The organism is Streptosporangium fragile (assembly GCF_039534445.1).
Lineage (GTDB): Bacteria > Actinomycetota > Actinomycetes > Streptosporangiales > Streptosporangiaceae > Streptosporangium > Streptosporangium fragile.
Window position 1 is genome coordinate 1 of the sequence record NZ_BAAAVI010000033.1, and the last position, 57,671, is coordinate 57,671.

A 57,671-nucleotide genomic window follows, 5' to 3' on the forward strand; every position below is an offset into this window, starting at 1 on the left:
CGGTGTCGGTGCCCGCGGGGTTCGCGGTCCAGCCGGTGGCCGTCTCGAAGGTGTCGGAGTAGACCGTCACCGGCGGGTTGCCGGTGCCGCAGTACTGCGACTCCTTGCCGATGATCCGGTAGACGCAGTCGGAGTACTCCAGGAAGCGGAGCACGGCCTCCCGGTTGCGGGTCGTCTGCGGGACGATCTGCTCGTCGGGCGGGTAGAAGCCGGGGGACGCCCCGGTCGGGTACATCTCGAAGGTGAAGCTGAAGATCTTGTAGACGCCCCACAGCCAGTCGTCGATCGTGCCGTCGGTGATGTAGAGGTCGCTGGCCTGCTCGGGGGTGTAGCCGTTGGTGGAGGCCATGTTCTGGCCCAGGGCCGCGTGCGCGTCGCGGTCGTCCTGGGTCAGCCCGGGGGCGGTGTCGGCCGTGGTGTAGCCGTACGGCCACAGGATCAGCTCGCTGTAGGTGTGCCAGTCGATGTGGGACTTGATCTGCTGCACGCCGCCGACCACCCGGCTGCGGACCCAGTCGGCGACCGCCTTGACCTCGGGGGCCGACTCCGCCGCGGAGCCGCGGTAGGTGTCGCTGGAGGGGGTGGGAGAGGAGCCGCCGCAGCAGCCCCAGTTGTAGCCCCAGTTGCGGTTCATGTCGGTGCCGACGTACGAGGAGCCGGAGTTGGGCTGGCGGTTCTTGCGCCAGGAGCGGTAGGAGCCGGTGGCGATGTCGTACTCGCCGCCGTCGGGGTTGAGGTCCGGCATGATCCAGATCTCGCGGGAGTTCACCAGGCCCGCGATGCGGCTGTCGGTGGCGTAGCCGTCGGTGAACAGGTTGAGCAGGTAGATCGCCATCTCGACGGTCAGGTGCTCACGGGCGTGCTGGTGGTGGGTGAACAGGACCTCGGGCTCGTTCTCGTCGGTGGCGACGTTGTCGCTGATCTTTACGGCGATGAGGTCGCGACCCTCGTACGAGGTGCCGTAGCTGATCTTGCGGGCGATCGTCGGGTGATCGGCGACGATCTGGTTCACCGCGGCGGTCATCTCGGCGTAGTTGTGGTATCCGGAGTCGGCCGGTGGGAAGTCCGCGCGCTGTTCCGGCCCGGCCGGGGATAACGGTCGGGGGATCTTCGTGACGGTGTAGCCGAGTTTCTTGATCTCGGCGACCTCGGCTTCGCTGGCGGTGACCACGACCGAGTCAGGATCGACCTGGTCGATCGCGGCGCCGATCGCCGCGATCGCGCTGCGCTGCTGTGAGGTGCTCGGTCCCTGGACCTTGTACTGGCTGTTCGGGGGCGGCTCCGCCGACGCTCCCGCCCCGGTGATGCCGAGGCATAACAGCGCCAGGACCGCGAGCACCACGATCAGACGGCGTCTCACCTGCGTCCTCCTCAGACGCGCGATTTAGGGGGTTGTCGCGCGCCTGCACCGAGAGTCAAGCAAGGTCGTTGATTGGCAAAGGCCCAATTTTCCGGGCCCGGGCCGCGGCAGGCGGCAGTGCGCCGCCGGGCCACCCCGTGCCGGCCCACCGCGGAGCGGGCGGATCACGCGCGACCGGGGCCATGCCTGTGATCTACAAGTCCGTCTCCAGCGCCGGCCTCTAGCCTCGCCGGTGGTCCCCGCACCCGAAGCGGCACGGGGGCCGAGCCCGGACGCGTCGGCGACGAGGAGGAGAAAGATCTTGACGGGGATCGGGAACGGCCGGGACACCGCCGGAATACGAATCGACATGTGCCTGCGGCGCGGGTACACCACGCTCGACCTGTCCGGGCTCGGTGTGGAGGCATTCACCGAATCGATCGACGACCTCACTCACCTGACCGAGCTCAACCTGAGTGACAACTCGATGAGCGCCCTGCCCGAAGCGCTGGGAAACCTCACCGCCCTCAAGACACTGAGCCTGAGCGGAAACCGGCTGACCGCCCTGCCCGAGACGGTATGGAACCTCACCGCCCTCAGGACGCTCATCCTGAGCAAGAACCAGCTGACCGCCCTGCCCGAAGCGCTGGGGAACCTCACCGCCCTCGGGACACTGAGCCTGAGCGGAAACCGGCTGACCGCTCTACCGGAGGCGCTGTGGAACCTCCCCGCCCTCACCAAGCTCAGCCTGAGCGGAAACCCGCTGACCGCCCTGCCCGAAACGCTGGGGAACCTCACCGCCCTCACCGAACTCAGCCTGAGCAGAACCCACCTGACCACCCTGCCCGAAGCACTGTGGAACCTCCCCGCCCTCACCAAGCTCAGCCTGAGCGGAAACCCGCTGACCGCCCTGCCCGAAACGCTGGGAAACCTCACCGCCCTCACCGAACTCAGCCTGAGCAGAACCCACCTGACCACCCTGCCCGAAGCACTGTGGAACCTCCCCGCCCTCAGGACACTCTTCCTGAGCAAGAAGCAGTTGAGCGCCCTGCCCGAATGGCGGAAACGGCGGCCGGTCGTCGTTCCCGCCCTCACGGCGGATCGGGGCCGCCTGTCAAAAGGCCGGGACGAGTGACGGTAAAACCCGCAACACCTGCGCACTGCCCATAATCAGCCGCCGCGCGCTGGGCATGGGACGGGTGATGGGGTGACTGCACCGGCCGGAGGTGGCGGCTGTGTCGGACGCCGGGCGCGCGCCCGGCGGGACCACGCATACGTACCCGACGAACAGGGGTGGCCCGCTCCCCCCGATCCGGGGGGAGGGACCTCCCCGCGCCAGAGGAGGAAGGCGATGAACGCCGTCCGGATGAACCTGGAGCGGCTGGAGATCCCGGCCGTGGACGTCGTGCTGGAGGCCGACGTCACGGTGCCGCGACCGGCGCGGGGCCTGGTGCTGTTCGCGCACGGCAGCGGCAGCAGCCGCCACAGCCCGCGCAACCGTTACGTGGCGGGCGAGCTCCAGCGGGCCGGCCTGGCCACGGTCCTGGTCGACCTGCTCACCCCGGCCGAGGAGCGGGCCGACGCGTTGACGGGCGAGTTCCGCTTCGACATCGGCCGGCTGGCCGTGCGGCTGGCGGCGCTGGCCGGTTGGCTGGCGGATCACGAGCCGACGGCCGGTCTGCGCACCGGGCTCTTCGGCGCCAGCACGGGCGCGGCGGCCGCGCTCGTCGCCGCCGCGGCCCGCCCCACCCTGGTGAAGGCGGTCGTCTCCCGTGGCGGGCGCCCGGACCTCGCCGGGGAGGCACTCCGGTCGGTCCACCAGCCGACGCTGCTGATCGTCGGGGGGGACGACACCGTCGTCATCACGCTCAACCGCGAGGCGATGGAGCAGTTGCGCGGCGAGAAGCGACTGGAGATCGTCCCGGGGGCGTCACACCTGTTCGAGGAGCCGGGGACCCTGGAGCAGGTGGCCCACCTGGCCCGGGAGTGGTTCCTGCGCCATCTGCCGGAGGCCGCCGGGCAGGAGAGGCCTCTGCCGCGGATGGCCCCGGATTGACCCGGTCAGAACGCGACCTCGAACCAGAGCGTCCGGGAGCCCCGGGAGTCGTCGTCCAGAACGCCCCACCGGCGGGCGAGCAGGTCGACCAGGAACATTCCCCGGCCGCTCTCGGCCTCGGGGTCGACGCGCACATGCGGCCTCGACGCGCCCGACCCCGCGTCGCAGACCTCAACGAAGACGACGTCGGGCTCCACCGCGACGGTCATCGCCACCCTTCCGCCGCCGCCGGAGCCGGAGTGGACCACCGAGTTCGTCACCACCTCGCTGACCAGCAGGATGACGTCGTCGGAGGCGGGGTGCCCCTCACCCAGGAGTTCCCTGACTCGGCGCCGCGCCACCGACACCGACTCCGGGACCCCCTTGAGGGTCACGGTGGATCGAGGTGAGACGGCCTGCCGTCCGGTCGTCATCGTAGACCTCACTCCCCGACACGCATATTCCATGCACGTCGCGCTTCGAGATGGCACACTCACTCACGGTGAACTGTTCTATCAAGGACTGCAATACCTCATGTTGAGATTCCACAGTTTCCTGTCAGTAGGACGGAGGGAGGTAGATGCGTGGCTTCTCGGCGCAGCCCCACGGCCCGTCATCGCCGCCTGGTCGCTGAACTGAACCGTCTACGAGAGAACAGCGGGCTGTCGCGGGTGGAGGTGGCCGAGCTGATCGGTTCCACCGACACCACCGTCTGGAGGTACGAGACGGGGCTGACCCGTCCCCGGCCCTCCGACGTATCGGCCCTCACCGAGGTGTACGGCGTGACCGGGGAGGCCCGCGACTCCCTGATCCAGATGGCCGTGGAGGCCCGGCGACGGGGCTGGTGGCACTCGCACCGGCAGGCACTCAAGCCGGGCTTCGACTTCTACATCGGCCTGGAGGCGGAGGCATCGATCGTGCGCACGTACGAGCCTCTGGTCGTCCCCGGGCTGATGCAGACCGAGCCGTACGCACGCGCAGTCATCGGGGCGACCTCCATCGTCCAGACCCCCTCCGAGGTCGAGGAGACGGTGTCCGTGCGCATCTCGCGTCAGCGGTTGCTGTACGGGCCCGACGACCCGATCAGCCTCGTCGCGGTGCTCGACGAGGCTGTAGTCCGGCGCCAGATCGGCGGGCGCGACATCATGGCGGAGCAGCTGGAGCATCTCGTCCGGCTCGGCGGGCTGCCCAACGTGGAGATCCGGGTCCTCCCGTTCTCCGCGGGGGCGCACGCGGCCATGGACGGCAAGTTCTGCCTGCTCAGCTTCCCCGACAACGAAGATCCCGATCTGCTCTACCTGGAGCAGGCGGCGAGCGGGGTGGTACCGGACGACCCCGAGCAAGTGCGCCGATACACCTCGATGTTCGGAAGCCTCTGCGACATGGCTCTCGACACGGAGACGTCGGCATCCTTCATCGCCCAGATGGCGAGAAGGTTTTCCACCTAGCGAGGAGAGAAGAAAGAGTGCAAGGGTCCACGATGGATCTGTCCGGCGCCCGGTGGCGCAAGAGCGGTCGCAGCACCGGAGGCGACTGCGTGGAGGTGGCGGTCGTCCCCGGTGACCCGGCGCTGGCCCGGCACAAGGCCGACGCCGACCAGCTGTACCTCGTCCGCGACTCCAAGGACCCGGAGGGTCCGGCGCTGGCGTTCACGCGGAGCGAGTGGGACGCCTTCCTCGGCGGCGTGAAGGACGGCGAGTTCGACTAAAGGGCCTCCGGGGGAACCGCTCGGCGGTTCCCCCGGAATCCCCGGCCGCCGGAACCTCAGCGCGGCGGCCGGTCGTCACCGCCGTTGTAGCCGAGGATGCGCATCGCGACCTGGGGGTCCATCGCCGCGGCCAGCAGCTGGGCGCGCTCCACGGCGCGGTCCCGCTGGGCCTCCGCCCTGGCGCGGGCGGCCTGCACCCCCCTGGTGAGCGCGGCGACGACGCCCGCCCCGGCGATCGCCGCCAGCACGGCGACGAACACCACCAGCAGCGTGCCCGACTCCGGTGTGCCCGGCATCCGGCCCATCGTGGCCGTCCCGCCGTTGAGCGCGTAGACGCCCAGCATGGTGAACGCGGCGAGCGCGATCAGGCTGACGACGACCACGGACAGCGCCCGAAGTCCCCGCCGGCGCGGAGCGGGGGTGTCGGGAGGCGGCAGGAGCGGAGGGGTGGAACCGGACGGCCGCGGCACCGGGTCGCCCTGGCCCCACGGCACGAACTCCGGCTCGGCCACCACGGCCGGCGCGACCGCGGTGGAGACCGCCGCGCCGTGCCCGTTGCCGTTGACCACCGCGCCCTGGATGACCGCGGCGGCCGGTTCGAGCCGGGGCACGGCCACCGGGACCGGCAGGGCGCGCGAGACGTGGCTGTGCTCGCGGTGGGCCCGCGCGGCCTCCTGGTGGTACTCCTCGATCTCGGCGTAGAAGTCGTCCGAGGCGTAGACCGAGCCGTCCACCAGCGGGCCCTGGCGCTGTTCCAGGACCGCGACCACGTCCTCGCCGTTGAGCGTCTTGTGCGTCTCCAGCGCGTGGGCCAGGCAGAGCACCTCCCGCCGGTGCTCCCTCAGCAGTTCCTCCGTCTTGTCGAGCAGGCGCACCAGGTTGTACTCGATGCGCTCGCCCAGCACGTCGGGGGCCATCGGCTGGGCGCCGCCCGGCGGCTTGGTGAAGCCGATGCCCCCGCCGCCGCCTCCCGGCCCGGGCATCGACTTGCCTCCCATGATGTCCAGTTCCTGCAGCGCGGGCACCGAGGTCACCCCGCGGCCCATGCCCCAGTGCGCCTCCATCAGCGCGGTGAGGTACGTCGCCGAGAACAGGTCGCCGGAGACACCGGAGGAGTTGTCGTCGCCGAAGAACATCCGCTCCCCCGCCAGCGAGGCGAGCGAGACCATGATGTCGGCCTCGTGCTCGGACTTCCACCGGGTGAACTGGTCCTCGGGCTTGATGCTCGCGACCATGCCGAGGTAGTCGGCGCCCTTCTCGATGGTGGCGATGTCGATCTCGAGGTGGTAGCGGGTCCGGTAGGCCGCCACGGCGTGGCAGGCCTCGTGCACGGCCACCGCGTGCCGCTCGCGCTCGATGTACTCCACGTCCTCGGGCGGGCCGAGTTGCTTCAGGCGCTTGGCCCGGGTCACGTCCGACCAGGTGATGACCTCGCGGCCGTCGCGGATCGCGGTGATCAGCGACTCGTTCACCAGGTCCTTGATCGTGGCACCGGTGGCGTACGGTGTGATCGTCGCCAGCTTGTCGAGCTGCTCGTCGGTGAGCTCGTGGTTGACCTTGTCGAAGTATCCCCGGTAGGTGCGGACCCGGCCCGCCTTGGACGGGTAGCCCACCTTGTAGATGCGGTCGATGCGGCCCGGCCGCAGCAGCGCCTCGTCCAGCGAGTTGGGCATGTTGGTGGCCATCATGACCAGGATCCGGTACTTCGGCGGCGGCTTGGGCTGCATGCCGAACAGCCGCCGGACGTGCCGGTTGACGATGCCGCGTGGCTTCTTCAGGCCCGACAGTTCGGTGAGCAGCGCCTGGAGCGTGCCGGGGTCGCCGCCGCCCATGTTGCCGCCCATGAAGAAGCGGTTGCGGCCGGTGTCGGGCTCCTGGGCCCGCGCGGTCTGCCGGGTCAGCAGCCACTTGGTGTCGTCGTCCAGGTAGTTGAAGCCGTGGCAGCCGGCACCGTGCGGGGAGAACCCGGGGCCGCCCCGGGGGCCCTGCTGCGCGAGCGAGCCGCGCCTGCCGAGGGAGTCGGCCTCGTCGAAGAAGACGATCACGCCCCCGTACCGCAGCGAGAGCTTGCGGAGCTTCCTGAACAGCGACTTCACCTTGAGGATGCCGATGCCCATGAACATGTTGACGAAGGCGCCGGGGTCGACGAACACGTACGGCTTGCCGGTCTCGCCGGCCACGGCCTCGGCCATCAGGGTCTTGCCGGTGCCGGGCGGCCCCCACAGCAGCAGGCCGCTGGGCACGTAGCCGCCGCGCTCCTCGATCGCGTCGGGCTTCTCCAGGAAGACGATGTTCTCCTTGATCCGCTCGACGACGTGGTCCTGGCCCCAGACGTCGGTGAAGCGGGTCTTGATGTCGTCGGGGAAGTACGTCTCCACACCGCCCCGGGACAGCAGCCAGAACAGGCCGATGAACTGGAAGGCGATGAAGAAGAAGGCGAAGGCGAGCTGCGCCGCGTACGGCAGGGCCTGCCAGAGCAGCGCCGGCGCCTGGAACAGGGCGAGCGCGGGTGAGGTGTCCAGCACTTCGCCGAGGATCAGGGCGAGCACCGCGATCCAGAACAGCCACTTGACGGCGCGCGCCATCCGGAAGCGGTTCCAGTCGGAGAAGCGGCGGTGGGTCCAGCGCTCGAAGCCGCCGAACACGCCGCGCGTCCAGAACCGGTGGTAGCCGGCGGAGCGCTCGCTGACGAAGAAGTGGATCTGCCGCAGGAGCTCGGCCCCGACGAGCCAGAAGATCCACGGCGCCTCGCGGGCGGTGAGGGCCATCGCATCCTGGAAGGTGATGATGCCCTCGAAGGACGCCATCTGATTCCAGACCAGGACGAAGTAGATGATCCCGAGGATGAGGACGAACTTGATCCGGTCCCAGAACGGCATCCGCTTGCGTCTGTCAGGGTGCGGATCGTTCGGTCCGGAGCCGGGCGCCCGGAGTCCTTCGAAGCTGGGTGGCGGTGGAGGTGACTTCATATACGGGCTTCTCCTCACCCGGTGAGTCGCTTGACCTTGAAGGATTGCGCGATCCTGTCGAACTCTCCGGCGCGTTTCCGGTAGCAGGCGGCCGAGCAGCGGATCAGCAGCGTGGACATCTGCTTGCCGTCCTCGGCCAGGTAGGAGGTGAGGTCGAAGGTCTCGACACCCGCGCCCTGGATCGCGTAGTTGAACCGCACATGCACGCCGCGCAGGCCGTCTCCCGGCTGGAGCACCTCGTCGACGAGCAACTCGAAGTCCTGCAGCGGGTAACCGGGGATCTCCGCGTACTCCTTGCGCACCGCGTCGGTCACGGGCAGGACGGCGTTGCGCATGCCGTTCAGCGAGACGGCGTCCTGTTCCTCGGGGAGAAGCTTGGTGATCCGGGCGAACACGAAGGGCTCGTCACCGGTGCCGTATCCGAGCAGGTGGTCCGGGGAGGGCTGGGCGTGGGCGTCATACGCGATCGACCAGATGAGCTGCTTGCGCAGCTGCGCGGTGGCCGACTCCGCGTCGGCCCCGATGGTCGCCTTGTCCAGCGCCGCCTGGTCGACCCGCTGCCAGCTCGCCGGGACCTTGAAGTATGTCTGCCCGTCGTCGTGGCGGACGTAGGTGAACTCCGGATTCGCACATCCGGTCAGCCCGCCGAGTATGGCGGAGACGACCGCCATCGACATCACGGCGAATCTGGCCTTTGATCTTTTCACCAGGCCTAAACCTCCGCTTTACGGGTCAACGGGGTAGTTGTGCCCGCTTTTCAAGTATGTCTCTCCTCCTTCGGGGCGACCATCCTGGAAATCTTGACCAAATCTTGGCGGGAATACGGCTTCACTTGTTACGGAAAGCATCTGTTAGGGGCCGGTAACCGTTGACATGCCGTCCCCCTCATCACGGAAGCGATGTTTCGCCCGTTTCACCCCACCGGCACCAAGCCTTGCGCCGAGCGGGAGGGGCGGACACGTCCGCGTCCCCCTCGACCGGCGCCGCCGGATCGGCGGCCGCGGAGCACGGCGAGCACGGATCCGGGCCCGTCCGGCGGGAGGCGAGCCCCCGGACCCGGTGAGGGCGGACCCGCGGGCCCGGCGAGGAGGACGCCGGATCCGCGGGCGGAGGACGACGCGCCCTTTACGACCGTCCGCCCGCCCGCACAAAACGGTCGGGGCCCGGCCGCGGCACACCCCGGACCGGGGACGGGAAATCACGTCCCGCGGGAAAGCGAAGAGGGCGCCGAACGGAGCCGAAGGATCTCCACGGCGACCGGGAGACACCCGACGGCCATCCCGGCGAGGCGCCGGCCCGCTCCGTGAACGTTGAACGAGTTCCACGACGGGGAAAAGCGCACGACATTAAATCCATCAAATCATGAAAGCGATTGACAAAACGAGAAAGAATCCATATCCGATAACATGCGTTTCTCGTCGAGAAAAAGAGCGGCCGGGACGACCGGCGGGGCATCATACCTGATCAAGACCGCCGATCGCCCGCGATCGGCGACGCCCGCCCCGCCCTCCGGCCCGCCGTCGCCGCCGCTCCCCCGCCGCCATGCGATCCGGACGGCCGTCGCGGAACCCCGCCACCACGCCCGCCGGCCCGGTCCGGGAAGGGCCGCGACGAAGAGTCGCAACAGGCGCCTCCCCGACAATGACGCTTTTTGTAACTTTTTTACCTATAAACGCTTTTATCCACTCTTTGGAGGGTACGAAACGGGACATTCGAGGCAGGATGCTCCCCGCACATTCAACACAAAACACGTCGAATCAAGTCGATGCCGTCCTTTTCCCTGGCACCCCTACCGAGGCGACCACGAAGAGGCCGGTCGCGCGGCGGAGCAACCGGGAGGAAGTGGTGATCGTGAACAATGGGGCACGGGTGGCCCTGGCCGTCGCCGCGGGCTATCTCCTCGGGAGGCGCCAGAAGCTACGGCTGGCGATGGCGCTGGCGGCCGCCGGCGCGACCGGGAGGTTGAGCGCGGGACAGGGCAACCTCATCCAGCAGGCATTGAACATCCTCAACTCCTCACCCGAACTGGCGAAGATCACCCAGAGTGTCCGCGGTGACCTGGTGGACGCGGGCAGGGCCGCGGCCAGGACCGCGGTGAGCAGGCAGATCGACTCGCTGAGCGGCAGGCTGCACGATCGGGCCGAGTCGTTGCGGAGCCGGGAGCGGGCCGGCGTCGTGGAGGAGCCCGAGGAAATCGAGGAGGGCGTGGAGGCCGTGGTGGGCGAGGAGCCCGCGGCGCGCGGCAGGAGACTGTTCGGCGGACGCAGGAAGGCACGCCCGGCAGCCGAGGAGGAGGCGCGCGAAGAGGAAGGCGCGGAGGAACCGGAAGAGGAAGAAGAGGAAGAGAAGCCCGCCAGGAAACCCGCGGCCACCCGCGGGCGCACCGGTGCCGCCGCGGGCCGGGGCCGCACGGCGGCCGCGTCCCGGAGGCGGAGCGCCGGCGAAGAGGAGGGTGAAGAAGAGGAAGGCGAGGAGGAGCCGGCCCCGCCGAGGCGCCGTGCGGGCACGCGGACCACCGCGACGGCCACACGGAGCCGGGCGGCGACCAGCCGTACGCGGAGGTGACCTCGATGGCCGACACTGCAGGGGAGAGACCCGTCCGGGAAGGTGACCAGGGGTCGCCCGTGGACCGGCTCACTGATGAGTTCCGGAACCTCCTCGGCGCGTTCGCCGAGCGGGCGCTGTCGTCGGTCACCGACAGGGTGGAAGGGGCGACCGGCCGGCTGACGGACTACGTCGAGAACACCGGAACGGGGCTGCTGGGAGCGCTGGCCGGCGGGGGATCCGGGAAGATGGACGTGGTGAGAGGGCTGGGCAAGATGGCGATCGGCGGCCTGGTCAAGAAGATCACGGGAGGCGGCAAGGGCGGCGGCGGGCAGAGCGGGAAGCTGCGCCTGACCAACATCGTCGAGTCGATCGACGTCGGCGCCCCGGTGCGTCTCGTCTACAACCAGTGGACCCAGTTCGAGGATTTCTCGAGCTTCATGAAGAAGGTCGAGAGGGTCGAGCAGCAGTCCGACGAGAAAACCGGGTGGCGGGCGCAGATCTTCTGGTCCCATCGGGAATGGGATTCGACCATTGTCGAGCAGGTGCCGGACCAGCGCATCATCTGGCGTTCGAAGGGCGCGAAGGGACATGTCGACGGCGCGGTGACCTTCCACGAGCTCACGCCCGACCTCACCCGGGTCCTGCTCGTCCTGGAGTACTACCCGCAGGGCCTCTTCGAGCGCACCGGCAACCTCTGGCGCGCCCAGGGCAGGCGCGCGCGCCTGGAGCTCAAGCACTTCCGCCGGCACGTCATGAGCCGGGCGCTGCTGCATCCCGACGACATCGAGGGGTGGCGCGGCGAGATCCGCGAGAGCAAGGTCGTGAAGGATCACGAGACCGCCCTGCGGGAGGAGGAAGAGGCCGAGAGGGGCTACGAGGAAGAGGAGTACGAGGAACCCGAGGAGCGCGCGGAGGCCGAAGAAGCCGAGGAGGAACCCGAGGAGGAGGGCGAGCTGGAAGAGGAGGAGCCGGAAGAAGAGGCGTACGAGGAGGAGGAACCCGAGGAACGCCCGGAGCGCCGACGGCCCGCCGCGCGGGGACGGGCGGAGGAAGCGCCCGAGGAGGCGGCCGGAGAAGAGGAAGAACCCGAGGAGGAACCGGAAGAGGCCCGGGAGGAGCGCCCGGCACGCCGCCGGCGGCCCGCCGCGCGGGAGGAGGCGGAGGAGGAACCGCCCCGCCGCCCGGTCCGCCGCAGGGCCGCGGCTCGCGCGTGACCCGAGAGGCACGTGAAGGGGCGACCCCGGGGGGCCTGCCCAGAGGGGAAGACCAATGACCATTGTGCAGCCGTCAGGGGGAGGCAGGGCGGCCGGCCACCGGACCTCGTCCGGCCTGGCCGACGTCATCGACACGATCCTCGACAAGGGGCTTGTGATCGATGCCTTCGTCAGGGTCTCACTGGTCGGTATCGAAATCCTGACGATCGACGTGCGGGTCGTGGTGGCGAGCGTCGACACCTACCTGCGGTTCGCGGAGGCGACCAACCGCCTCGACCTCTACCAGGCCGGCGGGCAGAAGGGGCTGCCGGAGCTGATGGAGGACATCACGCAGGGCGGCAGCAAGGCGAAGATCCAGGGCGCGGCGCAGGGACTGCTGGACATGGCCGAGGAGAGGCTCCGCGGCCTGACCAGCGGCTCGAAGGGTGACGAGTACGAGGAGGAGTACGAGGAGTACGAGCCCGAGCCTGCACCCCGCCGGAAGCGGCGGAGAGAGGAATGAGATGTCCGGCCCAAGTGGAAGGTCCAGGACGGCCGAGCCCGAGCGGGCCCGCGCCGCCGGGAGTCGCGGCAGCGGTTGCTACATCTACGGGATCGTGCCGGCCGACGTCGAGCTGACCTCCGACACGCGGGGGGTGGGCGACCCGCCCGGCCGGGTCGAGCTGGTGCGGCACGGCGAGATCGCCGCGCTGGTGAGCGACGTGCCCGTCGACCGTCCCCTCGGCAGGCCGGACGACCTGATGGCCCACGAGCGGCTGCTGGACGAGGCCGCCGGGGAGGTCCCCGTGCTCCCACTCCGTTTCGGGGCGGTTGTCACGGACACGCGGGCGGTCGTCGACGAGTTGCTCGCCCCATACCACGACGACTTCCTCGCCGCCCTGAACGAGCTGGAGGGGCGGGCGCAGTACGTCGTGAAGGGCCGCTACGTCGAGCAGGCCGTCCTGCGGGAGACGCTCGAGGAGGAGCCGGAGATCGCGCAACTGCGCGAGGAGATCCGGGGCCGCTCGGAGGAGGAGACCTGGGACGCCAGGATCCGGATCGGTGAGCTGATCAGCGAGGTGATCGCGGCGAAGCGGGAGGCCGACACCGAGGCGCTGACCGAAGCCCTCGCACCGCTCTGCGCCGCCGTCGCCGTCCGCGAGCCCACCCACGAGTACGACGCCCTCCATCTGGCCCTGCTGGTGGAGACCCGCCGGGAGGGTGAGATCGAGCAGGTCCTGGAGGCGTTCGACAAGCACTGGACGGGCCGGGTCGAGCTGCGCCTGCTCGGCCCGATGGCGCCGTACGACTTCGTCGCGGCGCGAGAACAACAAGGTGGTGATGAGCCATGAGCCTGCTGGGTGCCGTTTTCGGCCTGCCGCTCGCCCCGGTGCGCGGGCTGATCCGGCTCGCGGAACTCATCCAGGAGCAGGCCGAGCTCGAACTCCGGCACCCCGCGGCGGTGCGGCGGCGCCTGGAGGAGGTGGCCGAGGCGAGAGCCGCCGGCCTGATCTCCGCGGAGGAGGAGGCCGAGGAGACGGAACGGATCCTCGCGGAGATGATCGGCTAGCCGGGCCCCGCGGCGCGGTCGCGCCGCGGGGCGGACGACGAGGGGAGTGATCTCGTGCCTGTCAGGCGCAGAACTCGCGACGAGAGTGCCGCCGAGGACGCCTACGAGCCCTCCGATGAGGAAGCCCTCGACGAGGAGGACGAGTTCGAGGAGAACGAGTTCGAGGAGGACGAGGAGGAACCGGAGGAGGAACCGGAGGAGGCGCCGCGGAGGGCGGGCCGCCGGTCCCGCCGCCTGTCCGCGGCGACCGCCGGGATGGCCGGGCTGCGCCACATCGCCGCCCTCACCGGCAGGCACACCGAGGGCGTGACCCTGGTCCAGCGGGCCGAGGACGGCTGGCTGGTCGAGGTCGAGGTCGTGGAGGACCGCCACATCCCGTCGACGGGCGACATGCTCGCGCTCTACCAGGTCGAGATGGACCCGGAGGGGGATCTGCTGTCGTACCGCAGGACGAGGCGCTACCGGCGCGGCCGGGCCGACGGCGGGGCGGGCTGAGATGGCCGACGTGGCACGGACCGGTGGCGTGTTCCCCCGGGCGTACGGCGGAGGCGCGGCCGGTGGACGCGGGGAACCCGCCAACCTCGCCGACATCCTGGAGCGGGTGCTCGACAGGGGCGTGGTGATCGTGGGCGACATCCGCGTGAACCTGCTGGACGTCGAACTGCTCACCATCAAGCTGCGCCTGCTCATCGCCTCGGTGGACACGGCGCGGGAGCTGGGCATCGACTGGTGGGAGCACGATCCGTGGCTCACCGGGAAGAGCCGCGACCTCGTCGAGGAGAACCGCAGACTCCGCCGCAGGCTGGCCGCCGCCGAGGAGGGGCGCCTGACCGGCGCGGAGGAAAGGCGCCTGACCCGCGCGGAGGAGGGACGCGCGATCGGCGCGGAGGAGAGACCACCGGCCCGTACGGAGGAGGAACGACCGGAGCGCCGTTCACCGCGCGGCGCGGACGAGCGCGGCGTGCGGCGGCCGGCCCGGGAGCCCGGAGAGGAGCGGCGCGGTGGCTGAGGTGGGGACGTACCTCTACGCGATCACTCTGGGCGCGGGCGGCGCTCCCCCCGCCGACGTCCCGGGGGTCGCCGGGGCGCCCGTGCGGACGGTCACGCACGACGACCTCGTCGCGTACGTGAGCCCCGTGCCGCTGGACCGGTTCGGCGAGGAACCGCTCCGGCGCTCGCTGGAGGACCTGGACTGGGTCGGGGAGACGGCCCGCGCGCACCATCGCGTCGTGGAGGCCGTGGCCGGTCGGGCTCCCACCGCCCCGGTCCGGCTCGTGACCATCTACAGCAGCGAGGACCAGGTCCGCGACCTGCTGCACCGCAGGCGTGACGACTTCGCCGCCGTGCTCGCCCGCGTCGCCGGGCGCAGGGAGTGGGGGGTGAAGGTGTACGCGAACCCGGTCACGGCCGGCTCCCCGGCGGAGGGGGAGGGTCTCGCGGAGGCGGAAAAGCCCGGCACGGCCTACCTGAGACGCCGCCGGGAGAGCCTGCGCAGCCGGGACGAGGCGTGGCGCGCGGCCGCCGCGCACGCCGAGCGCGTCCACGCCGAGCTGGCGGCCGTCGCCGTCGCGAGCCGCAGGCACCGGCCGCAGGACCCGCAGCTGTCCGGCCGCGACGACTGGATGGTGCTCAACGGCGCCTACCTCGTCGAGGAGGAGCGCGGCGAGGAGTTCACCGCCGCCGTCGACGCCCTGCGGGGGCAGGGCGTGGAGGTGGAGCTGACCGGCCCCTGGGCGCCGTACTCCTTCACCGCGATGGATCTCGGCACGGCGGACGAGGAGGACGCGCGATGAGCCCCGACCGGACGCGCGGGACCGAGCTGGCCGCCCAGGGACGCATCCCGCCCGAGCGCGTGGCGCTGGTGGACCTGCTCGACCGGCTGCTGGCCGGCGGCGTGGTGGTGACCGGTGACCTGGTGCTGTCCATCGCCGACATCGACCTCGTGCGCATCTCCCTGCGCGCCCTGATCACGTCCGTGGAGGCGCCCGACGCCCGGAGGCCCGTACGGGGACCCGACCTGCCGGAGACCGTGTGGGCGGCCGGCACCTCCGAGGCCGTATGGGCGCCCGCCCCGCGAGACCACGGGTACCCGCCGTGAACGGCTACGGACATGATGGGTACCCGGGACGCCCGGACCTCAGGGACACCGGGTACGACGGGACCGCGGGGTACCCGGGCCTCGCGGACAGCGGTCGCGGTCCCGGGCGAGCCGGGCGGGAGACTCGCGGCAGCCGGGCGGCGGCCCGGCCCGTCCGGTGGCGGGCCGGCGCCCCCGGAACCGCAGGTGCCAACCGGTGGCGTCCCGACGCCCGGGAGGCCGGGCGAACCGGCCGGCGGGCCGGCGTCCGGGGAGCCGCCCGGCCCGGCTGGCGCGTCGACACCGATCCGGAGACGGTCGAGCGCGACCTGACCCGTCTCGTGCTCACCCTTGTCGAACTCGTCCGCCAGCTGGTGGAGCGCCAGTGCGTCCGCCGGATGGAACAGGGCGACCTGTCCGACGAGCAGATCGAGGTGCTGGGCCTGACGCTCATGCGCCTTGAGGAGGCCATGACGGAGCTGTGCGAGCGTTTCGGGCTCTCGCCGGCCGACCTCAACCTCGATCTCGGACCGCTCGGGACCCTGCTCCCCACGGACTGACCGCCCCCACCGGCCGGTCCGGCAGGCCGCGGCCCGCGACCCGCCGGAGCGTCGGATCAGGTCAGGTCGGAGCAGTTCCTCGCGTCGGGGTCGGTGGCCGCCTTCGGGACCCAGCGGACGTTGGCGAACGAGGCGGAGAAGGCTCCGTCGGTGTACACGAGGAACGGGGTGTTGACCGTCTCCAGGTCGAGCCCGGTCGCGGCGAAGCAGGCGATGGGGATCTTCACGGTCGTCTTCGTCCCGGCGGGCAGCCCTTGGAAGAGGGAGGTCGCCACCACCTCCCCGAGGCAGGGGTAGACGCAGTGGGCACTGATCACGGTCCTGGCCGCCGGGGCCTGGTGGACGATGGTGTCGAAGACCAGCGCGCCGTCGGCGTTGAGGTAGCCGCGCAGGTCGGAGCCCCCGGCCGGGTCCTGCATGTAGATCTGGGCCGGGCCGGTGCCGTGCCAGGTCGCCTTGAGGCCGTCCTGCTGCACGTTGACGTCGGTGGGCACCACGCCGATCGCGGAGTGCGCCGCCGCACCGTCGGCCCCGATCTCGGTGCCGCCCCAGTTGTCCGCCGAACCGATGAAGCTCCTGTACGGCGCGATGTCGGTCCGGTTGAAGATCTCCAGGTCCTCGCTCGCCTCGCCGCCGCCGCCCTGCTGACCGCACCCGAACGGGGGCGCGGTCTCGTCCAGCGTGCCGACGGACCCGGCCTGCCCGGAGCGCAGGCCGTAGCCGAGCGGAAAGAGCGGGTCGTAGCCCTCGGCACCCGGGTTGAGCGGCGTCTGGCAGGCGGTCTTCGGCCAGGAGAACGGCAGCTTCCCGGTGAAGCCGTCGCGGTGCCGGCCCCGGACGAGCACGTCGGCGACGCCGCCGCCCTCGGTGCCCGGCAGCCACGCGACCACGAAGGCGTCGGACCGGTTGAGCTCCTTGTTGACCCAGAGCGGGCGGCCGGTGACGTAGACGGTCACCACCGGGGCGCCCTTGCCGCTGACCTTGTCGAGCACGGCCAGGTCACCGGGGTAGATCTTGGCCGCCTCCAGCGAGCGCCGCGCCAGGTCGCCCACGCCCTCCGCGTACGGCGTCTCGCCGATCACGGCGATCACCGCGTCGTACGCCGACGGGTCGACGCCGTCGCCGGTCTCGCTGAAGGCGACGTCGGCCTCGCCGAGCGCCTCGCGCAGGCCGCCCAGGATCGTCGTGCCATTGGGGAAGTCGGCGTTGGTGTTGCCCGTGCCCTGCCAGGTCAGGGACCAGCCGCCGGTCTGGTTCTGCAGGCTGTCGGCGCTCTTGCCGACCACGAGCACCTTGGCGGTGGCGGGCAGCGGCAGCACCCTGCCGTTGTTCTTCAGCAGCACCTGCGACCTGCGGACGGCCTCCCGGGCGAGTCTCTTCGCCTGCAGGGCGTCGGCCGACCCGGCGAAGGCCCGCTTGGAGGGCTTGGGCCCGTCGAGCACGCCGGCGCGCAGCTTCACGCGCAGGATGCGCGTCACCGCGTCGTCGATCCGCGTCATCGGGATCTCGCCGCTCTCGACCTGGGCGATCGTGTTGGTGATGAACGCCTTCCAGTCGTTGGGCACCATCACCACGTCGATGCCCGCGTTGATCGCCTGCGGGCAGCTCGCGTTGGTGCACCCGGGGACCTGGCCGATGCCGTTCCAGTCGGAGACGACGACGCCGTCGAAGCCGATCTTCTGCTTGAGGATGCCGGTGATGGCGCGTTTGCTGCCGTGCAGCTTGCCCTCGTCGATACCGAGTTCGGTGTTGGTCCAGCTGTTGAAGGAGACCATCACGCTCTGCGCGCCGGCCGCGAGCGCGCCGTAGTAGCCCTGGCCGTGCAGGTTGATCATCTCGGCCTCGGAGGAGGGGTTGACCCCCTGGTCGATGCCCTTGAGGGTGCCGCCGTCGCCGATGAAGTGCTTGGCGGTGGCGATGACACCGTCCTGCCCGATGCGGCGCGGGTGCCGGCCCTGCAGGCCCTTGACGGCCTCGTAACCGTAGGCGCGGGTGATCCGGGGATCCTCGGAGAAGCCCTCGTAGGTGCGGCCCCACCGGTCGTCGCGGGGGACGGCGAGCGTCGGGGCGAAGGCCCAGTCCTGGCCGGTGGCGCGGAGCTGCACGGCCGTCGCCGCCCCGATGTCGCGGACGAGGCAGGGGTCCTGCGCGGCGCCCAGGCCGATGTTGTGGGGGAAGATCGTCGCGCCGTGGACGTTGTTGTTGCCGTGCACGGCGTCGATGCCCCAGATGACGGGGATCTTCGTCCTGGTCGCGACGGAGGCGTCCCAGTAGGCGTCGGCCAGGTCGAGCCAGGCCCGCTGCGGGGCGTGCTTGTCCCGCCCCGGCCACGAGCCGCCGCCGTTGAGCACCGAGCCGATGAAGTACTGCCCGACCTCCGCCGGGGTGATCGCGGCGATCTCCGGCTGGGTCATCTGGCCGACCTTCTCGGCGAGCGTCATCCCGGCGACGATCCTGGCGATCCGCTTCTCCTCGACCGGGTTCCGCTTGATCCTGCTGCTGACCTTCGGCCACTCGGCGAGCGTGGGGAGGTTCTTCTCGACGCGGGCGCAACCGCGGGCGTCCAGCGCGGGCTGCCCGATCACCGGCTGCCGGTCGCCCCGCGCGGTCTCGGCGCCGGCGCCGGGGATGCCGGTGGCGCCGGTGGCCAGGACGGTGAGGCCGGCCAGTACCGCGAGTCCGCTCCGGCGGGCGCCCGATCGGGCGAAGGGTCTGGTCATGGGGGTCCGTTCTTGAGGCGCGGCGACGGTCGTGGCGGTCCCCGAGCCCGCACTGCGCAGATCCTGACGCTGTTACCCGGTCGAGTCAATAGCCGTGCGAGAGCGCTCTCTCACTTGGAGGGGTGCCCGGCAAACGGCTCGCCACCGTCAAGGCGCCGCTATCAGCGCCTTTTCCGGGGAGTACGTCGGTCACGGCTCCGTCGGCGGGAGCATGGCGGGCCGATGAATGAGAGCGCTCTCAGCATCCGGCCGGCCGCGCCGGGTCAGCACCGGATGTCACCGTGACCGACGGCGGAACGCCGACCGGCGACGGGCCGGGCACCGGCGTCCGCGTCGGCCGTGGGGACCGGGCGGCGGAAGCCCAGGTGGCGGGAAGCCCGGGTGGCGGAAGCCCGGCCGGGAGGGCCGGAGAGTGTAGCCGACGGCGCCGCCCCGGCGGGCGGGCGATCCACCGGCCGGCGCGGGGGCGTGTGCAATGGGCCCATGGCTGCCGTATCGACCGTGTCGGCGTGGACCGACCTGCTCCTGACCCGATCCGCCCTCTGCCTGGGCCTCGCCCCCTCCCCCAAGTGGCTGGGCGCGTGGGGGCTGCCCGACGACGTGGGCGGGGCCCGGCGGATGTGCGGGGCCGTGCTGGAGGCCGCGGGCGATCGGGTGTCCGTCTACCGGATCCAGGTGCCGTTCTTCGCCCGGTTCGGCGGCGCCGGCACGGCCCTGCTGCGCGACGTCGTCGACGGCGTGCACGGGCGGGGCTCGCTGGCGGTCCTGGACGCGAAGGTGTGCGACGCCGACGACACGATGGACTCCTACGCGGACCTGTACCTGGGCCCGGACAGCGTGCTGGGCGGCGACGCGGTGACGGCGACGCCGTTCATGGGTTTCGCCGCACTCGATCCCCTGCTGCGCCGGGCCCGCGAGAGCGGGACGCTCGTCATGGTGCTCGTGCGGACGTCCAATCACGCGGCCGGTGGGGTGCAGGGCGCGCGGGCGGGTACGCGTACCGTCGCCCAGCGCACCGCCGACGAGGTGCAGGAGTGGAACGAGCGGCACGGCACGGCGGCCGCCGCCGTGGTCGGGGCGGACCGCGCGGAGGCGGCCGAGCTGGTGTCCCGGATGCCGTCGGCGGTCGTGGAACTGCCGGGCCTGGGCCGGGCCGGACGCGAGACCGGCGACCTCGTCGCCGTCGCCGCCGGCGCCCCGGGACGGGCGGTGCTCCCGGTCACGACCGGGGTGCTGCGGCACGGGCCGGACGTGGCCGCGCTGCGCGCGGGCATCGCGTCCTGGCGGGCGGAGATCGGGGCGGGGGTCCCGGCGTGCTGATCGAGCTGGTGCCCGGCACTCCCGCCGGTGTCGCGGAGGAGGTGGCCGCGCGGGCCGCGGCGCACGAGGACGTCACCGCCTGGCCGGTGCGGCTGGCCGGGAGGGTGTTCGTCGTGGTGAGCGGGGACGAGTCCCTGGCCCGTGTTCCCGGCTCCCCGGCCGTGCTGGCCCGTCGTCCGACCCCCGACGGGCACTGGCTGGTACGGCGGGACAGCGGCGTGGCACCCCGCGAGGTCACGATCGGCGGCCCCCCGCGGCCCGCCCCCAGGGCGGTGACCGGCGGCCCCGGAGCCGCGCCCGACGCCCCCGGGGCGGTGACCGGTGTCGTGGTCGGCGGGCCGCGGCTGTGGTGGGCGGCGGGGCCGTGCGCGCTGGAGTCGGCCGAGGACGCGGCGGAGACCGCCCTGGCGGTCCGGGCCCGGGGAGCGCACGCCCTGCGGGCCGGACTGTTCAAGACCCGCAGCAGCCCCTACCACTTCTCCGGCAAGGGCGGGCGGGGCCTGGAGACGCTCGCGGAGGTCCGGCGGACCGCGGCCATCCCCGTGATCACCGAGGTGTGCGACCCGCGCGACGTGCCCGCGGTCGCCGAGGTGGCCGACTGCCTGCAGGTGGACGGGCGGCACCTGGACAACCGCCCGCTCCTGGCCGAGCTCGGCGCGCAGCCCCGGCCGGTGCTGCTGATGCGGGCGCCGGGGGCGAGCCTGGACGACTGGCTGCGGGCGGCGGAGTTCGTCCTGGCCCGGGGCAACCGCGACGTGGTGCTCTGCGCGGGCGCCGCGGGGACGCCACCGGAGCCCGGGTTCGGGGCGATCCCCGCGCTGCGCGAGCGCACCGACCTACCGGTGGTCTTCGATCCCAGCCACAGCACCCGCTCGGCCGCGCTGGTGGCGCCCGCCGCGCTGGCGGCCGCGGCGTACGGCGCGGACGGGCTGCTCATCGAGTCGTGCCTGAAGCCCGAACGGATGTACCGGCCGGGCGACGCGGCCCACATGTTCCCCCCCGAGTCCCTGGCGGACCTGGTCACCGCGTGCGAGCGGGTCCGGGACTCCGTTCGATCCCTGGCGGTTCCCCGATGACTGTTCCCTCGACTCCCCCGGCGTCCCCGGTGCCTTCACCGTCGCCGGTCCCCCCGGCTTCCCCGGTGTCCCCGGTCCGCCGGACGTCCCCGGCGTCCCCGGCGGCCGGCCCGGGACCGGCGAGCTGGCTGGTGCCGCTGCACCGGCCGGAGCGTCCCCGCGTGCGGCTGGTCTGCGTGCCCAACGCGGGGGGCGGCGCCGCGACCTTCCGCGGCTGGGCGGACCTGCTCCCCGGCGACGTGGAGCTGTGGGCGGTGCGTTCTCCCGGCCGGGAGACCCGCATCGCCGAGAAACCGCCGCACCGGCTGTCGATGATCGTCGACCCGGTGATCGACGGGCTGTCGCGGCTGGACCCGCTGCCGTTCGCGTTGCTCGGGCACAGCATGGGCGCGCTGGTGTCGTTCGCGGTGGCGCGGCGGCTGCGCTCGCGGGGGTTGCCGGCCCCCGCGCGGCTGCTCGTGTCGGGCTGGAACGCCCCGCAGGTCCGCGACGGCATGCCGCGGCTCGGGCGGCTCGGCGACGAGGACCTGCGGCGGGTGCTGCACCGCCTGGACGGCATCCCGCCGGAGGTGCTCGGCAACCCGGAGCTGATGGACCTCATCATGCCGGTGCTGCGGGCCGACCTGAACGTGGCGGAGTCCTACGTCTACGCGGACGAGCCACCGCTGGCCTGCCCGATCTCGGTGTTCGGCGGGACCGGCGACCCGACGACCACGGCGGGCGGGCTGGGGGCGTGGAGCGCGCAGACCGCGTCGGCGTTCCGGCTGCGGCTGCTGCCAGGCGGGCACTTCTTCATCCACACCCAACGCCGGGCGGTGCTGGACGCGGTGCGCCGGGACCTCGGCGCCTGCCGGTGAACCCGCCGACGGACCGGCCCCGGCGCCCGCCGGTGAACCCGCCCGTGGACAGACCTCAGCGCTTTCCGGTGAGCCTGCCCATGGACAGCGTGGCCCGCGCGCCGTAGAAACGGCCGACGCGTTCGGCCTCCCGTTCCAGCTCCCGGCGGCGGCCGGAGTCGAGGTCGACGAACGACTCGACCTTGATCTCGACCGTGTCGCCCTTCTGCCTGCGCTCCCACATGCCGGCCACGACACCGTCGAGGAGCATGATCTGGTGGGCGACCGCGCCCTCGAACCTGCCCCGGCCGTGCTCGAAGACGCGACCGGCGGTGTCCTTGGGGACGATGACCTCCTTGGGACCGCTGCCCAGGACGTACGCCTCGTACTGCGGCAGCAGCCGCAGACAGCGGGGGTCGGACGGCCAGCGGCTCTCGTCCTCGGCCAGCACGAACGCCTTGCGGCCCTCGACCTCGACCCGGGTGACCTCGTCGCCGAACGACTCCAGCGCCTCGCGCGCCTCGGGCGGCCGGAGCGCGAACCAGCGGGCGAGGTCCTGGTGGGTGGCGGGGCCGTACGCGCGCAGGTAGCGGCGGATGACCTCCATCGCCGACTCCTCGGGGTCGGGCTGGTCCTTGACCTCGACCTTCAGCCCCGCCCACCGGTCGGGCCTGACGTAGGTGACCTTGGCGCCCCGCGCCGGCCCGAAGCACAGCACGCCCAGGTAGGCGACGGGGCGCAGCAGCTCGCCCCAGTTCGAGGCGAGCTTGTCCTTCGCCCAGGCGCCCACGCGGCCGGAAACCTCCGCGGCCAGTTCCTCGCGGGTCAGGCAGGCGCCGTCGAGGGCGTCGCGGACCGCGTCGACGAACGCCTCGCCCTGCTTGGCGGTCAGCCCGTGGTGGGCGTGCCAGCTGTCCTTGGCGCGCCAGTAGGGTTTCCAGCGCATGGCCGCCAGCCACAGGGCCAGCTCGTCGGCGGCGTGGACGTGCAGGGTGCCGCGCAGGCTGTAGGTCTTGACCAGGCTCTTGCCGTCGTACAGGGCGGCGCGGACCTTCTCCTGCGTGGCGCCCTTCACCCGGGACCCGACGGCCAGCTCGGCCGCGGCCGCGACCTGCGACTGCACCCCGCACACGTCGCGCACGGGCTCGCGGAGGTCGCCGGAGGCGGGTGTCACGAGATGGTGGCGGGTCAGCCGCCTGGCGTGGACCTGGTCCCAGGTGAGTGCCTTCATGGTCGGTGCTCCTACCCTCGGGGGTGCAGGCGAACCCGCACGTGCTTGACGCCGTTGATCACCGGGGAGCGCAGGTAGTCGGGCGGCCCGAGCAGTTCGGCGTCCGCCACCGAGGCCGCCAGCTCGTCCAGGAAGACCTTCAGCTCCAGCTCCGCCAGGGCGGCCCCCAGGCAGAAGTGCGGCCCGGAGCCGAACGCGATGTGCCCGTTGCGGGAGCGCCCGACGTCGAACACCTCCGGTGCGTCGAACACGCGCTCGTCCCGGTTGGCGGAGGTGTGCCAGATGACGACGTCCTGGCCCGGCAGGATGGTCTTGCCGTGCAGCTCCGCCTCCCGGGTGGCGCGGCGCAGCACGTGGCGGCTGGGCGAGGTCCAGCGCAGCAGCTCGCCCACGGCGTTGGGCGTGAGGTCGGGTTCCTTGCGCAGCCGCGCCCACTGGTCGGGGTGCGCCATGAGGGCCAGCAGCCCTCCGACGGCGGCGTGCCGGGTCGTCTCGTTGCCGCCGAGCATCAGCACGTCGAAGAAGAGCAGGCACTCCTCCTCGCTGAGCACCCCCTCGCTCTGGGAGCGGGCCAGGAGGCTGACGATGTCGTCGCCGGGCGAGCGGCGGCGGCGCTCCATGAGGCCCTGGCAGTACAGCAGGAGCTGCCCGTGCGCCTGGGCGGCGTTGGCGCGCACGTCGGAGGTCATCTGGTACTCGCTGTCGTGCGAGCCGAACGCCGTGGAGGTCAGCCGGAGCATCAGGTCCCAGTCCTGGCGGGGCACGTCGAGCAGGGCCGAGATGCCCGCGACGGGCAGGGCCGCGACGACGGCGGCGAAGTCGCACTCCCCGCGCTCCAGCGCGTCGGCGAACACGTCCTTCACCACCGAGCGGAGGTAGGGCTCCAGTGCCGCGATCGCCCGGGGCGTGAAGCACTTGTTGACCAGCTTGCGCAGCTCGGTGTGGCGGGGCGGGTCCGTCGTGTTGATCATCTTGCCGGACCCCTGGTCGCCGGTGTTGCGGTGCGGGCCGAGGGTGTTGGTCTGGTTGGAGCTGAAGGTCCGGGGGTCTTTCTGGACCTTCACGCAGTCCTCGTGCCGGGTGACCGACCAGAACCCGGGCTCCCTGCCGTCGGGGTTCCAGTGCAGCGGGTCGTGGTCGCGCAGGCGGCGGAAGACCTCGTGGGATCTGTCGCCGACATACAGGTCGGCGTCCGCCAGGTCGACGTCGGTCATCGAACACCTCCAGCGTGGAGACCCCGGGCTTCAGCCGTGGGGAGGAAGTCAATTACACGTCCGATTCCTCGGAGAATTTCCCGGCGGACATCCCGCCGGCGGGACGGCACGACCAATGCGGGGCACGACGCGAACCCGCCGCGGGACGCGAAGCGCGATTATAGGCCGCCCGCCGGATACCCTCCCGGGCGTTCTCCCGCGTTTCCGGCCGCCTGGTTATCGTCCCCCCATGGTGTTACGTGTCAAGCTCGCTCTGTCATTGTTCACCGCCGCAGCCCTGGTCGGAGGCGCGGCGCCGACGGTGGAGCGGTCCACGGCGGCGCGGGCGGCGGGCCTTTTCTCGATGCGCGACTTCCTGACCACGAAGAAACTCGGCCAGGTCGTCCCCTCCCCCGACGGTAAATCGGTCGCGGCCGTCGTGAAACGCGGTCCCGGCGAATCGAGCAGGTACGGCGCATCATTTGTCGACGGAAACGAACGCGCCGATATATGGGTGGTCGACGGCGACGGCCCGGCACGCGACGTGACGGGCGGCGCCAAGGACGGCACCGGGCACTACAACCCGGTGTGGTCGCCCGACGGGCGCATGCTGGCCTTCGCCTCCACCCGGGGCGGCGACGACGTCTTCCTGCACGTGTGGGAGCGGGAGACCGGGAAGATCCGCAAGCTGACCCCGCGGGGCGTGCAGACGATGACGAACGCGTCGGGCTACCTGATCCAGTGGCTGGACGAGCGGCGGGTGATCGCCCCGATGGTGGGCCCCGGCCGCTGGACGCTGGAGTACGGGCAGTGGCTGGAGGCCCAGCGCTTCGCCCCGAAGGAGTGGGCCAAGGTCGAGCGCGGCAAGGAGGACACCGCCGCCGTCTTCGACAGCTCCCGCGACGACGGACCGGACGCGCCGGACGAGGAGATCGTCGTCGTCGACGCCGTCACCGGGAAGATCACCTCCGCGGGGCCCGCGCGCACCTACACCGCCGGCAACCTGGTGGCCGACCCCACCGGCAGGTACATCGCCCGCGTGGACGACCTCGGCCCCGCCCCTCCACGGGCCGGCCAGGTCAAACGCGTCCTGGAGCGGCGCACGCAGCTGGCGCTCGCCTCCGCCTCCGGCGGGCAGCCGCGCGTGGTCGGCGACGTGCCCGGCCCGTCGGTGACCGTGCAGCCCCGCTGGGCGTCCGACGGCTCCCGGCTGCTCGTCGTCGGCAGGGCCGCACCCGGCGCGCCCGACCCGGTCACCGCCTACCTCGTCCCCGCCGCGGGCGGGCGGGCCACGCCGCTGGCCGCCGACCGCCTGGTGGCCACGGGCCTGCTGTGGGGGGCCGGTACCCCGCTGGTGCGCGGCGCCCGGGTCAAGGACGCCGCCGGCCCGCAGGCCCGTCAGGACTGGTGGGCGTTCGACCCGGCCGACCCGGCCACCGCGCCGCGCGACCTGACCTCGCGGTTCACGGCCCCGCCGCCGGAGCTGGTGCCGGTGCCCGGCGGCGTGCTGGGCGTGGCCGACGGGCACGCCTGGCTCATCGACCCGCGCACCGGACAGGCGCGCGACCTGGGCGCCGCCGGCGCCGCCCCGCTGGCGGAGCTGGCCTGGCCGCTGGACGACGCGGTCAGGCGCAACGGCGTGCGCCCCACCGACCGGGGCGGGGCCGAGGTGGCCAACCCCCGGCTCGACCGCGACTTCCCCGTGGTGCTCGTCCGCGACGCCGAGGGCGGCCTGTACGAGCTGGCGCCCGGCGCCTCACCGGCGCTGACCCCGCTGCCCGCGCCGCACCCGGACGCCGGCGTCGCCGGGTACTCCCCCGCGAGCCGCACCGCGGTCTTCGGCGCGGGCGGCGACCGGGGCACCGCGCTGTGGACCACGCGCGGCGGGCGGCACACCCAGCGGCTCTCGCTCAACGGCCACCTCGCCCGGGTGCTTCCCCCGCAGCGCAGGCTCATCACCTACCGGGGCGCGGACGGGAAGAAGCTGACCGGCGCGCTCCTGCTGCCGCCGGGTCACCGCGACGGGCAGCGTCACCCGCTCGTGGTCAACGTGTACGGCACGCGGATCGTCACCGCGGTCGGGGACGTGCCGGAGTTCCAGGTGAACAACCCCAGCTACCTGACCCTGCAGTTCCTCGCCGCCGGCGGTTACGCCGTGCTCGTCCCGTCGATCCCCCGCCCCGGGGGCGCGGCGGCGGCCGAGCCGATGACGTGGCCCACCAAGCCGATCATGAACGCGGTGGACGCCGCGGTCGACGCGGGAGTGGCCGACCCGCGGCGGCTGGCGGTGCTGGGGCACTCCTTCGGCGCCTACAACGTGCACAGCCTCATCGCGAAGACCGACCGGTTCAAGGCGGCGATCGCGATCTCCGGTTTCTCGGACGTGATCAGCACCTACGGGGTGTTCGACGCCCGCTTCCGCTACACGCCGCGGGCCCAGGAGTGGTTCGCGCCGGCCTACGTCGAGGACCCGGCGTTCGAGTTCGGACTGGGCGAACCGCCGTGGGAGGACCCGCAGCGGTACGTGCGCAACAGCCCGCTCCTGCACGCCGGGAAGATCAGGACGCCGCTGCTCATGCTGCACGGCGAGCGTGACTACCTCACCCACACCGGGTCGGAGGAGATGTACACCGCGCTGGCCCGGCAGGGCAAACCGGTCCGGCTGGTCAGCTACTGGGGCGAGGCGCACATGCCGTACTCCATGGTCTCCCCCGCGAACTTCCAGAGCATGGTCGCGCAGGAGCTGGACTGGCTCCGGCTGAACCTGCCGGGAGGCACCCCGTGAAGCTCTTCTCCCCCGTCCAGGAACGGGCCTGGCTGGAACACCGGCTCCGCGGCGACACCGTCCCCGATGGGATCTCCCTGCGGCTGCGGCTGGCCGGACCACTCGACGAGCGGGCGCTGGGCCTGGCGCTCGGTGACCTGACCGTCCGGCACGAGGTGCTGCGCTGGTGCCTGCCCACCCGCGGCGACGGCCCGCACCCGGTGGTCTCGGCCCCGGCCGCCCGGGCCCCGCGTCCGGTCCCGGTCGACCCGGACAAGCTCCCGGCGGCGCTGGCCGAGGTGGACACCCAGCCGTTCGACCTGGTGACGGGCCCGCTGACGCACGTCTGCCTGTTCGCGCTCGGTCCCCGCGAGCACGTGCTGGTGCTGCGCATGCACCCGTGCGTCGCCGACGAGGGCTCCGTCGCCGTCCTGGCAGCCGACCTGGCCGAGTTGTACCGCGCCCGGGCCGAGGGGGACTCCGCGCGTCTGCCCGCGCCCGGCGGGGGGAGCCGCGCGCCGGAACGCCCGCCCGGACCGCGCGGCGCGCGGGCGTTCTGGCGGGCGGCGCTGCGGGACGTGCCGCCGCTGGAGCCGGCCGTCGACCGGCCCCGCCCCGGACACGGCACGGGCGCGGGTGCGGCGTACCGCTTCCCGGTGACCGTCCCCCCGCGACTGGGTGAGCCGTCCACGGCGGTGCTGGCCGCGTTCGCCGTCCTGCTGGCGCGCTGCTCGGGCCAGGAGCGCTTCACGATCGGTCTGCGCGCCCCCGGCCGGGTCACCGGGCTGCTCGGCGGGGAGCCGGGCCGCCTCGCGGGGGCGGCGGGGCCGCTGGACGACCTGGTCCCGCTGCCCGTGGACCTCCGCGGTGGCCGCGGCCTCGCCGCGCTCCGCGCCCGCCTGGACCGCGCCCTCGCCGACGCGGCACGGTACCGGCTGCCGCTGCAGGACGTGGCCTCCGCCGTCGCCCCACCCCGTGACCCCAGCCGCGGCGCGCTGTTCGACGTGACGTACGGTGTCGCGCCCCGCGTGCTCGCGCACCAGGCGGCCGGCCTGCGCTTCGAGCCGGTCGACGGCCCGGAGACCGCCGGGCGGGTGGCCCACGGCCTGGACCTGCGCCTGGCCGCCGGGGCACCGGGCGCGGGCGGCGACGGCCGGCTCCGCGCGACGCTCACCTACGCCGCCGACGTCTTCGAGCCCGCCACGATCGAGCGGATGGCCGCCCGCCTCACCCGGCTGCTCGGCGAGCTCACCCGCTCCCCCGGGTGCCCGGTGCTCGACCTGCCGCTCGACGACCGCGCCGGCCCGATCCCGGGGCCGCCCGCCGCCGTCGACCCGGACGCGCCCGGCGCCACCCTGGCGACGCTGATCGCCGCGCAGGCCGGGCGCACCCCCGGCGCGACGGCCGTGGACGGGGACGACGGGCGGCTCACCTACCGCGAGCTGGACGGGCGTGCCCGGGAGCTGGCCGGCAGGCTCGCCGCCGAGGGGGTCGGTCCCGGCACCGTGGTCGCGGTCTGCCTGCCGCGCTCGGCCCGCCTGGTCACGGTCGTCACCGGGGTGCTGTACGCGGGCGGTGCGTTCCTGGCGCTCGACCCGACCCAACCGGCCCGCAGGCTGGAGTACCTGCTTTCCGACGCGGCGCCGGCCGTCGTGGTGAGCACCGGGGAGATCCTCGGCGGCCTGCCCGGGGCCGGGAAGCGCCGCCTCGACCTCGACCGCCTCGACCGCCTCGACCCCGGCGGTCCCGGCCTCGGCCGCCTTGACCTCGACCGCCTTGGCCTCGACGGCTCCGACCTGGACGGCTCCGGCCCTCGTTCCGGCGGGCGCGGCCCCGGTCACGGCGTCCTCACCCCGGACTTCCCCGCCCCGGGCCTCACCACCCCGGACTTCCCCGCCCCGGGCCTCACCGCACCCGAGCGGCACGGCACCGCGTGCCCGGCCGGGCCACGCGACCTGGCGTACATGATCTACACCTCAGGCTCGACCGGCCTGCCCAAGGGGGTGCTGCTGGAGCACTCCGGCGCGTGCAACCTGGTCGCGTCCCTCGCCCCGGAGCTGGGCATCGGCCCGGGGGTGCGGGTGCTGCAGTTCGCGCCGCCGACGTTCGACGCCTGGGTGTGGGAGGTGTTCACCACGCTGACCTCGGGCGGCACCCTGTGCGTGCCGCGGGCCGGGGAGATCCTCGTCGGCCGGGCGCTGAGCAGGTGCCTGGCGGAGCGCCGGGTGAACGTCGTGCTGCTGCCCCCGTCGGTGATAGCGACGCTGCCCGGCGACGACTCCCTGCCCGAGCTGCGGGTGCTGGTGACCGGCGGCGAGGCGTGCGCACCCGAACTGGTCGAGCGCTGGGGCCGGGACCGGCGCATGGTCAACGCCTACGGGCCGACCGAGGCGACCGTCATCGCGACCCTGGCCGCGTGCGCGCCCGGCGAGGGCGTCCCGCCGATCGGGCTGCCGATGGCGGGGGCGCACGCGCTCGTGCTGGACGGCGCCGGTCGGCCCGTCCCCCGGGGGATCCCGGGCGAGCTGCACGTCGGCGGCGCGGGAGTGGCCCGCGGCTACCACCGGCGTCCCGCGCTGACCGCCGAGCGGTTCGTGCCCGCGGCGGGCGGCGGGCGGCTCTACCGGACCGGCGACCTGGTGCGGCAGCGCCCCGACGGCCGCCTGGACTTCATCGGCCGGGTGGATCACCAGGTCAAGCACCGCGGTTACCGGATCGAGCTCGGCGAGATCGAGCAGACGCTGCGGGCCTGCCCCGGCGTGGACGACGCCGCGGTGACGCTGGAGGACGAGCGGCTGGTGGCCTACGTGGCCGCCGCGCCGCCGGTGACGGCGCGGGACACCAGGGCGTGGGCGGCCGAGCGGCTGCCGGGCTACATGGTGCCGGGGACCGTGCACGTCCTGGACGCGCTCCCGCTGACCCCGGCCGGCAAGATCGACCGGCGCCGGCTGGCCGGTGCCGCCACCCGTGTCGGGCGGCGGGCGGCCGAGCCGCGCGACCGGCTGGAACTGGAGGTGCTGGAGGCCTTCCGGCAGGTGCTGGACGCGCCGCGGACCGGCCCGCACGACGCCTTCTTCGACGCGGGCGGCGACTCGCGGCTCGCGGTGACCCTCCTGGACCGGCTGCGCCGCGACCTCCGCAGGCCGGTGCCGGCCCGGCTGCTGTGGGAACGGCAGACCCCCGCCGAGCTGGCGTCGGCGCTGCGCGACCCCGTGTGACGGGGCCGTGCGGTACGGAGGACCGAGCCGTCCGCGCGGAAGACGCAGAAGACGCAGAAGACGCGGAAGACGCGGAAGACGGAGGATGAGCCGTCCGTGCGGACGGCTCATCGTATGACGCTCGGGCCGGAGGGACCCGCGGGACCTCCGGGTCCCGCGCGGCCCCGTCCCTACATGGACGGCTCGGCGCCCGGAGCGGGCGACGCGGCTTTCGGCTCACGCGGCTCCCGCCGCAGCAGGGCGCGCAGCCTCTTCTCGATGGGGTACTCGTAGCAGCGGTACAGCGCCCACGACAGCACCAGGCTGACCGCCAACCCGGCCAGCACGTACGGCAGGTGCGCCCACGAGGGCTGTGGGAAGTCGTAGAGCGACCGCAGCCCGAACACCTGCCGGGCGATCGGGAACAGCACCAGGAAGTGCACCAGGTAGAAGGCGTACGACCAGCGGCCCAGCGCCACCAGCGGCCGCGAGCTCAGCAGGCTGCGCCGCCCGGCCAGGTCGTTGGTCGCCGCCGCCGCGATGAGCAGCGCGAACACCACGATGCTGCCCCGGTTGGCGGCCTCGGCCAGCGCGGTCGGCCACACTCCCGACCAGGACCACGCCCACAGCAGCGCGAAGTAGCCGACGGTGATCCCGGTGGCGGCGCGCAGCCCGACCGGGCTGCGCCAGCCCCGCCGCACGGCCGCGGCGATCACGATGCCCAGCAGGAACTCGCTGACCCGCGCGATCGGTGAGTGGGTGGTGAAGTAGTACAGGTCCGAGACGAACCAGTTCTCCAGCGTGAGCTGCGGGTTGGCCAGCCAGAGCCACGCGCGCGTGCCGAGGCTGATCGCGATGAGCACGACGGCGAGCACGGCCAGCTGGCGCAGCGTGCGCCGCAGGATCGGGCGCACCGCGAACGGGAAGACCGCGTAGAAGAACGCCTCGCACGACAGCGACCAGGAGACGGTGTGCGGCACCGTGTCGCTCTGGAACGACGCCGGGATCCACGCCTGCACGAGCAGCAGCGTCGCGACCGTCCACCACACCAGGGACGTGCCACCCTCGGTGGGCCAGAGCAGGCCGCCGACCAGGAGCGCCACCGCCGCGACCGTGGTGATGAACAGCGACGGCCAGATCCTGGCGAAGCGACGCCCGTAGAAGCGCGGCGCGGTGTCCTCGGCGAAGAACGTCCAGGTCAGGACATAGCCCGACAGGACGAAGAAGAACGTCACCCCGGCGGTGCCGAGGATGAACAGCTCGTTGGTGTAGGGCACGGGCAGCAGGATCGCGACGTGGCTGAAGAACACACCGAACGCGGCGAACCACCGCAGCCCGGTCAGCGATTCCAGTCGCGTCCGCGGCCGGCCTTCGGCCTCGTCCCGCGCGGGCCGGGTCAGCGCCGAGGTCACGACACGGCCTCCTCTTCGTCCGGGCCGCCGTCCCGGCGGCGTTCGTCGAGAAGTGCCGCCTGGTCGCGCACGGTCGCGTGGCGCAGCAGATCGGGCAGCTCCACCTCGACGCCGAACGCCGCCTCGTAGCGCAGGCTCAGCCGGGCCAGGGTGAGCGAGTGACCGCCGAGGTCGAGGAAGGCGTCGCCGGCGCCGACCTCCTCCACGCCGAGCAGCTCGCGCCAGATCCCCGCGACGATCTCCTCGGTCTCGCCCCGCACCGGCACGCGGCCGTCCCGGTCCGCGGCGACGTCGGGGGCGGGCAGTTCGTCGTGGGCGACGCCGCCCGCCGCGGTCCTGGGCAGCGCGGGAAGGACGGTGACGGAGGCGGGCGCCTGGTACTCGGGCAGGTGGGCGGTGAGCGCCCGGGGATCGAGCCCGTCACCCACCACGTACGCGGCGAGCCGGTCGTCACGCACGTCCACCGCGGCCTCGGCCACGCCCGGCAGGCCGCCCAGGGAACGGGCCACCTCGTCGGTGTCCACGCGGAACCCGTCCACGGTGAACATCCGGTCGAAGCGGCCGAGCAGTTCCACCGAGCCGTCGGGCAGGGTGCGGCCGCGGTCCCCGGTGCCCGTACCGCCGACGTGGATCTCACCGGGCACGCCGGTGGCGGCGGGACGCCCCGACCGGTCGACGACCTCGACGTCGGTGCCGGCCAGTGGGCGGCCGAGGGGGACGCCCCTGCGGGGCTCGGCGAGCGGGTCGACCCGATGGGCGGCCGCCCAGCTCCGGCCGTACAGGGTCCACACCGGCACCCGGGCGGCCAGCTCCCGCGCGAGCGCGGGCGGCGTGGCGGCCGCGTCGCACAGCGCGGTGAACGGGTGGTCCTCCGGCAGGTCGCCGTCCAGCAGCAGCCGCCAGGCGGCGGGCGGGGCGTGGACGACGGTGGCGTCCCGGACGAGCGCGGCCAGCCGCTCCCCGTCGCGGGCGTCGGCGGGGTGCGCGGTCACCAGGCGCGCGCCGCGCGGGAGCGTCAGCGTCAGGGCGTCGGCGAAGGCGCCGGAGGCGGGCGGGGCGAAGGTGAGCACGGTGTCGCCGCCGCCCAACCCGATCCGCGCGGCCAGATCGGCGAGTCGCGGCGGACCGGCCTCCGCCGCCGGACCGGGTGATGCGGCCGGACCGGGTGATGCGGCCGCGGGCGCGTGTGGCGTGCCGCGGACCTGCCCGGCCGGGAAGGCGGGCGATCCGGCGGAGGGGGCGGGCGGGGCAGCGGAGGGGGCGGGCGGGGGCTCGGGAGCCGGGAGGCGGGGCGCCGCCGGCAGGGGGAGGTCGCCGACCGGCCGGTCGGGGCGGGCGCAGGCCTCGGCGACCAGGCGGGTGAACTGCTCGGCGACGACCTCGACCGTCGCGGGGTCGAACAGGTCGTCGTTGTACCCCCACAGCCCCGCCATCCCGTCGCCGTCGAGGCTGAAGTCCACCATCAGGTCGAAGTGCGACACCTCCACGTCCGGGACGAACTCCGAGGCCCGCACGCCGGGCAGGTTCAGGAACACCCCGTCGTGGTCGCGCACCCCCAGCCCGGCCTGGAACAGCGGCGTGTGGCTGCGGGGGCGCTGCGGGTGCAGCTCGCGCACCAGTTCCTCGAAGGGCATCTCCTCGTGGTCGTGTCCCTCGACGGAGGCGTGGCGCACGCGGCGCAGCAGCTCACGGAAGGTGGGTTCGCCCCGCAGGTCGAGGCGGAGGCAGATGATGTTGATGAAGCACCCGACGAGCCCTTCGAGCTCGGGCCGGATGCGCCCGGCGGCCGGCACGGCGGTGACGAGGTCGGCCTGGTCGGCGTGGCGCGCGAGCAGCACGCCGTAGGCGGCCAGCAGGACGGTGAACGGCGTGGTGCCCTCCTCCCGGGCCAGGGCCCGCACGGCCCGGACGACGTCGCCGGGCAGCCGGGAGCGGTGGAAGCGGCCCGCGCGGCGGCGCTGCGGCGGGCGGGGCCGGTCGGAGGGCAGGTCGAGCAGGCGGGGTGCGCCGTCGAGGGTCCGCCGCCAGTAGTCGACGAGACGGGAGCGGACGTCCTCGGTGCGCAGCCGCTCGCGCTGCCAGACGGAGAAGTCGGCGTACTGCAGCTCCGGTTCGGGCGGGCTCGCCGCCCCGGTGTAGAAGGCCTCGACCTCGCGGCCGACGATCCCGAAGGAGGGGTCGTCGAAGACGATGTGGTGGAAGGTCAGCACGAGCACGTGGTCGTCGGGCCCCAGCCGCAGCAGCAGGGCCCGCCAGAGCGGGCCGCGGCGCAGGTCGAACGGGGCCAGGATGTCGTCGGCGGCGGCCCGCGCGGCCTCCGCCTCGGGATCGGGCTCCCCGCTCAGGTCGGCGGAGCGCAGCACGGCCGCGGGCGGTTCTCCGACCCGTTGCACGGGCATGCCGTCGACCTCCTCGACGGTGGAGCGCAGGATCTCGTGCCGCCTGATCACCTCGCACAGCGCCCGGTCGAGGGCGTCGGCGTCCAGCGGCCCGCGCAGGCGCAAGGTGGCGGGCACGTGGTAGAACCCGAAACCCGGATTGAATTTCTCGCCGAACCAGATGCGTTCCTGGGTGGAGGAGACCGGCACCTCGGAGCCGGGCACCGCCTGCCGCGGAATCCGGTCACGCTCGCGCCGACGGCGGGCGATCAGGTCGTGCACATTCTCCGCGCTCTTCGAAATGGTCATGGGAATGGTTCCTCACGTCTGTGGGGTGCAGCGTGAAAGCACAAGTCGCGTCAGGATATATCCGGATAAATATTCAGATCGGAACCGTATTGCGGAAAGGCAGGGAAAGGGATATGGAGTTGCGCGGGGTGACGGCGATGGTGTCCGGTGCGGCCGGCGGCCTGGGTGCGGCCACCGCGCGCGAGCTCGCGGTGGCCGGCGCGCACGTGGTCGTGGCCGACCTCGACGGCCGGGCGGGGGACGCCGTCGCGGCCGAGGTGGGCGGCACGTTCGTCCGGACCGACGTGACCCGCGAGGAGTCGGTCCAGCACGCCGTGGACGTGGCCGCCGGGGTCGCGGGACCGCTGCGCGTGGCGGTGAGCTGCGCGGGCGTCGCGCCCGCCGCCCGCACGGTCGGCCTCGACGGCCGGCCCCACGACCTGGCGACCTTCGAGCGGACGCTGGCGGTCAACGTGGCGGGCACCTTCAACGTGTTGCGCCTGACCGCCGCCGCGATGGCCGCGACCGACCCCCTGGAGGACGGCGAGCGGGGCGTGGTCGTCAACACCTCCTCCGCCGCCGCGGAGGACGGCCAGGCCGGCCAGGTCGCCTACGCCGCCTCCAAGGGCGCGGTCGCGGCGCTGACGCTGCCGGCCGCCCGCGACCTGTCCGCGATCGGCGTGCGGGTGTGCGCGCTCTCGCCCGGCCTGTTCGACACTCCGCTGTTCGGGGCGATCCCGCCCGAGTTCCGGCGCCCGCTGGTGCGGCAGGTCGTCTTCCCGCCCCGGCTCGGCGCGCCGGAGGAGTTCGCCCGGTCCGTACGCGCCGTGTGCGAGATCGGTTATCTCAACGCGGCCGTCATCCGCCTGGACGGCGGGCTGCGCCTGCCCGGTTCGTGAATCGCGTATCCCGCCGGGACGTCTCGCCGGCGGGATGCGGGGTAGCGTTCCCTACGTTTCCACGGCCATCGACTGAGGGAGATCGAGAAATGCGCTTCGACCCGCCCGACGGAATGCCGAGAATCACCCCCGTCCTCTACTACGGCGACCCCGTCGAGGCCATCGAATGGCTCGTCGAGGCATTCGGATTCGAAAAGCGGAAAGTGCTGACCGACGACGACGGCGCGGTCGTGCACGCCGAGTTGTCCTTCGGCGGGGGCGTCGTCCAGCTCGCCGGGACCGGTGACTGCCGCAAGCACGAGCCGCGCGGCGAGGGCGAGCTGCGTCAGAGCCTGTACGTGTTCGTCGACGACGTGGACGAGCACTACGAGCGCGCCAGGAAGGCCGGCGCGGTGATCCGCGACGAGCCCGCCGAGCGCTTCTACGGTGACCGCAACTACACCGCCGAGGACCTCGAAGGCCACCACTGGGTCTTCGCCCGCCGGGTCGAGGAGATCCCGTACGAGAAGATCGACACCCCGTGAGCGCCGTCGAGCAGGTCAGGGAGCTGTACGAGCGCTACCCCTGCCCCTCCCTGACGGTGGGCGACGACCTGATCCTCGACCTGGCGCTGGGCATCGGCATGGTCGTCCGGGACAAGACCCTGGCGGGCAAGCGTGTGCTGGACGCCGGGTGCGGCACCGGGCACCAGCTCCTGGGGCTGGCCTCGCAGTACCCGCGGGCCCGCTTCACCGGCATGGACCTCTCGCAGTCCTCGCTCGACGTGGCCGCGGAGCTGCGCGCGCGCAACGGGCTGGACAACGTGGAGCTGGTGCGCGGCGCCATCGGCGGGCCCGGTTTCGAGGGGCCCTACGACCTCATCGTCATGACCGGGGTGCTGCACTGCCTCGACGACCCGCGCGCCGGCCTGGCCTGGCTGGCCGAGCGCCTGGCCCCGGGCGGGCTGATGTACCTGTGGCTGTTCCACAGCTTCGGCGAGCACCAGCGGCTCGTCGACCGGGAGCTGGTGCGGCTGCTGGCGCGCGGCGACACCGGCGAGGAGGGCCTGTCGGTGGTGCGTCGGCTGGGCCTGGGCCGCTCGGCGGGCCGCTACGGCACCCACGCGCCGGCCGGCGGCGACCCGCGCGACCAGGACGTGCTCGACGCCGACGCGTACCTGCACCCGATCGTGCGCGCCCACCGTTTCGGTGAGGCGGCCCGCCTGTTCGAAGGGCTCGGCGGGATCGGCTGGGTCGCGCTGAACGGCGTCAACTGGGACGGCGGCGGCAGGATCCTCGACCTGGGCCGCCGGCATCCCTCCTCCCCGGTGTTCCTGTCGGACGCCGACCTGTTCGACGACGAGGACCTGGCGGCGCGTTACGCCGCGCTGCCGGTCGCGGAACGGGCCGCGGTGGTGGAGCTGCGCCTGGCGCCGACCGGTTTCACGATCGTGGCCGGCGCCCCGCGGGCCGAGGAGCTGTGCGAGCCCAGGATCTCGGGCAACGTGCTGCTGAGGAACTAGGGGCCGGCCCCGGCCGGGCGCAGCAACTCCGAGATCCCGGCCTCCGGCCGGGCCACGGCCCGGGTGAGCAGCGCGGCCACCCGGGCCAGGCGCTCCTCGATCTCCGCGCGGTCCCACAGCTCGACGGCGTACTCCAGGTCGAGGACGACCCGCTCCCCCGCCATCCCGGCGAACATCTCCAGCTCGTAGCGGTTGGCCCGGGTGTGCACGTGGCCGAACTCGACCGTGCAGCCGGCCAGCTCCGGCACCGCGGGCCCGTCGCCCGCCCAGTCGGACGTCACCTGGAACAGCGGCATCCTGCGCGGGTCGGGGTGCACCTTCAGCGCCCGCACCACCTCGTTGAACGGGGTGCCCTGGTGCGCGTACGCCTCCAGCACGGTCCTGCGCACCCGCCCGGCGAGCTCCGTGAAGGCCGGGTCGCCGCCGCAGTCGAGGCGCAGCGCGACCATGTTGACGAAGCAGCCGATCACGGCCTCCAGACCGGGCAGCGGCCGGTTGTCGACGGTCGTGCCGATCACCACGTCGTCCTGGCCGCTCCAGTCGGCCAGCACCGCCGCGAACGCGGCCGTCACCACCATGTAGGGCGTGGCCCTGTTCTGCCGGGCCAGGGCGACCAGCCGCCGGGAGACGGCGGGCGGCAGGCGGTGGCTGATCATCTCGGTGTCACGGGTGGCGCGCCGCCCCGGCCGGGAGCGTGGCAGCACCAGCTCGGGCGCGTCGCGCAGCCGCTCCCGCCAGAAGCGCTCCGACGCGGCGGCCTCCGGACCGCCGAGCCAGGCCCGCTCCCAGGCGACGTAGTCGGCGAAGCGCAGGTGCGGCGCGGCGGGCGCGGCGTCCCGGTCGGAGTACAGGCGGCCCAGCTCGCCCACGAGCGACCCCATCGACACCCCGTCGGTGACCAGGTGGTGCTGGACGAGGGACAGGACGTGATCGTCGTCGCCCAGGCGGTAGAGCGCGGCCCGCACGAGCGGCGCGGCGGACAGGTCGAAGCCGGCCTCGGCGTCGCGGGCGGTGCGGCGGGCGGCCTCCGCCGCCCGCTCGCCCTCGGGCAGGCCGGTGAGGTCCTCGACGGGCAGCGCGATGCGCGCGGCGGGGTCGAAGCGCAGCACCGGCACGTCCCCCATGAGCGCGACCCGGGCGCGCAGGTTCTCGTGCCGCGCCACCAGCGCGTCGAACGCGCCCCGCAGGGCGGCCGGGTCGAGCGGGCCGCGCACCCGGTAGGTGACGGCGGCGATGAAGTCGTGGGCGTCGCCGCCCGCGAGCTGCTCGTTGATCCAGATCTGCAGTTGCGCGGTGGACAGCGCGCTGGTGTCGGGCCCCTCGCCGGCCCGGCCGTCCGCGCGCACGGCGGTGCGCCCGCCCCCGCCCGCGTCGCCGAGCTCGCTCTCCAGCTCCGGGTGTCTGGCCGCCAGGTAGTCGGCCAGGTCGGCGGGGGTGCAGTTCTCGAAGACGGCGGTGAGTGGGACGCGCACGGCGAGCACGGCGGCGATCTCGCGCGCCAGCCGGGCGGCCAGCATCGAGTGGCCGCCCAGGGCGAAGAAGTCGTCGTCCGGTTCCACTCTCTCCACGCCCAGGGCGCGCGCCCAGATCACGCAGAGCGCGGCCTCCAGGGCGGGCAGCCCGGCCCGCTCGCCGTCCTCGCCGGGGCCGGGCAGCAGGTCGGCGCGGAGGAGACCGTTCCCGTCCCGCGGGATGCGGTCCACGGTCACGACGGCGGCGGGCACCATGTACTGCGGCAGCCGTTCGGCGAGCATGGCGCGCAACGCGCGGGCCGGCGACTCCCGGGGGGTCGCGGCCTCCGGCCCCCGGTGGGCCGCCTGCGGTGTCCGCTCCGTTCGCGGCTCGGTGACGGCGTAGGCGACCAGCTCGCGTCCCGCGCCGCCCTCGACGGCCGTCACGGCGGCGTCACGCACGGCGGGGCAGGCGCGCACGGCCGCCTCGACGTCCTCCAGTTGCACGTGGAAGGAGCCGACCCGGACCAGCCGGTCCTCCCGCCCGCGGTCGACCACGCGCCCGTCGGGCCTGCGGACGGCCAGGCGGCCGGTGGGGCCGCTCCCGCCGGAGCGGCGGACCAGCTGACCGACGGCTCCGGCGGGCAGCACGTTGCCGTCGGGGTCGAGCACGGCCACGTCGCCCCCGGTGAGGGTGGCCAGCTCCGCGGGGGAGATCATCGGGATCCGCGACAGGGGCAGGGACGGGTCCGCGGAGACGGCCCGCAGCACCCGGTCGTAGTGGCGCATCAGGCGGGCGATCGTCGACCCGTCGAAGAGGTCGTCGTCGTACTCGACGAAGAAGTCGACCCGGTCGCCGCGCCGCACGGCCTCGACCGCGACGTCGAAGCGGGAGCGGCCCCGCGCCACCTCGACCTCGGTGGCGGGCACGCCGCCGATGGAGCGCTCGCCGGCGCCGGCGTCCCACATGGTGAAGACGACCTGCACGAGGGGCGTGTGCCCGGCGTCACGCTCGGGCTGCAGCACCTCCACGAGCTTCTCGAACGGGACGTACTGGTGGTCGAAGGCGTCGAAGACCGCCTCACTGGCCGCGTCGGCCAGCTCGGCGAAGGGGGTCTCGCCCGCGGGGCGCAGCCGCACGGGCACGACGTTGGCGAAGAACCCCAGCGCGTGGTCGAACTCGCGCCCGGGACGGCCGGGCGCGCCGGTGCCCAGCACCATGTCGCCGCGGCCGGTGTAGCGGTAGAGGGTGGCGGCGAAGGCGGCCAGCAGGACGGTGAAGACGGTCCCGCCGGCCCGCTCGGCGACCTCGCCGAGCGGGCCGGCCAGCTCCGGGTCGAGCGGGAACCGGTCGCGCCTGCCGCCGCTGTCGCGCCGGCGCGGCCGGGGCCGGTCGGCGGGCAGTTCCAGCACGGTCGGCGCCCCGTCGAGCACCCGCCGCCAGTGGTCGAGGTCGGCGGCCAGGCGCCCGCCGGTGAACTCCGCGCGCTGCCACCGGGCGAAGTCGCCGTACTGGGCGGGCGGTTCACCGGGCGGCTCGCCCCGGTAGGCGGCGTCCAGCTCGTCCAGGAGCAGGTTCATCGAGAACCCGTCGCTGATGATGTGGTGCACCGCGAGCACGAGCGCCTGCCGGCCGGGGCCGGCCGTGACGAGCGAGGCGCGCAGCAGCGGCCCCGCGGCCAGGTCGTACGGGGCCTCGGCGACCTCGCGGGCGTACTCCAGCAGGGCCCGCTCGCCGCCGACGGACGCCTCGCGCAGGACGGGCCCCCGTTCCCGGATCGCCTGGACCGGTTCGGCGCCCTGGTAGACGAAGGTGGTGCGCAGCACGTCGTGCCGCGCCACCACCCGCTCCAGCGCCCGGGCGAGCCGGGCCGCGTCGAGCGTCCCGTCCAGGGCGAGCACCTTCAGCTCGTTGTACGAGCCGTTGCCCGGGTCGTCCTGCTCGACGAACCACAGCTGCTCCTGCAGGTAGGACAGCGGGGCGGTGCGCTCCGGCAGGACGGTCACGGCCGCGCCTCCGTCCTCCTGGCGATCACCCAGAGGAAGCGCGACTCCCCCAGCGGTGTCCTCTGCGCCACGACCTCCTCGCGCTCGGGCTCCAGGCCCGCCTCGCGCAGCAGCCGCAGGTTCTCCTCGGTGCGGAAGCCGGAGAAGAACATGGTCGAGCCGAACCACTCCTCCACCGCGCCGGGCACGTCCTCGGTCATGAGCGTGGCCAGCAGCAGGCCGCCCGGCCGCAGCCAGCGGGTGACGCGGCCCAGCAGCGCGGGCAGTTCCTCGCGCGGCAGGTGGGTGAGCGTGTAGATGGACACGACCGCGTCGAAGGACGCGTCGGGGAACTCCAGCTCGGCCATGTCGGCCTGCACGAGCGTCGCGCCGGGCAGGGTCTTCCCGGCGAGCCTGAGCTGCTCGGCGGAGATGTCCACGGCGGTCAGGCGGTGTGCTCCGGCCAGGCGGCGTGAGGACTCGTGCCCGCCCCCGACGCCCAGCTCCAGCACGTCGGCGCCGCTCTCGGGCAGCATCGCGAGCAGTTCACCGGTCCACGCCGTGCGCGGCGCGTCGGAGAACTCCGCCTGGAAGGCGGCGTAGCGGCCGGCGATCTCGTCCCAGCCCTCCCGGACGATGTCCTTGAGGTCGGCGCGGACCTCGGAGTCGACGGCGTCGGCGACCCCGGCGACGGTGGGCCGGTCGAAGAAGTCGACGACCGGGATCTCGATGCCGAAGACCGTGCGCACCCGGCCGAGGAGCTGGACGACCTGGATGCTGGTGCCGCCCAGTTCGAAGAAGTGGTCGTGCGGGCCGACGGAGTCGACGCCCAGCAGGGGGCGCACGATCTCCTCGGCCACCCGGCGCCGGGTCGGCGTCCACTCGCCGCCGTCGGCGTCGCCGGTCGACGTGCCGGCGTGCTCCCGCCGGGCGGCGGCCAGGGCGTCGCGGTCGACCTTGCCGGTCGGCGCGAGCGGGATCTCCGGCACGTGGACGAACTCGTTGGGCACGAGCGGGGCCGGCAGCCACCGCGCCGCGGTCTCGCGGAGTTCGGCCACGCCGGGCGGCCCGGCGGCCGTGGAGACGACGTACGCGATCAGGCGGGCGTCCCCGTCGTCGCGGGGCTCCGCCTCGACCACGGCCTGGGCGATCGCGGGGTGCCGGCACAGGGTCCCCTCGATCTCCTCCATCTCGACGCGGACGCCGCGCACCTTGACCTGCCGGTCGGCCCGCCCGGCGAAGACCAGCTCGCCCTCGGGCGTCCAGCGCACCAGGTCCCCGGTGCGGTACAGTCGCGCGCCGGGCGTGGGGGCGAACGGGTCGGGCACGAAGGCGGCCGCGGTCGCGCCGGGACGGCCCAGGTAGCCGCGCCCGAGGCCGGGCCCGCCGACGTACAGCTCGCCGAGGGCGCCGATCGGCACGGGGCGCATCGACTCGTCCAGCGCGTAGGCCCGGTGGTTGGGCATGGCGCGGCCGATGGGCGGCGAGGTCTCCCACCGCCCCGCGCACTCCTGGGTGATGACGCCGACGGTGGTCTCGGTGGGCCCGTAGCTGTTGACGAACCTGCGCCCGGCCGCCCAGCGGGTGGTGAACTCCCCGGAGTAGCTCTCCCCGCCGACCGCGAGCACCCGCAGGTCGGGGAAGTCGCCGGGGTCCAGCAGCCGCAGCATGCCCGGGGTGCCCATGTACACGGAGATACGCCGCTCGCGCAGCAGGTCGCGGAAGCGCTCGGCCGAGGTGCGGGTCCGGCCGGAGGCGACGTGCAGACCGGCGCCGGTCAGCAGCGCGCCGAAGGCGTCGAAGGTGGAGACGTCGAAGGCGATCGAGGAGAACTGCACGAAGCGGTCGCGCGGCGAGAGCCCGTACAGGTGCTGGGCGCCGCGGACGAACGCGGTGACCGCCCGGTGCTCGATGAGCACGCCCTTGGGTGCCCCGGTGCTGCCGGAGGTGTACATGACGTAGGCGAGGTTGGCCGGGTGCGGTGTCACGGCGGGGTCGCCCTCGTCGCGGCCGGGGTGGTCGTCGACGGTGACCACCCGCCAGGGGCCCGGCGGCACCGAGGCCGCGGTCGTGGCGTCGGCCAGGACCACGGCGGCGCCCGCGTCGCGCAGGATCGCCTCGACCCGCTCGGGCGGGTTGCCCTCGTCGATCGGGACGTACGCCCCTCCGGCGGCGAGTGTGCCGAACATGGACACGATCATGTCGGCCGAGCGGCGCTGGTAGATCGCGCAGCGGTCCTCACGGCGCAGGCCGAGGCCGAGCAGGTGCCCGGCCAGGCGGTTGGCGGCGCGGCGCACCTCGTCGTAGGTCAGGTGCGCGCCCTCCTCGTCGGTCAGCGCGGTGGCGTCGGGTGACCTCGCGACCTGGGCGGCGAACCGCTCGGTGACCGTCGCCGGCTCGTCGGGCAGCTCGGTGCGGTTCCACTCCTCGACGACCAGGCGCGCGTCGTGCTCCTGGATCGCGTCCATCGACTCCTCCTCTGGGAACTCCCGGGACTTCCTGGGCCTGTGGCGGCTCCCGGCGATCCGGCCCGGCTCCGGGCCTCCTCGCCGGTGCCGGCCGGTCAGGTCCCCCCGCCGTCCATCCACCGGCGCAGGCTCAACGGGCGCATGTCCGTCCAGACCTCCTCGATATGCGCGAGGCATTCCTCACGGGTGCCGGTGTGGCCGACGCTCTGCCAGCCCTCGGGAATGTCACGGTCGGTCCACCAGATGGAGTACTGCTCCTCGTGATTGCGCACCACCGTGTACTCGGCCATTCGCGCTCTCCTGTTCCTCATCGGACGGGGATTCGGCATTGCGGCAAAGACCTGCCATTCACCAACAGTGCCATGGTCAAGCGAGAGCGATTTAAGGCGTTTTACAGGAAATGCTAAGTTTTGAAGGGGAGCTATGTGCGGAATAGCCGGCGTATCTGTTCTCGACGGGACCGCCGGGCAGCCGGCCTTCGACGGGCTCGTCACCCTGCAGCACCGCGGCCACGAGTCGTGGGGCGTCGCGGTGGCCGGGCCCGGCGGCGTGCGGACGCGGCGGGCGCTCGGGGCCGCCTCCCGTTCGGCCGGGGGCGACTGGCCCGCCGGGCGGCTGGCCGTCGCCCACACCCGCTACTCCACCACCGGCGCGACGCTGCCGGAGAACTCCCAGCCCTTCGTGCACGAGGCGCACCGCATCGCGCTGGCCCACAACGGGGACCTCACCAACGCCGCCGGCCTCCGCGCCCGCCTGGGCCGTGCGGGCTACGGGTTCCGCTCGACCAGCGACTCCGAGGTCATCCTCGCCCTCCTCGCCACCGCGGCCCGGCCCGCGCCGGTCGGCCGGGTTCCCGCCGCGCCGGATCCACGCGCGACGGACGGGGTGCCCGGACCGGCCGATCCCGCCGGCTACGCCGACCCCGCGGGTCACGACGCGGTCGTGGCCGCGGTCGCACGGGCCGCCGGGGCGCTGCGGGGCGCGTACTCGGTGGTGTGCTCCATCGGCGACCTCCTCCTCGCGTTCCGGGACCCGCACGGCTTCCGCCCCCTGGTGGCCGGGTTCGCCGAGGGCAGGGCGGTCGTCGCGTCGGAGACCTGCGCGCTCGACGCGCTGGGCTGCTCCGGCGTGCGCGAGGTCGAGCCGGGCGAGCTGCTGGTCTTCCGGGCGGGCCGCCTGACCGGGACGCACCGGGTGGCCGCCCCGGCCCCGCGCAGCTTCTGCGTGTTCGAGCACCTCTACCTGACCCGGCCGGACTCGCGGATCGGCGGGGTGCGGACGAGCGCGACGCGGACGGCGCTCGGCGAGCGGCTGGCGCTGGAGTCGCCCGCGGACGCCGACCTGGTCGTGGCCGTCCCGTCCTCCGGTGTGCCGGCCGCGCGCGGGTACGCGCGGGCGGCCGGGCTGCCGCTGGCCGGGGCGCTGATCCGCGACGAGCAGGTGGGCAGGACGTTCATCGAGCCCGACCGGCGGCTGCGCGAGCGCAAGCTGCGGCGCAAGTTCTCCATCGGCTCGCCCGTGGACGGCGCCCGGGTCGTGGTGGTCGACGACTCGATCGTGCGGGGGACCACCATGCGGCGCATCGTCGCGCTGCTGCGCGAGGCCGGCGCGAGCGAGGTGCACGTGCGGATCGCCGCACCGCCGCTGGTCGCGCCCTGCCACTACGGGGTGGACATCGTGGACGCCCGCGAACTCGTGGCGGCCGGGCGCGGCGCCGAGGACGTGCGCCGGATCATCGGCGCGACGAGCCTGGCGCACCTGTCGGTGGCGGGCATGCGGCAGGGGGTCGGCGCCGCGTCCGGTGAGGGGCTCTGCGAGGGATGCCTCACGGGTGAGTACCCCACCCGGGTGGCACCGGCGCGCGACAAGTTCAAGCTCATGCCCGCACAGGTCCCGCGGCAGGCGACCCCTCCGGCGCCCGCCCGCCCCCGTTGACGGTGATCAAGGCCGCGCCTAGCCTCCGCCGAATGGGACACCAAAGACAATCGACCGGTTACGACGACGGCGGCTGCGACGCCCGGTACACCCGCACCGCGTGCCTGTGGGGCCGCAGACCCGACCGGATCGCCGACGCCCTGGGCGACGCGCTCTCCCTGCCCCCGGCGCCGGACCCGCCCGGGACACCGGACGGGTCCGGCCCGCCCGCGCCGCCGGGCGGCGCGGGCATGTCCACGGCGCCTCCGCCCGTGGCGTCCGCCGGCCCCGCCGTCCTCGACGTGGGGTGCGGCGAGGGGCGCAACGCGGTGCGGCTCGCCCGGCGGGGCGCCCGGGTGCTGGCGATGGACGTCTCGGCCGCGGCGCTGGAGAACGGCGCGAAGGCGTGGGGCGGCTCTCTCGGCGCTCTCGGCTCTCTCGGTGCCGGCGGCGCCGGTGGAACTCCCGGGAACGGCGGCGGTGACGGCGGCGGAGCCCCCGGGAGCGGCGGAACCTCCGCCTTTCCCCGGAGCGGCGGGATCGAGTGGCGGCGAGGCGACGCGCGCACCGCCCGGCTGGCACCCGCCTCGTTCGACGGGGTGCTGGCCTGCAGCGTGCTGCACTGGCTCGCGGACGAGGCCCAGGTCGCCGACGTCATCGCCCGGCTGCAGGCCGCCACCGGGCCGGGAGGGGTCCACGCCCTGCTGATGTTCAACTCCGGTCACGCCTACCGGCCTCCCGCCGGCGAGATGCGCATGCCGGTGCTGCTCCCCCACGACTGGTACCTGGCCCGGTACGCCGGGTGGACCGTGCTGAGCGCCTCCGACACCGACTCGACGCACACGCACCGGGGACACGAGGAGCCGCACACCCATGCCGTGACCAGGCTGGTGGCCCGGAAGGAGGCCCACGCGTGAGACGAGAGGGCGAACGGGCACGGCAGGGGAACGGGCACGCGGGCCTGCTCCAGCCGGGGTGGGAGGCGCCGGTACGCGCAAGCGGGCTCACGGGACCGGCGCGCGAGAGCGGACCCACGGAACCGATGCCCGAGAGGGGGCTCACGGGCCCGGCGCACCCGCCCGAGTGGCCGGTCTACGACGGCGACGCGGCGGCCCGGGTCGCCGAGCTGGTCACCCGGGGCCGCACGTTCGACTACGACTACGGACCGGAGCTGGCCGGGCTGGAGCGCGCGTTCGCCGAGCGGCACGGCCGCGCCCACGCCCTGGCGCTGACCTCGGGCACGGCCGCCCTGCTGGCCGCCTACTTCGCGCTGGGCGTCGGCCCGGGCGACGAAGTGATCGTCCCCGACCTGACGTTCTTCAGCAGCGCCTCGCCGCTGTTCCTCCTGGGCGCGGTGCCGGTGCTCTGCGACGCGGGCGACGCCACCGGGAACGTGGCCGCCGCGGACGTGGCGTCGCTGGTCACGCCGCGCACGGTCGCGATAGCCGTCACCCACCTGTGGGGCCACGCCTGCGACATGGACGCCCTGCGCGCGGTGGCCGCCCGCTACGGGCTCGCCCTGGTCGAGGACTGCTCGCACGCCCACGGTGCGACGTTCCGGTCCCGGCCCGTCGGCTCCCTGGGCGACGTCGCGGTCTTCAGCGTGGGCGGCAGGAAACTGGTCTCCGGAGGCATGGGCGGCGTCCTGCTGACCGACTCCGAGGACGTCTACGCGCGGGCCTGCCTGCTGGCCAACTTCCGGCACCGCACCGACCTGACCATCGACGCCGCCCGCTACGAGCCGTTCCTGCTGACCGGCCTGGGCGGCAACTTCCGCATCTCCACGCCCGCCGCCGTGCTGGCCCGGAGCCACCTCGACCGCCTGGACGAGCTGGTGGAGCACCGGGTGGCCAACGTGTCCGCGTTGGCCACGGGACTGGGCGGGCTGCCGGGGGTGCGTCCCTCCCCCGTCGCCGGGGACGTCACGATGGGCGCGTGGTACGACGGGGTCGTCGAAGTGACGCCGGAGTGCCCGTTCACCCGGGACGAGCTGGTGGCGGCCGGCCAGGCGCGCGGCCTGCGGGTGCGCGCCCCCGCCACCCGGCCGCTGCACGTCCTCCCGCTCTTCCGGGGCGCCGCGCCCGACTGGTCGCCGCAGGTCGCCGCGGCGGTGCGGGCCGCCGCGGCGGCGAACGACCGCCCGTTCCCGCGTTCCGCGGACCTGTTCGCCCGGTGGATGAAGATGCCGGTGAACTTCCTCTGGGAGCGGGACTCGGCGCTGGTCGGCGCGTACCTGGAGGCGTTCGCCGACGCCTTCTCGCTCGCGCGCGGCACGTAAGTCACCCCTGTTTCCGAGTCGATTCGGAGTAGTTCACATGAGCCGAGAAGCGCTTCCCGTCGTCCACGCCGTCGCCCCCGACAGCCTGCGGAGCTGGTTCGGCCACTTCGTCGACCTCGGGCCGGACGACCGGACCGTCCACCTCGGCGAGGACCCGCGCGTGGATCCGGCCCCGCTGCTGGAGGCCATCGGGCCGGTCCCCCGGGCGACGGTGGTCTTCCATTCCGGTCACGTGACGCTCGGCCGCGACCAGCTGCTGGCGTTCCGGCTGCGCGAGCTCGGCCACCGCGCGGAGTGCCAGTCACGGCTGTGCGCGTCCCTGGGCAGCGACAAGATCCTGATGAAGGAGTTCTTCGACCGCTACGGCCTGGTCTCCCCACCGTGGGCGCGGGCCGGCGACCCTCCGCCGGGGGACGCGCCCGACGCCCCCGTGGTGGTCAAGGACCGGCACGGCACGCAGAGCGTCGGCACCCGGCTGGCCCGCGCGGGCGAGTGCCGCCTGGCCCCCAACGAGCTGGGCGAGCTCTACGTCGACGGGGTCGAGTACTCCGTGCTGGTCTACCGCGACGGGCACGGCACGGCGACGTTCCCGCCGGTGTGGAAGGGCCCGACCACGCCCGCCCTGGTGCCGCCGTGGCGGCGGCTGCGGCTCTGCCCGGACCCGGTGCTCGGCGGCACGTGGGAGCGGAAGCTGCGGGCCGTCGGCAAGCGGCTGGCCGATCTGGCCGAGGCGCACGGGTACCTGGAGGCGGAGTTCCTGCTGACCCGGACCGGCGAGGTGCACCTGCTGGAGATCAACCCGCGGGTGTCGGGCACCATGCGGCTGGCCGCGATGGCCACCCGGCTGCCGATCTTCTCCCTGCACGCCCGGCCCGAGTTCCGCGGCCACCTGCGCGCCGTCCGCTTCGGCGGCGAGGTCCCGTACCGCGGCGTCCCGATCGCCGACCCCGACGGCGCGGTGTTCGCCACCTCCCGGCTCACCGTCGCCGGTGAGAGCCTCGGCGAGGTCCGCACCCGGCTGCGCGAGCTGGGCGGTCCGGAGGCGCTGGAGGGGCTGGACCGGTCGGCCCGGACGCTGCTCCGCGCCTCCTGACCGGGACACCGTCTCCCGGCCGGAAGACACCGGGAGACGCCGGGAGACACCGGGAGACACCGGGAGACACCGCCTCCGGCCGGGGTCCCGGCCCGTGGCCGGAGCGCGGTCCCCGGCCGGTCCGGGGCTCACGCGGGCCGGCGCACCGCCCGCGTCCCTCCCGGATCCTCGCGCCACGCCCCGCCGCCGGGGCGGTCACGCCGGGCGTCCCACCGGTCGAGCAGTCCCAGCAGGGGCGCGGTCGCGGCGGTGGAGACCAGGGCGACGATCACCAGCATCGTGAACAGCGCCTGGGTGATGAGGCCGAGGCCGAGACCGATGCTGAGGATGACCAGCTCGGTCACCCCGCGGCAGTTCATGAGCACCCCGAGACGCGCGGCCTCCCGGCCGGGCACGCCCATCGGCCCGGCGACGGCCGCCACCCCGCCGACCTTGCCCGCCACCGCGACGACGAGGATCAGCAGGCACCACGCCCACATCGCCGGGTCCCCGCCGAGCAGTCCGACCTGCGTGTTGAGCCCGACGAAGGCGAAGAACGGCGGCAGCAGGAACGACGTGGTGACGTCCTGGGTGCGTTCGCGGACCCGGCGCAGCCGCACGTCCCCGTCGCGCGGGAACAGCACGCCGAACAGGAACGCGCCGAAGATCAGGTGAATGCCGATCAGCTCGGTCAGCAGCCCGGAGACGAGCAGGCCGACGACCACGACGGGCAGCGTGGCCTCCTGGGAGAGCCCGCGGCGCAGCAGCCGGGTCAGCAGCGGCCGTACCGCCCCGGCCATGACGGCGGCGAAGGCGGCGGTGAGGCCGAGGGTGCGCAGCGCCCCGGCGGGCGAGGAGTCCTTCGCCATGGTGATCGCCACGGCCAGCAGCAGCCAGGCGGTCACGTCGGCGATGGCGGCGCAGGTGACGGTCAGCGCGCCGGTCGGGGTGTGGAACATCCCGCGCTCCAGCAGGATCCTGGCCAGTACGGGGAAGGCGGTGACGCTCAGCGCGGCCCCGATGAACAGGGCGAAGGCCGGGAACCCGACGGACGCGACGGCCAGCGGCGGGTAGATCACCAGGGCCAGCCCGACGCCGAGCGCGAACGGGACCGCCACGCTCGCCTGACCGCAGACCAGCGCGATCCGGCCCCGGCCCCGCAGCAGGTCACCGCGTAGCTCCAGCCCGACCAGGAACATGAAGAAGGCCAGCCCGAACTGGGCGAGCAGGTTCAGGTACGGCATGACGGCGGCGGGGAACAGCGCGTGGTGGGCCTGTGGCCAGACGGCGCCGAGGAGGGACGGGCCGAGCAGGATCCCGGCGGCCATCTCCCCGATCACCCGGGGCTGCCCGAGCCGCCGGGCCGCGGCCCCGGCGAGGTGGGCCAGCGCGACCACCACGGTGACGGACAGCAGCAGCAGCGGGACGGCCGGGGTCGCCTCCCGCCGGCCGGCCTCCACCGGGGGCACGGGGACGGGCCCGGTGGCCGTGCCCGGATCGAGCCCCAGCATCAGCAGCGCGAGCGCCGCGGGCAGGACGACCGATAGACCGTACGCGAGGGCGCAGTGACGCATCGTCTTCATATTCGCGGACCGAAACCATTGATACGTCATGGACCATTCCATTCGGGAGAGGGCTCGTTCATGGGCGGGCGCGCATATCACAGAACGGCGTCAATCGCTGCACTGAGTGGCGAATCAGCTGCTCATCGGGGCGTTCTCGCCTTTCCGCCGCGACGGCGCCGGCGAATTTGAAAAATACTCAAGATCGAGAGTGCGCCCGCGAAAACCGTGGGTAAGGTACCGCCCTGACTCATCCCGAATGCACAGAAAGGGAGGAAATTTATGCGGGTGCTTTCCCCCAGCCAGGAGGCGAACCGTCAGGCCGCGTCCTCGCCCCCCGAAACCCGGCAGCCCGTCCCGAGACAGCGCGCCGCGTCCGACCCGAACTCCAGGCTCGCCCTCGACGCCTCCGCCAAGCCGAGGCGGACCGGCCTCCAGCTCCCGTCGAGCCTGCCCTTCGACACCTGGCGGCGCATCGGCCACCAGATCTCCCTCATCTCCGACTCCTCCGCCTGGTGGCTCGGCGACTGGCTCGTCTACGGCGAGAACGAGTACACCGACCGCTACAAGAGGGCGGTGGAGGAAAGCTCACTCGACATCCAGACCCTGCGCAACTACGCCTGGGTCGCGCGCCGGTTCCCGGTATCCCGCCGGCGGGATCGGCTCAGCCTCCAGCACCACGCAGAGGTGGCCGCCCTCCCCGAGCACGAGCAGACCCTCTGGCTGGACCGCGCCGAGCGCTTCGGCTGGTCGCGCAACCGCCTGCGCAACCAGATCAAGGCCCACCGCACCGCCGCCCTGGCCGGGACGGGCCAGGGGCAGCAGGCCGCCCCGCCGAAAGCCGTGATCCACATCGACGTCCCGGCCGAGCAGGAGCAGACATGGCGTGACGCGGCCCGCCGGATGAACCGCAGCGTCGAGGAGTGGGCGCGACTCGTGCTCACCCAGGTCGCGACCGGTCAGGTCCCGGCCCGCGTGATCCACGACGCCAAGGCCGGCTGAACGCGGGAACGGGAGGACAGGTGAGCGCCGTCCACACGCTGTTCGAGGAGAGGGTGCGCGAGGGACCCGACCGCACCGCCCTGGTGGCCGGGTCCGTCCGGTTGACCTACCGGGAGCTCGACGCCCGCGCCAACGGTTTCGCCCGGTCGCTCCTGCGGCGCGGCGTGCGGCCCGAGACGCCGGTCCCGCTGCGTCTGGACCGCTCGGCCGACCTCCTCGTCGCCCTGCTGGGCGTCTGCAAGGCGGGCGGCGCCGCGGTGCTGCTCGACCCGGGCTGGCCCGAGGACCGGGTCTCCGCCGTCCTCGACGGCTGCCCCCTGGTGGTCGACGGGCCCCCCGACGCCGGGCCCGTCGCCGAGGGGCCCGGCGTCCCCGTCCACGAGGACCAGCTCGCGTACGCGGTGCACACCTCCGGGTCGACCGGGCGGCCCAAGCTCGTCGGGGTGACCCACCGGGCGATCGCGCACCGGGTCGCCACCCACGCCGCGGCCTACCGCATCACCCCCCGCGACCGCTCCAGCTGGCTGGCCCCGGTGGCCTCGTCCGTGTCGGTGGTGGAGCTGTGGCCGTACCTGTGCTCCGGCGCGAGCGTGCACGTCGCCGACGCGGCGACCGCGGGCTCGCCGCCGGAGCTGCGCGACTGGATGGTCGCCTCCGGGATCACCCGCGCGTACGTGAACATGCCGCTCGCCGAGCTGCTGTACGGCCTGCCGTGGCCCCCGGAGACGGCGCTCCGGCTGATGACGGTCGGCAGCGACGCGGTGCGCGTGTGGCCCTCGCCCGAGCTGCCGTTCGAGGTCGCGGTGGAGTACGGCTCGGCCGAGGCCAACGGGGTGACGAGCTGCCTGGTCCCACTGGAGGACCGCTGCACCTCGGTCACGGCGGACGAGACCGCCAGGAGCTCCCGGCCGCCCATCGGGCGCCCCTGGCCCGGCGTCGGCGTCCCCGTGCTGACCGGCGACCTGCGGCCCGTCGCCGAGGGCGGGATCGGCGAGCTGTTCGTCTCCGGCCCCGAGCTGGCCCGGGGCTACCTGGGTGAGCCGGCCCGCACCGCCGAGCGGTTCCTGCCCGACCCGGCGGGCGGCGGGGGCCGCGTCTACCGGACCGGGGACCTGGTGCGCGCGCGCCCGGACGGACGGCTGGAGCACCACGGCCGCGTCGACCACCAGGTCAAGATCCGCGGCCACCGGGTGGAGCCCGCGGAGGTGGAGGCCGTGCTCCTGGCGCACCCCGCGGTGCGCGAGTGCGTGGTGGCGGGCGTGCCGGGCCCCGGCGGCGACCTGCGGCTGTGCGCCTACGTCGTCGCCCCGGACGGTGTCCCGGCCGGGACGCTGCGCGCGTTCGCCGCGGCCCGGCTGCCCGAGCCGATGGTGCCGACCGGGTGGACCCCGCTGGAGCGGCTGCCGCTGAACTCCGCCGGCAAGGTGGACCGCCGCGCGCTGCCCGCGCCGTCGTGGGGGCCCGCGCCGGACGGGGACGGTCCGGCGGGAGAGGCCGCGGACCCGGTCGCCGCCGGGGTGCTGGAGCTGTGGGAGCAGGAGCTCGGCGTGCGCGGCGCGCCGGGCGACCACTTCATCCGCTCCGGCGGCGACTCCCTGTCGGCCACCCGCCTCGTCGACCGGATCAGGAGCCGCTACGGCGTGCGGATCCGGCTGCGGGAGTTCCTGAAGGAGCCGACGCCCGAGACCCTCATCCGGGGCGTCAGGGCGGAAGGAGGCACGCGATGAGAGGGACGACCGGCAGAAAGCGCCGCCCCACGTGGCTGCTGCGCGAACCCGACCCGGGGGCCAGGGCCCGGCTGTGGTGCCTGCCCTACCCCGGGGCCGGGGCGTCGATGTACCACCGCTGGCCGGCCGAGGTGGACGGCGTCGAGCTGTGCCCGGTGCAGCTGCCCGGCCGGGAGAACCGGCTGCGCGAGCCGCCGTTCGAGAGCTACCCGGCCGTCGCCGCCGCGATGCTGGAGGGCCTGGAGCCCTACCTGGACCGGCCGTTCGGCTTCATCAGCCACTGCGGCACGGTCTTCATCGGCTACGAGGCGGCGTTGCTGCTCGAGGAGCGCGGCGGCCCGCTCCCCTGCCGCCTGTTCGCCTCCTCGATGGTCCCCCCGCACCGGGCGTCGTGGCCGAGCATCCTGAGGCTCGACGGGGAGCAGGTGGGCGCGCTGGTCTCGGAGCTGATGCGGGCGCGCGGCGCCGAGCCGCTGCCCGAGCTGGTGGACATGGCCGCGGGCGTCATGCGCGCCGACGTGGCCGCCTACGGCCGCTTCGACCGGACCGCCCCGCGACGGCTGCCGTGCCCGATCACCGCGATCGGCTGGTCGGGCGACACGCAGATCCCCCCGGAGCAGATGGCCGGGTGGGAGGCGTACGGCGAGGTCCGCCGCACCGTGCTGGAGGGCGGGCACTGGAGTTACCTCCAGGCGCCCGCCGCCCTGCTCGACGAGATCGCGCGGAGCATGCCGGCGCGGGTCCCGGGTTGACCTCAGCCGTCCCTGCGCTCGCCGGGCTCCTCCTCGATGTCCCGCAGGAGCTCGGCGTCCTCCAGCCGGCGCAGGCTCGGCACCGGCGAGAGGAACAGCAGGATGATCCACGGCAGCAGGAACGCGGCCCCGGCGTAGATCGCGGGCTTGACCCCCATCAGCTCGCCCAGGACGCCGGCCAGCATCGCGGCCAGCGGCAGGATGCCCAGGTAGACCGCGCGGCTGGCGCCGATGACCCGGCCCCGCAGGTGGTTGGGGATCACGTACTGGAACAGCGTGAGCTGGCCGATGTTGCCGGCCACGACGCCGAAGACCGTGACGAACCAGATCACGGAGAACAGCGTGATCTGCAGCCACTGCGGCCCGGCCACGAACGGGGTGAGGCACAGCACCCGGAAGGCGATCAGGGCCGTCATGATGCCGCGCCCGTAGCCGATCTTCTCGAACAGCTTGCTCGCCAGGACGGCGCCCACGACGCCGCCGATGCTGCCCATCGCGTAGATGAAGCCGATCCAGGTGCCCGACAGGTGCAGGTCCTTGGCCGCGTACAGGATGAACAGGGTCAGGATCATCATCGACCCGAAGTTCGCCCCGGCGGAGTTGATGATCAACGGCCGGGCGTAGTCGTTGCGGTAGGTGACCTTCAGGCCGTGCCCGATGTCGTGGAGCATCGCCGCCACCGGGCCGCGCCCCCCGCTGTCCTGCCGTTCGACGGGCGGCTCGACGTGGCGGATGCGCGACAGGGCGAAGGCTGAGACGAGGAAGGACAGCGCGTCACCCAGCATGACGTAGGCCGGACGGAACAGGTCGATGAGCACCCCTCCGGCGCTGGAGCCGGCGATGGCGCCCACCGACTCGGTCGCCGCCATCCGGCTGTTGCCCGCCACGAGCTGCTCCTCGCTCAGCAGGGTCGGCATGTAGGCGGCGTAGGCGATCTCGAAGACCACCGAGAGCCCGCCGACGATGAGGGCGACGACGTAGAGCACCCACATGTCCAGGAACCCGACGAAGGCCGCGAGCGGGATCAGCGCCACGACCGCGGCCCGGCCGATGTCGGAGCCCACCATGAGGGGCCTGCGCCGGTAGCGGTCGATGAGCACGCCGGCGATCAGCGTCAGCAGCAGCGCGGCGATCGTGCGCATGGTGTTGAGCAGGCCGACCTCGAAGGAACTGGCCTGCAGCATGAGGATGGCGGTCAGCGGCAGGGCCAGGGTGGTCAGCTCGGAACCGAGGATCGAGATCGACTGGCCGGTCCAGAGCCGGTTGAAATCGGGATTCCGCCAGAGGGATGGCGGCTTTTCCTCCGGCGCCCCGACTTCCGTTCTCTCCGTGTCCATAAGATCATTCCGTCCTTGTCGGGTTTCACCTCTGGTTGACTGGAATAGGGATTTTGTTAAGGGTGATGATATGCGAAACCACCGGAAGGGATACCTCGGAAAAAATCAGGGAGTGCGCCAGATGACACTCCCCGACGGTCACGTGGTGTTCCAGTTGAATCCCGCCGAGACCAGCCTGCAGTATCGCAGCATCGTGGGCGACAGAAGCTATTTCCGGCACGACGTCCGTCTCACACCGGGAATGACCGTGTTCGACGTGGGCGCGAACATCGGAATGGCCGCCCTGGCGTTTCACTGGGAATGCCCGGGAACGCGTATTCTCGCGTTCGAACCGGCCCGCCCGCTCTACGACGCGCTGTGCGCCAACCTGGCCGCGCACGGCCTGAACGCCAAGGCGTTCGACTGCGCGCTGTCGCACACCCCGGGGACGGCGGTTCTCACCGTCTACCCGGAGACGACCGCGATGTCGAGCATGTACGCCGACGCCGGGCACGACGCGGAGGTGACCAGGACATTCCTGGCCAACAGCGGTTTCGCCCCCGAGGACGTCGCCGACATGGCCGCGGGCCGGCACGTGACGGAGGAGCAGGAGTGCCGGGTGCGCACGATATCCGACGTGATGGCCGCCGAGGGCGTGGACCGCATAGGACTGCTGAAAATCAACGTCGAGAAAGCCGAATGCGACGTGCTGGACGGCATCGCCCCCGAGGACTGGGCGGCGGTCGACCAGATCGTCATGCAGGTCCACGACATCGGCGGCAGGCTCGCGTCCGTGCGCGACGATCTCACCGGCCGCGGATTCCGGGTCGACACCGGCCAGGATCCCCTGCTGCGGGGCACGGACATATTCGATGTTTACGCCCGGAGGAATTCCTTATGACAGTGAATGCGAACGAGGTGAATCTGAACGAGCTGGATCTGGCGGATCCGGACCTCTACACGCCCCCCGACGCGGGCCTGGGCGTCCTGCACCACCTGCAGGAGCACCGGCCCGTGTTCTGGAACGCCAGGCGGGGCGGCGGCCCGAGTTTCTGGGCTTTCACGAAATACGCCGACGGCGTGGCCATCTATCTCGACAAGACGAATTTCACCTCCGAGCGCGGCATGCAGGTCGGGCAGACCGAGTCCGCCGCCCGCGCCGCCGCGGGCAAGATGCTCATCGTCACCGACGGCCGCCACAGCCAGCTGCGCGACGTGATGAACCCCGCGCTCACACCCCGGGTGGTACGCCGTCTGGAGACCGCGATGCGCGAGACCGTGGGCGGGATGCTGGAGGAGAACGCCCGGAAGGACTCCTTCGACTTCGTCGACACCGTGGCCGGCAGGCTCCCGCTCTCGGTCATCTGCCAGCTGCTGGGCGTGCCTCGCGCCGACTGGGACCTGATGATCCAGTGGACGCGCACCGCGTTCGGGTCGGCCGCCACCGACGAGGTCATCTCCGACGCCGAGAAGGCCGAGGCCAACGCCAACATCTTCGCCTACTACGCCGACCTGCTGGCCGAGCGGCGCGGGAACCTCGGCGACGACGTGATCAGCGTGCTGATCCGCGGCCGGATCGACGGAGAACCCCTCACCGACGAGGAGATCCTGCTCAACATCAACGGCCTCATCACCGGCGGGAACGAGACCACCCGGCACGCCTCGGCGGGCGCCGTGATCGCGCTGGTCGAGAACCCCGGCGAGTGGCGGAGGCTGCGCGAGGACCGCTCGCTCATCCCGACCGCCGTGGAGGAGGTGCTGCGCTGGACCGCGCCCAGCCTCAACGTCATGCGCACCGCGCTGCGCGACACGAGGATCGGCGGGCAGACCGTCCGGGCCGGCGAACGGGTCAGCGTGTGGCACCCGGCCGTCAACCGGGACGAGGACGCCTTCCCCGACGCGCGCCGCTTCGACGTCGGCCGCACCCCCAACCGGCACCTCACGTTCGGGCTCGGCAGGCACCTGTGCATCGGCGCCGCGCTGGCCAGGTTCGAACTGCGCGTGCTGCTGGAGGAGCTGACCTCCCGCGTGACCCGCATGGAGCTCACCGGCCCGGTCAAACGGCTGCGCTCGAACCTCATGTGGGGCGTCGACCGCGTCCCCGTCCACCTCGAACTCGACCACGCCGGGCACTGATTGGAGCACTCCCATGCCGGACACGACCTCGTCGCTGTCGCCGATCCAGGAGAGCCTGTGGCGGTCCTCCCGGGCGAGACCGGCCGCCGACCGCACCGACCAGATCACGCTCGCCGCGCGGCTGCGCGGCCCGCTGGACGCCGGGGCCCTCGCCGCCGCGGTCGGACGCGTGCTGGACGCGCGTGAGGACCTGCGGCCCGCGCTCCCCGGCGCCGCGGTGCCCCGGGCCGTCACCGTCCCCGCGCCCACGGACCTGAGCAGGCACGACCCGGGCCGCCGCGAGGACGCCCTGGCGCGGCTGGTCACCGACCAGGCCGGCCGGGACCTCGACCTGGAGACCGGCCCCCCGGTCCGGGTCGCCCTGGCCCGGCTGCCCGCCGACGACCACGCGTTCGTCGTGACGGCCCACCGGCTGGTGGCCGACGAACACGTCCTGACGACCCTGGCCGCGGAGATCTCCCGGGCGTACGAGGAGGCGACCGCCGCGCCGCCCGGCGCCCGCGGTGACACCCGCGGCCCGCGGAGCGCCTCCCCCGCCGCCCTGGACGGCCGGGGCTCCCCGCCCGCCTCCCGCGACGGCCACGCCACGCCCACCGCCAACGGCCACGCCCCGGCCGGCACGCCCCCTGAGGCCCCCGCAGCCGGCGCGGCCGCCGCGACCACCGCGACCGACGAGGCCGGTGACCTCGCGTACTGGCGGGAACGGCTCGACGGGGCGCCGACCGTGCTGGAACTGCCCGCCGACCGGCCCCGCCCCGCCGTACCCGGGTTCCTGGGCGCGCGCGTGACCTTCGCGGTGCCCCCGGAGACGGCCGGGCGGGTCGAGGCCGTGGCGCGCGAGGCCCGCACCGGCGCCGGGGCCGTCACGCTGGCGGCGTGGGCGGTGGCGCTGTGCCGCTGGTCGGGACAGGACGAGGTCGTGGTCGGCGTGCCCGTACCGGGCGGGGACCGGGCCCCGGTGTTCCCGATCCGGATCGGCTGCGGCGACGAACCGTCGTTCGCCGCCGTCGTCGCGCACGTCCGCGACGCGCTCGACGAGGCCGCCGCGCACGGCGCCTACCCGGCGCACCGGCTGGCCGAGGAACTGGGACTGGACGCCTCCACCGGCGTGCAACCGCTCTACCAGGCGGAGTTCGACCTGGCGGCCCCCGCCTGGCGCGCGCTGCGGCTGCCCGGGGTGCGAACCTCGGAGCT

Annotated in this window: 46 protein-coding genes (1 of these 46 running past the window's edge); 32 read left to right on the top strand and 14 right to left on the bottom strand. The window is 73.4% G+C overall.

From position 1 onward, the window contains the following. The coding region (locus ABD841_RS22055; protein ID WP_344974838.1) for a M14 family metallopeptidase at positions 1-1,360 on the bottom strand (1,360 nt) is incomplete at its 3' end. 301 nt (positions 1,361-1,661) lie between these two features. Between ABD841_RS22055 and ABD841_RS22060 the strand changes: the two genes are divergently transcribed. Then, complete coding sequence (locus ABD841_RS22060; RefSeq protein ID WP_344974842.1) at positions 1,662-2,474, top strand: leucine-rich repeat domain-containing protein; 813 nt, start codon at positions 1,662-1,664, stop codon at positions 2,472-2,474. 216 nt (positions 2,475-2,690) lie between these two features. Beyond that, entirely contained in the window at positions 2,691-3,395 is a 705-nt protein-coding gene (locus ABD841_RS22065; RefSeq protein ID WP_344974844.1) for a dienelactone hydrolase family protein, read from the top strand. Positions 3,396-3,400: 5 nt separating this feature from the next. On the opposite strand, the gene ABD841_RS22070 is transcribed toward ABD841_RS22065, so the two are convergent. Then, the gene (locus ABD841_RS22070; protein ID WP_344974847.1) at positions 3,401-3,808 is read right to left on the bottom strand and encodes an ATP-binding protein; all 408 of its coding nucleotides are present in this window, start codon (positions 3,806-3,808) and stop codon (positions 3,401-3,403) included. A gap of 150 nt (positions 3,809-3,958) precedes the next feature. Here ABD841_RS22070 and ABD841_RS22075 point away from each other — a divergent pair, with 150 nt between their 5' ends. Together ABD841_RS22075 and ABD841_RS22080 are read left to right on the top strand one after the other, a co-directional pair. Further along, positions 3,959-4,822, top strand: coding sequence for a helix-turn-helix domain-containing protein (locus ABD841_RS22075; RefSeq protein ID WP_344974849.1), 864 nt, complete (start codon positions 3,959-3,961; stop codon positions 4,820-4,822). A 32-nt stretch (positions 4,823-4,854) separates the two neighbouring features. Then, positions 4,855-5,082 (top strand): DUF397 domain-containing protein, encoded by a 228-nt coding sequence (locus ABD841_RS22080; protein ID WP_344974852.1) that lies wholly within the window; start codon positions 4,855-4,857, stop codon positions 5,080-5,082. 56 nt (positions 5,083-5,138) lie between these two features. On the opposite strand, the gene ABD841_RS22085 is transcribed toward ABD841_RS22080, so the two are convergent. Next, on the bottom strand, positions 5,139-7,961 hold the full coding sequence (locus tag ABD841_RS22085) for an AAA family ATPase (protein ID WP_344974854.1): 2,823 nt from the start codon (positions 7,959-7,961) through the stop codon (positions 5,139-5,141). 104 nt (positions 7,962-8,065) lie between these two features. Next, entirely contained in the window at positions 8,066-8,758 is a 693-nt protein-coding gene (locus ABD841_RS22090) for a hypothetical protein (RefSeq protein WP_344974857.1), read from the bottom strand. A gap of 1,138 nt (positions 8,759-9,896) precedes the next feature. Here ABD841_RS22090 and ABD841_RS22095 point away from each other — a divergent pair. From ABD841_RS22095 to ABD841_RS22140, 10 genes are read left to right on the top strand one after another with little or no spacing between them, the layout of a single operon-like run. After that, positions 9,897-10,616, top strand: coding sequence for a hypothetical protein (locus ABD841_RS22095; RefSeq protein ID WP_344974860.1), 720 nt, complete (start codon positions 9,897-9,899; stop codon positions 10,614-10,616). A gap of 5 nt (positions 10,617-10,621) precedes the next feature. Next, on the top strand, positions 10,622-11,812 hold the full coding sequence (locus tag ABD841_RS22100; protein WP_344974863.1) for an SRPBCC family protein: 1,191 nt from the start codon (positions 10,622-10,624) through the stop codon (positions 11,810-11,812). A 55-nt stretch (positions 11,813-11,867) separates the two neighbouring features. Beyond that, on the top strand, positions 11,868-12,314 hold the full coding sequence (gene gvpJ / locus ABD841_RS22105) for a gas vesicle protein GvpJ (protein WP_344974866.1): 447 nt from the start codon (positions 11,868-11,870) through the stop codon (positions 12,312-12,314). 1 nt (position 12,315) lies between these two features. Next, positions 12,316-13,143, top strand: a complete 828-nt coding sequence (locus ABD841_RS22110) for a GvpL/GvpF family gas vesicle protein (RefSeq protein WP_344974869.1) — start codon at positions 12,316-12,318, stop codon at positions 13,141-13,143. After that, positions 13,140-13,361 carry a gas vesicle protein GvpG gene (locus tag ABD841_RS22115; RefSeq protein ID WP_344974872.1) on the top strand — a complete coding sequence of 74 codons (222 nt, stop codon included), beginning with the start codon at positions 13,140-13,142 and terminating at the stop codon, positions 13,359-13,361. The genes ABD841_RS22110 and ABD841_RS22115 overlap by 4 nt, the downstream gene beginning before the upstream one ends. Positions 13,362-13,415: 54 nt before the next feature. Beyond that, positions 13,416-13,856 carry a gas vesicle protein GvpO gene (gene gvpO, locus ABD841_RS22120; RefSeq protein ID WP_344974875.1) on the top strand — a complete coding sequence of 147 codons (441 nt, stop codon included), beginning with the start codon at positions 13,416-13,418 and terminating at the stop codon, positions 13,854-13,856. Position 13,857: 1 nt separating this feature from the next. After that, positions 13,858-14,370, top strand: coding sequence for a gas vesicle protein (locus ABD841_RS22125; RefSeq protein ID WP_425582023.1), 513 nt, complete (start codon positions 13,858-13,860; stop codon positions 14,368-14,370). Further along, positions 14,363-15,154, top strand: a complete 792-nt coding sequence (locus ABD841_RS22130; protein WP_344974881.1) for a GvpL/GvpF family gas vesicle protein — start codon at positions 14,363-14,365, stop codon at positions 15,152-15,154. The genes ABD841_RS22125 and ABD841_RS22130 overlap by 8 nt, the downstream gene beginning before the upstream one ends. Then, positions 15,151-15,459, top strand: a complete 309-nt coding sequence (locus ABD841_RS22135; protein WP_344974884.1) for a gas vesicle protein — start codon at positions 15,151-15,153, stop codon at positions 15,457-15,459. Before ABD841_RS22130 ends, ABD841_RS22135 begins: the two co-directional genes overlap by 4 nt. Beyond that, on the top strand, positions 15,456-15,998 hold the full coding sequence (locus tag ABD841_RS22140; RefSeq protein ID WP_344974887.1) for a gas vesicle protein K: 543 nt from the start codon (positions 15,456-15,458) through the stop codon (positions 15,996-15,998). The genes ABD841_RS22135 and ABD841_RS22140 overlap by 4 nt, the downstream gene beginning before the upstream one ends. A 56-nt stretch (positions 15,999-16,054) precedes the next feature. Here ABD841_RS22140 and ABD841_RS22145 read toward each other — a convergent pair whose 3' ends face one another. Continuing rightward, complete coding sequence (locus ABD841_RS22145; protein WP_344974890.1) at positions 16,055-18,718, bottom strand: glycoside hydrolase family 3 N-terminal domain-containing protein; 2,664 nt, start codon at positions 18,716-18,718, stop codon at positions 16,055-16,057. 483 nt (positions 18,719-19,201) lie between these two features. On the opposite strand from ABD841_RS22145, the gene pyrF reads away from it, so the two are divergent. From pyrF to ABD841_RS22160, 3 genes are all read left to right on the top strand, one after another. After that, the gene (pyrF, locus tag ABD841_RS22150; RefSeq protein WP_344974893.1) at positions 19,202-20,038 is read left to right on the top strand and encodes an orotidine-5'-phosphate decarboxylase; all 837 of its coding nucleotides are present in this window, start codon (positions 19,202-19,204) and stop codon (positions 20,036-20,038) included. Beyond that, positions 20,032-21,114: a hypothetical protein gene (locus ABD841_RS22155; protein WP_344974896.1), complete on the top strand. Its 1,083-nt coding sequence runs from the start codon at positions 20,032-20,034 to the stop codon at positions 21,112-21,114. Before pyrF ends, ABD841_RS22155 begins: the two co-directional genes overlap by 7 nt. 161 nt (positions 21,115-21,275) lie before the next feature. After that, positions 21,276-21,971, top strand: coding sequence for a thioesterase II family protein (locus tag ABD841_RS22160; RefSeq protein ID WP_344974899.1), 696 nt, complete (start codon positions 21,276-21,278; stop codon positions 21,969-21,971). A 55-nt stretch (positions 21,972-22,026) separates the two neighbouring features. Here ABD841_RS22160 and ABD841_RS22165 read toward each other — a convergent pair whose 3' ends face one another. Continuing rightward, entirely contained in the window at positions 22,027-23,181 is a 1,155-nt protein-coding gene (locus tag ABD841_RS22165; protein WP_344974902.1) for a winged helix DNA-binding domain-containing protein, read from the bottom strand. 11 nt (positions 23,182-23,192) lie between these two features. Then, positions 23,193-24,395 (bottom strand): cytochrome P450, encoded by a 1,203-nt coding sequence (locus ABD841_RS22170; protein WP_344974905.1) that lies wholly within the window; start codon positions 24,393-24,395, stop codon positions 23,193-23,195. A 229-nt stretch (positions 24,396-24,624) separates the two neighbouring features. On the opposite strand from ABD841_RS22170, the gene ABD841_RS22175 reads away from it, so the two are divergent. Beyond that, the gene (locus tag ABD841_RS22175; protein WP_344974907.1) at positions 24,625-27,159 is read left to right on the top strand and encodes a S9 family peptidase; all 2,535 of its coding nucleotides are present in this window, start codon (positions 24,625-24,627) and stop codon (positions 27,157-27,159) included. Further along, on the top strand, positions 27,156-30,356 hold the full coding sequence (locus ABD841_RS22180) for a non-ribosomal peptide synthetase (RefSeq protein WP_344974909.1): 3,201 nt from the start codon (positions 27,156-27,158) through the stop codon (positions 30,354-30,356). Before ABD841_RS22175 ends, ABD841_RS22180 begins: the two co-directional genes overlap by 4 nt. A 170-nt stretch (positions 30,357-30,526) precedes the next feature. Here ABD841_RS22180 and ABD841_RS22185 read toward each other — a convergent pair whose 3' ends face one another. Next, entirely contained in the window at positions 30,527-31,747 is a 1,221-nt protein-coding gene (locus ABD841_RS22185; protein WP_344974912.1) for an acyltransferase family protein, read from the bottom strand. Then, positions 31,744-34,434 (bottom strand): condensation domain-containing protein, encoded by a 2,691-nt coding sequence (locus ABD841_RS22190; protein WP_344974914.1) that lies wholly within the window; start codon positions 34,432-34,434, stop codon positions 31,744-31,746. The genes ABD841_RS22185 and ABD841_RS22190 overlap by 4 nt, the downstream gene beginning before the upstream one ends. A gap of 113 nt (positions 34,435-34,547) precedes the next feature. Here ABD841_RS22190 and ABD841_RS22195 point away from each other — a divergent pair, with 113 nt between their 5' ends. The 3 genes from ABD841_RS22195 (at position 34,548) to ABD841_RS22205 (ending at position 36,813) form a co-directional block, all read left to right on the top strand. Further along, complete coding sequence (locus ABD841_RS22195) at positions 34,548-35,312, top strand: SDR family NAD(P)-dependent oxidoreductase (protein WP_344974916.1); 765 nt, start codon at positions 34,548-34,550, stop codon at positions 35,310-35,312. A gap of 89 nt (positions 35,313-35,401) precedes the next feature. After that, positions 35,402-35,836, top strand: coding sequence for a VOC family protein (locus tag ABD841_RS22200; protein ID WP_344974919.1), 435 nt, complete (start codon positions 35,402-35,404; stop codon positions 35,834-35,836). Next, positions 35,833-36,813: a class I SAM-dependent methyltransferase gene (locus ABD841_RS22205; protein ID WP_344974922.1), complete on the top strand. Its 981-nt coding sequence runs from the start codon at positions 35,833-35,835 to the stop codon at positions 36,811-36,813. Before ABD841_RS22200 ends, ABD841_RS22205 begins: the two co-directional genes overlap by 4 nt. On the opposite strand, the gene ABD841_RS22210 is transcribed toward ABD841_RS22205, so the two are convergent. The 3 genes from ABD841_RS22210 to ABD841_RS22220 all read right to left on the bottom strand — a co-directional run bounded on the left by ABD841_RS22210 (position 36,810) and on the right by ABD841_RS22220 (position 43,008). Beyond that, positions 36,810-40,271, bottom strand: coding sequence for a condensation domain-containing protein (locus ABD841_RS22210; RefSeq protein ID WP_344974925.1), 3,462 nt, complete (start codon positions 40,269-40,271; stop codon positions 36,810-36,812). The two genes, ABD841_RS22205 and ABD841_RS22210, sit on opposite strands and share 4 nt — an antisense overlap. Then, positions 40,268-42,718, bottom strand: coding sequence for a non-ribosomal peptide synthetase (locus ABD841_RS22215; RefSeq protein WP_344974928.1), 2,451 nt, complete (start codon positions 42,716-42,718; stop codon positions 40,268-40,270). Before ABD841_RS22215 ends, ABD841_RS22210 begins: the two co-directional genes overlap by 4 nt. 95 nt (positions 42,719-42,813) lie before the next feature. Continuing rightward, positions 42,814-43,008: an MbtH family protein gene (locus tag ABD841_RS22220; protein WP_344974931.1), complete on the bottom strand. Its 195-nt coding sequence runs from the start codon at positions 43,006-43,008 to the stop codon at positions 42,814-42,816. Between the two features lie 133 nt (positions 43,009-43,141). Between ABD841_RS22220 and purF the strand changes: the two genes are divergently transcribed. The 4 genes from purF to ABD841_RS22240 all read left to right on the top strand — a co-directional run bounded on the left by purF (position 43,142) and on the right by ABD841_RS22240 (position 48,003). Next, positions 43,142-44,653 carry an amidophosphoribosyltransferase gene (purF, locus tag ABD841_RS22225; RefSeq protein ID WP_344974934.1) on the top strand — a complete coding sequence of 504 codons (1,512 nt, stop codon included), beginning with the start codon at positions 43,142-43,144 and terminating at the stop codon, positions 44,651-44,653. Positions 44,654-44,685: 32 nt separating this feature from the next. Then, a complete protein-coding gene (locus ABD841_RS22230) occupies positions 44,686-45,549 on the top strand; it encodes a class I SAM-dependent methyltransferase (protein ID WP_344974937.1) in 864 nt (287 codons plus the stop codon). 125 nt (positions 45,550-45,674) lie between these two features. After that, the gene (locus ABD841_RS22235) at positions 45,675-46,910 is read left to right on the top strand and encodes a DegT/DnrJ/EryC1/StrS family aminotransferase (protein WP_344974940.1); all 1,236 of its coding nucleotides are present in this window, start codon (positions 45,675-45,677) and stop codon (positions 46,908-46,910) included. A 37-nt stretch (positions 46,911-46,947) separates the two neighbouring features. Further along, positions 46,948-48,003: an ATP-grasp domain-containing protein gene (locus ABD841_RS22240; RefSeq protein ID WP_344974943.1), complete on the top strand. Its 1,056-nt coding sequence runs from the start codon at positions 46,948-46,950 to the stop codon at positions 48,001-48,003. A 128-nt stretch (positions 48,004-48,131) separates the two neighbouring features. Here ABD841_RS22240 and ABD841_RS22245 read toward each other — a convergent pair whose 3' ends face one another. Continuing rightward, positions 48,132-49,565, bottom strand: coding sequence for a cation:proton antiporter (locus ABD841_RS22245; RefSeq protein WP_344974946.1), 1,434 nt, complete (start codon positions 49,563-49,565; stop codon positions 48,132-48,134). 261 nt (positions 49,566-49,826) lie between these two features. Between ABD841_RS22245 and ABD841_RS22250 the strand changes: the two genes are divergently transcribed. From ABD841_RS22250 to ABD841_RS22260, 3 genes are read left to right on the top strand one after another with little or no spacing between them, the layout of a single operon-like run. Then, entirely contained in the window at positions 49,827-50,546 is a 720-nt protein-coding gene (locus ABD841_RS22250; protein ID WP_344974949.1) for an LmbU family transcriptional regulator, read from the top strand. A gap of 20 nt (positions 50,547-50,566) precedes the next feature. Beyond that, positions 50,567-52,273 (top strand): non-ribosomal peptide synthetase, encoded by a 1,707-nt coding sequence (locus ABD841_RS22255; protein ID WP_344974952.1) that lies wholly within the window; start codon positions 50,567-50,569, stop codon positions 52,271-52,273. Then, the gene (locus ABD841_RS22260) at positions 52,270-53,025 is read left to right on the top strand and encodes a thioesterase II family protein (RefSeq protein ID WP_344974955.1); all 756 of its coding nucleotides are present in this window, start codon (positions 52,270-52,272) and stop codon (positions 53,023-53,025) included. The genes ABD841_RS22255 and ABD841_RS22260 overlap by 4 nt, the downstream gene beginning before the upstream one ends. A 2-nt stretch (positions 53,026-53,027) precedes the next feature. Here the strand turns inward: ABD841_RS22260 and ABD841_RS22265 are convergent, their stop codons facing one another. Next, a complete protein-coding gene (locus tag ABD841_RS22265) occupies positions 53,028-54,362 on the bottom strand; it encodes an MFS transporter (protein ID WP_344974961.1) in 1,335 nt (444 codons plus the stop codon). 121 nt (positions 54,363-54,483) lie between these two features. Between ABD841_RS22265 and ABD841_RS22270 the strand changes: the two genes are divergently transcribed. The 3 genes in view from ABD841_RS22270 to ABD841_RS22280 are tightly spaced (at most 13 nt apart) and all read left to right on the top strand, a layout consistent with a single transcriptional unit that may run on beyond the window. Beyond that, positions 54,484-55,242, top strand: a complete 759-nt coding sequence (locus ABD841_RS22270) for an FkbM family methyltransferase (RefSeq protein ID WP_344974964.1) — start codon at positions 54,484-54,486, stop codon at positions 55,240-55,242. Then, on the top strand, positions 55,239-56,477 hold the full coding sequence (locus ABD841_RS22275; protein ID WP_344974967.1) for a cytochrome P450: 1,239 nt from the start codon (positions 55,239-55,241) through the stop codon (positions 56,475-56,477). Before ABD841_RS22270 ends, ABD841_RS22275 begins: the two co-directional genes overlap by 4 nt. Positions 56,478-56,490: 13 nt before the next feature. After that, positions 56,491-57,671, top strand: partial view of a non-ribosomal peptide synthetase gene (locus ABD841_RS22280; RefSeq protein ID WP_344974970.1) — the 5' end (the start) only. The gene runs 2,041 nt beyond the window's last position; 1,181 of the gene's 3,222 nt are visible here — the first part of the coding sequence; the start codon lies at positions 56,491-56,493; its stop codon lies off the right edge, out of view.

Coding starts and splice junctions, on each gene's coding strand:
- ABD841_RS22170 (WP_344974905.1), bottom strand. CDS start 24,395: ATGACCGACGTCGACCTGGCGGACGCCGACCTGTATGTCGGCGACAGA.
- ABD841_RS22190 (WP_344974914.1), bottom strand. CDS start 34,434: ATGACCATTTCGAAGAGCGCGGAGAATGTGCACGACCTGATCGCCCGC.
- ABD841_RS22085 (WP_344974854.1), bottom strand. CDS start 7,961: ATGCCGTTCTGGGACCGGATCAAGTTCGTCCTCATCCTCGGGATCATC.
- ABD841_RS22270 (WP_344974964.1), top strand. CDS start 54,484: ATGACACTCCCCGACGGTCACGTGGTGTTCCAGTTGAATCCCGCCGAG.
- ABD841_RS22110 (WP_344974869.1), top strand. CDS start 12,316: ATGTCCGGCCCAAGTGGAAGGTCCAGGACGGCCGAGCCCGAGCGGGCC.
- ABD841_RS22135 (WP_344974884.1), top strand. CDS start 15,151: ATGAGCCCCGACCGGACGCGCGGGACCGAGCTGGCCGCCCAGGGACGC.
- ABD841_RS22100 (WP_344974863.1), top strand. CDS start 10,622: ATGGCCGACACTGCAGGGGAGAGACCCGTCCGGGAAGGTGACCAGGGG.
- ABD841_RS22275 (WP_344974967.1), top strand. CDS start 55,239: ATGACAGTGAATGCGAACGAGGTGAATCTGAACGAGCTGGATCTGGCG.
- ABD841_RS22265 (WP_344974961.1), bottom strand. CDS start 54,362: ATGGACACGGAGAGAACGGAAGTCGGGGCGCCGGAGGAAAAGCCGCCA.
- ABD841_RS22195 (WP_344974916.1), top strand. CDS start 34,548: ATGGAGTTGCGCGGGGTGACGGCGATGGTGTCCGGTGCGGCCGGCGGC.
- ABD841_RS22065 (WP_344974844.1), top strand. CDS start 2,691: ATGAACGCCGTCCGGATGAACCTGGAGCGGCTGGAGATCCCGGCCGTG.
- purF (WP_344974934.1), top strand. CDS start 43,142: ATGTGCGGAATAGCCGGCGTATCTGTTCTCGACGGGACCGCCGGGCAG.
- ABD841_RS22070 (WP_344974847.1), bottom strand. CDS start 3,808: ATGACGACCGGACGGCAGGCCGTCTCACCTCGATCCACCGTGACCCTC.
- ABD841_RS22220 (WP_344974931.1), bottom strand. CDS start 43,008: ATGGCCGAGTACACGGTGGTGCGCAATCACGAGGAGCAGTACTCCATC.
- gvpJ (WP_344974866.1), top strand. CDS start 11,868: ATGACCATTGTGCAGCCGTCAGGGGGAGGCAGGGCGGCCGGCCACCGG.
- ABD841_RS22235 (WP_344974940.1), top strand. CDS start 45,675: ATGCCCGAGAGGGGGCTCACGGGCCCGGCGCACCCGCCCGAGTGGCCG.
- ABD841_RS22115 (WP_344974872.1), top strand. CDS start 13,140: ATGAGCCTGCTGGGTGCCGTTTTCGGCCTGCCGCTCGCCCCGGTGCGC.
- ABD841_RS22145 (WP_344974890.1), bottom strand. CDS start 18,718: ATGACCAGACCCTTCGCCCGATCGGGCGCCCGCCGGAGCGGACTCGCG.
- ABD841_RS22165 (WP_344974902.1), bottom strand. CDS start 23,181: ATGAAGGCACTCACCTGGGACCAGGTCCACGCCAGGCGGCTGACCCGC.
- ABD841_RS22260 (WP_344974955.1), top strand. CDS start 52,270: ATGAGAGGGACGACCGGCAGAAAGCGCCGCCCCACGTGGCTGCTGCGC.
- ABD841_RS22125 (WP_425582023.1), top strand. CDS start 13,858: ATGGCCGACGTGGCACGGACCGGTGGCGTGTTCCCCCGGGCGTACGGC.
- ABD841_RS22245 (WP_344974946.1), bottom strand. CDS start 49,565: ATGAAGACGATGCGTCACTGCGCCCTCGCGTACGGTCTATCGGTCGTC.
- ABD841_RS22250 (WP_344974949.1), top strand. CDS start 49,827: ATGCGGGTGCTTTCCCCCAGCCAGGAGGCGAACCGTCAGGCCGCGTCC.
- ABD841_RS22080 (WP_344974852.1), top strand. CDS start 4,855: ATGGATCTGTCCGGCGCCCGGTGGCGCAAGAGCGGTCGCAGCACCGGA.
- ABD841_RS22230 (WP_344974937.1), top strand. CDS start 44,686: ATGGGACACCAAAGACAATCGACCGGTTACGACGACGGCGGCTGCGAC.
- ABD841_RS22200 (WP_344974919.1), top strand. CDS start 35,402: ATGCGCTTCGACCCGCCCGACGGAATGCCGAGAATCACCCCCGTCCTC.
- ABD841_RS22215 (WP_344974928.1), bottom strand. CDS start 42,718: ATGGACGCGATCCAGGAGCACGACGCGCGCCTGGTCGTCGAGGAGTGG.
- ABD841_RS22240 (WP_344974943.1), top strand. CDS start 46,948: ATGAGCCGAGAAGCGCTTCCCGTCGTCCACGCCGTCGCCCCCGACAGC.
- pyrF (WP_344974893.1), top strand. CDS start 19,202: ATGGCTGCCGTATCGACCGTGTCGGCGTGGACCGACCTGCTCCTGACC.
- ABD841_RS22175 (WP_344974907.1), top strand. CDS start 24,625: ATGGTGTTACGTGTCAAGCTCGCTCTGTCATTGTTCACCGCCGCAGCC.